Consider the following 54,340-nt stretch of genomic DNA (forward strand, 5'->3'; position numbering starts at 1 on the left):
AGGTGTCACTACATTTCACCGGGCGAGCGCCGTTCAGAAGAGTAGCAGGGGCACCATCACGGCGAACCCGGCGAGCAGTCCGCCCGCGAGTTCCGGGTACCCCTTCGACTCCAGGCTCTCACCAGTCTCGAGTGCCTCGGGGACGAACTCGGTGAGGACGAGGTACACCATCGCGCCGGCCGCGAAGCCGAAGCCGAACGGGAGGAAGTCCTGGGCGACCCTGACGAACGCGAAGGCGATGACCGCCCCGATGGGCTGGGGCAGACTGGAGAAGACGGCCGCGCCCACCATCCGCCAGCGGCTGACCCCCATCGCCCGGAGGGGGATGGAGATGGCCAGCCCCTCCGGGATGTTGTGGATGGAGATGGCCACGGTCATCATGATGGCGAGGACGGGGATGCCGAGGCCGAGGATTCCAACGCCACCGGCGAGTTCGGTTCCCATCTCGGCGAAGGAGACGCCGACGGCGACGCCCTCCGGGAACGAGTGGACCGTCAGGACCCCGAGGACCAGCACGAGTTTCTTCAGGTCGCCATCGGCGACCACGTCCGGGTGGACGAGACTGGCGTGGTCGTGGCCGTGTCCGTGACCGTGGTCGTCGTGTTCGTGGTCGGCGTAGTCGACGCGTTCGAACTCCGCCGCGCCGCCGTCGGTGGCGCGTGCACCGCCCTCGCCGCCGTTGGCGTACCCCGCCACGTCGACCCTGTCGAGGATGCGGTCGGCGACGACGACGAGGACGACGCCGGCCCCCACGCCGACGAGCAGTACCGTCGGGAACCCCTCCGAGACGGCCAGGCCCTCGTTCATCAACCCGAACAGCGACGCCGACACCATGATACCCGAGGCGACGCCCCAGAGAGCGACGTTCCACCGGTCCCCGACGTCGTCGACCAGGAAGAACGGCAGCGCGCCGAGACCGGTCGCCAGTGCGGTGACGAGTCCGGCCAGGAAGACGACGACGAGGTTGCCCACGAGACTCATGCGTGAACGTAGTCGTTCGGCATGGATAAATCCTATCACGAACGTTACAATTTTTCGGTCGGCCTAAACGCAGTCGCCGGGTCTGGAAAGGGCTATGTGGGGGCCGCCGGACGGGTCGAGTATGGACTCGCGAATCCCGGGGTTCTACGACGAGGACCGCGAGACGAGGACGGCGACGGTGGCAGAACGCTGCGGCCTCGCGGACGACGCCGTCGAGGCGCTCGAAACCGGCGGCGACGTCGAACTCGCGGACCGACTGAGCGAGAACGTCGTCGGTCGCATCGGCTACCCGCTGAGCGTCGCGACCAACTTCGTCGTCGACGGCGCGGACGTCCTCGTCCCGATGGCGATAGAGGAGTCGAGCGTCGTCGCGGCGGCCTCTCACGGCGCCAAACTGGCCCGCGAGGCGGGCGGGTTCGAGACGGACGTCTCCGGGCCGTACATGCTCGGTCAGATACAGGCCGTCGACGTGGCCGACCCGCACGCTGCGCGCGGCCGGGTGCTCGACGCCCGCGAGGACGTCCGTGCGCTGGCCAACGACCAGGGCGTCCTCGTCAGCCACGGTGGCGGTTGCGACGACGTGACCGCCCGGGTCGTCGACACGCCGACGGGCGAGCAGGTCGTCGTCCACCTCGTCGTCGACGTCTGCGACGCGATGGGCGCGAACGCGGTGAACACGATGACGGAGGCCGTCGCCCCTCTCGTCGAGGACCTCACCGGCGGCGAGGTGTCCCTGCGCGTCCTCTCGAACCTCGCCGACCGCCGCCTCGCCCGGGCGCGCTGTCGCGTGGCCCCGGCCGACCTGGACCACGACGAGACCGACCGCTCCGGCGAGCAGGTTCGCGACCACATCGTCGACGCCTGGGCGTTCGCCGCCGGCGACCCCTACCGCGCCGCGACGCACAACAAGGGCGTGATGAACGGCGTCGACGCCGTCGCGCTCGCGACGGGCAACGACTGGCGCGCCATCGAGGCCGGGGCGCACGCCTACGCCGCCCGCGACGGCTACGGGCCGCTCTCGACCTTCGAGGTCGACGCCGACGGCTACCTCTCCTGTTCCATCGAACTCCCGATGCAGGTCGGCACCGTCGGCGGGACGACGAGTTCGCACCCGACGGCCAGCGCCGCCATGGAGGTCCTCGACGTCGAGTCGGCCGACGACCTCGCCGGCGTCTTCGCCGCCGTCGGCCTCGCCGAGAACCTCGCCAGCCTCCGGGCACTCGTCAGCGAGGGCATCCAGACCGGCCACATGAAACTGCACGCCAAGAACGTCGCCGCACAGGCCGGCGCACCCGACGACCTCGTCGACGAGGTCGCGGCGAGACTGGTCGCCGAGGAGGACGTCCGCGCCGGGCGGGCGCGGGACCTGGTCGAGGAACTGACCGAGTAGACTCGCCAGCCCCGTTCCTCAGAGGTACGCAGACAGCGCGGCGTCCCGGCGCTCCGCGAGGTAGCGGTCGACGTCGTCGCGGCCCCAGCCAAGCGGCGAGACGACGCTCTCGGCGGCCCGGGTCGCCAGGTCGGCGTAGAAGTCGGCGTCGTAGGTCTCGCAGGCCTCGAACGCCAGTCTGACGCGCTCTGCCGTCCGGTTCGCGTCGTCGTCGACGACGACGTACTCGACGGCCTGCCCGGGGTGGCGGTCGACGCCGTGGCGCTCGTAGCGCCGGAGCGCCCCGACGGTGCGGCTCTCCTGGTCGTAGGCGCCGAGGCGCTTGCCGGCCCGCTTCGTGACGACGAGTTCGTCGGGGTCGACCCGACCGGCGTGGAGGTCCCGCAGGTGGACCCGGAGGCGGTCGACGACCGGTTCCGGTTCCCGGTGCTCGTCGACGACGTCCAGCAGGTCGCGCTGGACCGTGGCGACCCAGTCGGGCGTCGAGTGCTGGCGCGCCTCGATGCCCCGTAGCTTGTAGTCGCCGTCGTCGCTCCGGCCGAAGTACCGCGTCAGCGCACCGGCGTCGGTGCCCCGACGCGGGACGAAGCAGACCCAGTCGTAGTCGGCCTCGCGTTCGAGTCGGATGCCCGCCCGCTCGGTGACCTCGGCGGCCAGGTCGTCCAGCGGTTCCTGCTCGACGCCCTCGCGGGGGGTGACCCACAGCGAGTCGACGATGGCGTGGACGACGTGCCAGCCGCCGGCCTCCAGGGCCTCCTTCGCGTCGAGCAACACCTCGCGGGCGAAGGCGTTGATGGACTCGTGGCACTCGATGCGGCCGAACTTGGCGTTGCGGTAGCCCTGGTAGCCGAAGCAGGAGACGAGCACCCACTTGATGGCGGCCGACCTGGCGGCGGCCCCGTCGGCCCCGGGGTCCTCGGCGAGGCGTTCCTTGCACCCGGTCCGGTCGTCCAGCAACGGTCGGAGCACGTCGGGGAGGAAGCCGTCCTCGTCGCAGACGGAGTAGCCGAGGCCGGGCACGTCCTCGCGGTCGGCGTGGCAGTCGCACCCGACGGTCTCGGGGCTGACGTTGTGCTCGCAGATGACGTTCGGGTACAGCGACGCGAAGTCGAGTTCGTGGACGTCCTCGTGGAGGCCAACCTCGGGCGAGAGCGTGACGCCGCCGCGGTCGGCCGTGTGGAGCGTCCGGGCGGTCTTGAACGTCTCCGGTTCCCACTTGTTCCACGGCACGAGGACGCCCCTGTCGAGCGCCTCCCGGGTCTGCATCGCGGTCAGGACGGTGCCGATGCTCGCCCAGCCGACCTCCTGGACCGGCCGCCACGAGCGCCCGACCATGTAGCGCAGGCCGGCGAGGCTGGACTCGTTCCAGAGGAAACTCGTCCCGGTGACGACGATGGCCCGTCCGGGGACGGCGTACCGGGCCGGCGAGTGCCCGACCCGTCCGTAGCTCTCGTAGGTGTTCGCCCCCGCGAGCCGGGTCCAGCCCGGACGGCGGCCGAGGTCGAGGTCCACGTCGCACTCGGCGGCCGCCTCGTACAGCACCGGGACGAGGTCGGCGTGGCTCGGCAGGAGCACGTCGGGGTCGACGCGGTCGAGTCGCCGGGCGAGCGTCCGGAGCGCCGCGTCGGCCGTGTCGCCGGCGGGTTCGCCCTCGACGCGGAGGTCGGCGACGCGCCCGGCGGCCAGCGCCGGGTCGTCGACGTCGATTCGGAGCGTTCGAAGCGGTTCGGTCGGCACCGGCGAGGTGTCCGTCTCGACGCAGTAGCGAAAGCCCGGCGCGAAGTCCACGTTGAACAGGCAGAACGTCCCCGGGGCGTACGACCCGCGCTCGTGGTGGTGACGGATCTCGTGGGCGAGCGTCCTGACCTCGTCGACGCGGGCGCAGTCGACGCGAAGCACGGGTTCGGCGTCGTCGGCGTGGAGGTCGAGTCGCCACTCCTCCGTCAGGGTCTCGACGACCTTCGGGTCGGCCGCGAGCGCCTCGCGCAACTCGGCGCGGGCGTCGGCCGGGCCGGCGACGTAGATGCTCGGGTGGTAGTCGGTGCGCTCGACGGCCTCGACGCCGTCGCCGTCGCGGTGCCACTCGACGACCCGGTCCGCGAGGAAGTCGACGGCGAACATCACCCGGTCACCTCGTCGTCGGACCCGGTCGAATCGTCGTCGTCGTCGTGCGTGGCGAACTCGCCGTCCTCCGCGGCCGCCAGTCGCTCCCGAAGGGTCCGTATCTCGGCCTCGTGGGCGAGCAGCATCGACAGCAGGGCCGCCACCTCGGGGTCGGTCGGGTTCCGGTAGCCGGCGGCGTGGGCGTGGGCGTCGGCGCGTTCGAACAGGCGGTCGAAGTCCGCCTGGCGCTCGTACCGGAGCGCGCGCCGGAACGGGCGGTAGCGCTCCTCGAACCGTCGCAGGTAGTCGCGGTAGGTCGGGTTCGTCCGTCCCATCGTCACACCCCCAGGGCGAACTCGGCGACGGTCGGTTCGGCCGGGTCGACGGCGGCCACGACGGACCGGTCGACGACCGCACCACAGCGGTCGACCCAGTACGGGATGGTCGTCTGCCAGCCGTCAGCGACGGGGTACACCGTCGTCTCGAAGTCCTCGCCGTCGTACCGGAAGCCGAAGCGGGTCCGGGTGCAGTCGAGTTCGCCGTCGGCGACGCTCGCGAGGCGGTCGCGGGCCTCGCTGGTGGCCGTCGCGAGGACCGGCACGGAACGCGACCGGGCGAGGTCGGCCAGCACGGCGACGGTGGCGTCGAGCAGGTCGGCGGCCTCCCCCTCGGGCACGTCGTCGTCGCGGTAGAGCGCGCCGAGGTTCGGACAGACGACCAGGCCGGTGCGGGCGTCGACCCGCCGGACCAGCGTGCGGACGAGTTCGTGGTGCTGGTAGGCGGTGAACGCCCGGGCCACGCGGACCCGGTCGAGCAGTCTGTCGGTCGGTGCCACCGCGGCGAGCGCGTACGTCGTCGCCGCGTTCCGGGCGTCGACCCAGTACGCGTGGCCGGCGTCGGACCCGAGCGTCCGGGCGACGAGGTCGTGCAACGCCGTCGACCGAGCGTCGGGCGTCGATAGCAGCGTCAGTCCGGGACCGAGTGTCGGTTCGTCGTCCATACGGGAAGGGACGCGGAGCTATCATAAAAGTGACAGAGTGGTCGTTCCGGAAGTTCCGGGAATCGCCGAAACCACCGATAACGGGTCTATTGGGGGCTGTAACACCGTTCCGGGAGCGTTCCGGAAACGTTCCGGAAGTCCCGCCGACCGGGGTCAGTGCGTCCGGACTCGCCAGTCCGAGGAGTTGAGCAGGTCGACCCCCGTCTCGTGGACGATGCGCTCCCCGGCGCCGTCGAGCGGTCGGACGAACACGGTGTACTCGTCGGCGGTGACCCGTGACAGGACGGGGTGGCGGGTCGAGTGGAAGCCGAACCTCGACAGGAGGTCGTCCGGGAAGAGCCGTTCGTGCTGGTAGAGCCCCTTCACCGAGACGGTGGCGGCGTCCCGGTGGTCCACGAGGACCTCCCGGAGGAGCGCCTCGAACGCCGGCCGGGTGGCCGCCGACACCCGCGGGACCGCGTCGACGATGGTCGGGTCGGCGCGCTCCTCCCCGGGGCGTCGCTTGACGAGGAGTGCGGCCCTCGTCTCTCCGCAGTCGGTCGCGCGATAGGTGACGTACTCCCAGTTCGGGTTGGCGTCGAGCCAGCGGTAGAACGTCGGTTCGCGTCGCGTGTGGACGGTCCGCGTCGAACGCGGGTCGTAGAGTCGAGCGAGCTGGTCGGCGGCGACGCCCGTCCGTCGTTCGACGGTCCACCGCGACGCGCCCGGGCGACCCGGTCGTCTGGCTCTCCGGTACGCCCGGGTCGCCGCGTTCGCGACCGGGGCGGCCAGGCGACCGACGGGCGACGGGACCCGTGCCTCGACGAACGGGCCGGGGCGCTGGACGCGGACGTGGTGGTGCGGTCCGGTGCCGAGCGTCTCGAAGCCCAGTTGCCGGTAGCCCGGCGCGGACGACTCGTTGCCGAAGTTGAAGCAGACGGACGCGCCCGCCTCGGCGTACCGCTCCAGCCCCCGGGCCATCATCCGCGTGAAGAGCCCCCGTCGCCGGTGGTCGGGGTGGACCATCAGGCTGACCAGGTAGACCGCCGTCAGGTCACAGAGGCCCGCCCGCATCGGGACGGGGACCGCCGGGCGAGCACCGACGACGTCGCCGTCGGTCTCGGCGACCAGCATCGGCGTCCCGTCGAGGTACGGGCTGGTCTCGAACTTGTAGGTGAGCCAGTCGTCGTCGGGTTCGTTCCCCCAGACCGTCTCGTAGAGTCGACGGACGTCCTCGGCGTCGCGCGACTCGTACGGCCGGACCACGTACTCGTCGTGCTCGCGCTCGCGCTCGCGTTCGCCAGGTCGCACCGACGTGGACTGGCTCATGGCCGAGAAACGGTCGTCTACGGCCATAGTTATCCGATGACTGTGACGAGGATAGGCCGTCGCTACGCGGCGGACCGGTCGTCAGGGCACGGGTGCCGGTTCGACCACCCGGTAGGTCCGCCCGCGCCCCTCTCCTGCCTTCTCCAGCAGGTCGTACTCGCAGAGCTTGTTCAGGTGTTTCCGGCGGGTGCGCCGGACCATCGGTTCGTCGACGCGGGCCTCGTACCGCTCGTGGAGCATCGCCGAGTCCACCTCGCCGGCCTCGTGGACCACCTCGTACAGCACGCGCTGGTGGCGCGAGAGTTGCGAGAGGGTCTTCCGACGCACGTCGTGTTCGCCCTCCGGGATGGCGGCGGTGACGTGCGCCGGGTCCAGCGCGTCCGCCCCGGCGTCCTGTGCGTTCCGGGCCGCCATCCGGAGGACGTTGATGGCGAGGCGGGCGTCGCCCGCGGCGGCGTCGGCGATTCGTTCGAGCTGTGCCGTCTCGACCGTGCCCGGTTCGAAGCCGAGTCGCACCCGGTCCTCCAGGATGGAGACCAGCTGGTCGGTCGTGTACGGCGTCATCCGGATCGACGTACAGGTGCGGAGCCGACTCTGCAGGCGCGGGTCGAGGTCGGCGAGGAACTCCTCCTCTTGGTTGGCGACGAGGACGACGGCCACGTCCGGGACCTGGTAGAGGTCGTAGAGCACGTCCGTGTCCCGGAGCACGTCCACCTCGTCGAGGATGGCCACGTAGGGTTCGCCGTGGTCGCGTAGCTGGCGGACGAGTTCGTCGACGGGCGTCGACTGGCGGTGGACCGCGGCGTCGGCGTCGACGTTCTCCAGCAGTCGTTCGAGGACGGCAAAGCGCGTCGAGTCGGTCCAGCAGTTGACGTACTGGTGGGCGACGTCGCGGACCTCCCGGCAGAACTGCGAGACGATGTACTGCGCACAGCAGGTCTTGCCCGCCCCCGGCGGCCCGTGGAGGAACGCGCTCCCCGGCCGGTCGTCGTCCGCGACCGGACGCAACGCCGTCGACAACTGGTTGAGTTCGGCGTTCCGGTGGCGGACCTCGGAGGGGACCCACTCGTCCCGGAGCACCCGCGGGTCCGTTATCATGTCCGGTGGATTCGGTCCCCGGCATCGTAAGTCGACTGGGACCGGAGTGAAAGTGACGAACCGGCCGTCAGCCGTCGACTCCCGGCGACGACGCGTCCCCGGGCCGTCCCCCGGGTCGACGACGGGACCGGGTAAGTTCGGGGAACCTGCCGTGCGGGCCGACTAACGAACGGGTACTATTCCATCCGGACGCCGATACGACGCCGTATGTCCATCGAACCGCCCCGATGTCCGCTCTGTAACGAGACGTTCGACGACTCCGGAGACCTGGAATCCCACCTCGTCGACGAGCACACGGAGTCGGAACTCGCCGAACACGTCGTGGCGAACTGGGAGGCAGAACGCAGCACCGAGTAGCACCGTGCCGGCGCCGGACCCGGGGCGCCGTGGCTTCTAGTCCCGCTTCACGCCGGGGTTCGTCACGGCACCGTTCGCCGCCGAGTCGAAGTCGCGGCCGTACTTCGCGAGCACGCCGCCGGTGTACGCCGGTTCCGGGTCGTCGCGGGCGTCGAGTCGCGCACGGAGTTCCTCGTCGGAGAGGTCGACCGACAGCTCCCGGTTCGGAATGTCGAGGGTCACGACGTCGCCGTCCTCCAGCGCGCCGATGGGGCCCCCGACGTAGGACTCGGGGGCGACGTGGCCGACCATCGGTCCCCGGGTCGCACCGGAGAAGCGCCCGTCGGTCAGCAACGCGACGTCGTCGTCGTGGCCGGCACCGACGACGGCGGCGGTGACGCCGAGCATCTCGCGCATCCCGGGACCGCCGCGTGGTCCCTCGTTCCGGATCGCCAGGACGTCGCCCGACTCGATGCGGTCCTCCTGTACGTACTTCATGGCGGCCTCCTCGCTCTCGAAGACCCGGACCGGCCCCTCGTGGTGGAAGTTGTCCTCGCCGGTGACCTTCAACACCGCGCCGTCGGGCGCGAGGTTGCCGGTGAGTATCTTGATGGCACCCTCCTCGTGGAGCGGGTCGTCGGTCGTGTAGAGGAAGTCGGCGTCTATCTCGTCGTCGTCGGGGAGGCGGCCCTCGGCTTCGAGGTGGTCGAGTTCCTCGGCGAGCGTCCGGCCGGTGACGGTCGCGGCGTCGCCGTGGAGGTAGCCGCCGTCGAGCAGGCGACGCAGGACGACGGGGACGCCGCCGAGGTCGTGCAGGTCCTTCATCACGCGGGTTCCGCCGGGCTGGAGGTTGGCGATCTTCGGCGTCCGGTGGGAGATGTCGTCGAACTCCTCGATGTCGAGGTCGATTCCGGCCTCGGCGGCCAGCGCCAGCAGGTGGAGGACGGCGTTGGTCGACCCGCCGATGGCGACCTGGAGCGCGATGGCGTTCTCGAAGCTCTCCTTCGTGAGGACGTCGGAGGGCTTCCGGTCGGCCTCGACGGCCTCGAGCACGAGTTCGCCGGCCCGGCGGGCCACCGCGTCGCGCTCCTCGGACTCGGCCGGGGGACTGGCGCTGCCCAGCGGGGCCATGCCGAGCGCCTCCGCGATGGAGGCCATGGTGTTCGCGGTGAACATCCCGCCACAGGACCCGGCACCCGGACAGGCGTGGCGCTCCAGGTCGTCGAGTTCGTCCTCGGTCATGTCGCCGGCGGCGACGGCGCCGACGCCCTCGAAGACGTTCTGGACCGTCACCTCGCGCCCCTCGTGCTCGCCGGGCATGATGGACCCGCCGTAGAGGAAGACGCTGGGGAGGTCGGTCCGGATGGACGCCATCATCATCCCGGGGAGGTTCTTGTCGCACCCGGCGACGGTGACGAGGGCGTCGACGCGCTCGCCGAAGGCGACCAGTTCGACGCTGTCGGCGATGACCTCGCGGGAGATGAGCGAGGCGCGCATCCCCTCGGTACCCATCGAGATGGCGTCGGAGATGGTGATGGTGCCGAACTCGATGGGCATCCCGCCCGCGCCGTCGACGCCGTCGATGGCGCCACCGGCCACGTCGTCGAGGTGGACGTTGCACGGCGTCACGTCGGCGGCCGGGTTGGCGATGCCCACCATGGGAGAGGAGAGGTCGGCGTCGTCGTAGCCCATCGCGCGGAACATCGCTCGGTGTGGTGCCCGTTCGGGACCTTCGGTGACCTCGCGGCTCCGGAGTCCCTCGGGCTTGTCGGGTCGCTGGTTCATGGTCGGAGGTAGCCACGCGACGGCTTAAGTCCCGTCGCTGGGACAGATGTTGCTGTAGGATGGACGGGACGACGGGGACGTGAGAGAGCGAACCGGTAGGGGTGGGATTCGAACCGCACGAAACCTCGCATGCGAGGTTTCCGTCGCTGGAGCATGTTCCCCTTGTACGGCGACGGTGCCCCTGCCTCCGGGCGACCCTACCTCGTTCGAGGCACCGGCCAGGATGGACATTGTAATCTGGTTTCTGTGACACGGTACGATGCCCGTAATCCGTGTAATCGGCATCTAGAGAGGCTAGAACGACCCCCCGGAACCGCCGGCGGGCGCTTCCGGGAGTGCGACGCGACTGCGCGAAGGACTCCGCTGGTCGCACTCCGCTGGTCGCACTCCGCCGGGCCACGACGGCGACACGGGCGGCTCCGGGCGAACGACGGTAGGGGTGGGAGTCGAACCGCACGAGACCTCGCGATGCGAGGTCACCGTCGCTGGAGCAAGTGCGAGCCGAGTACGCGACGGTACCCTATCCACTGGGCGACCCTACCACGTTCTCGTAGACGGACGGAATGCACATTGTTATCTAGAACCACTTCGATAAAGCGGCTTCTACGCCATCAGAAACGTCGTCTTTGGGCGACTCAGGCCGACTCGGGGACCTTCCTGGCGACGTAGTACGGGCGGGGGTCGAGGTTGATGGGACGGGAGTCCGAGGTACTCTCGACGATCTCCTCGACGGCGAACCCCACGTCCTCCAGTTGGCGGCGCTGGGAGCGTGGCAGGATAGCGTACGTGAGGTCGACCCCGTTCGCGTACTCGACGAACGCGTACCGAGACGTGAGCCGTCCCGCCCGGCCGTTGCGCCCGACGAACCGCCACATCGCCGTCCAGTCCGCCGGCGACGTGGGGTCGAACAGGAACCGGTTGGCGATGTTGTCCGCGTCGAACGCGAAGACGCCGCCGGGTTTCAGGACGCGCCAGGCCTCCAGTATCGCCCGCATCCGGACCGCCGCGGGGCGGAGGTCGTCGATGCCGCTCATGGCGAACAGGACGTAGTCGAACGACTCGTCCGGGAAGTCGAGGTCCGTCGCGTCGTCGTGCCGGAACGGGACGTCCGGATGGAGGTCGGTCGCGATGTCCAGCATGGTCTCACTCAGGTCGACGCCGACGACGTCGAACCCACGGTCCGCGAGGGCAGCGGTGGCCCTCCCGGACCCGCACCCGAGGTCGAGGACGCGGGCGTCCCGGTTGGTGAAGTACCGGTCGACGAGGTCCGCCTCGTGGTCGTACAGCCCCCGCGTGCCGTGTTCCACGTACTTCTCGCGGACGTGGTCGTCGTCGTAGTACTCGATACCCTCCATACGCCCTGTACCGCCCCGACGCGGATTGTATTGGTCCAGTTATCCGGTCCGGCGGACCTGCCGGTCGCGAACCCGACGCAGGCGTCAGTCCCCCACACGTCTGTCGGGTACGTCGGACGTACCGGCGACCGGGGCCTCCGGTGCCGGCCCCGGCGGACGACGTGACCCTTTCAAAAGCTTCTTGCGGAGACGCGGAGGACGGGACGACATGGACCCCGACGTCGCCGTCGCCCACTATCCGGAAGGTGCGGGCCACGCCACGCGGATGCTCGCCGTGGCGAAGGCACTCGAAGACCGCGGTGCAACCGTCCGACTCGCCGGCGGTGGGCCTGGCGAGACGTTCGTCGAACTCAACGGCTACGAGGAGTACGTCCCGGCGACGGTCGACTACATCGGCGACTACCAGGACGGCGGGAACCTCCTCCGCGTCGTCACCCACAGCGTCCCCCGGAGCGCGAAGCGCGTCGTCGACTACGCCGGCTGGCTTCGACGTACCGACCCGGACGCACTCGTCACGGACGACATGTTCGCGGCGATGGCGGCCACGGTGACGAACACGCCCCTGCACGTCCTCACACACAACTCGCCGTACTTCTACGACGCCGTCGTCGAGGAACTGTTCACGTGGCTCCTCACCGAGTACCAGGTCGTCGCCAGCGAGCAGTTCCTCTACCCGACGGTGTGGCCGCCCTGTGCGGACGACCCGGCGGGCGTGACGCGCGTCCCGCCCATCGCGCTCGACTGCGACGAGGACGCCGACGTCGACCCCGTCGACGTGCTCATCGTCCCGAGCCACTACTCGGACTCGTTCGACGCGCTCGCGGCCGGACTCCGCGAGGACGGCTACAGCGTCACGCAGGTCGGCAGTTCGGACTGGGAACCGGTCCCGGCGATGCTCCCGTACCTCGAAGCCGCCGACGTCGTCGTCTGTTCGGGCTATTCGACGGTGATGGAGGCCGCCGTCGCTGGCACGCCGTGTGTCATCTGGCCGTTCACCGACGAGCAACACGGCGTCTCCCGCGTCATCGAGAAGGGCGGCGTCACCGGCTTCCAGGTCGAACACTCGGTGCCGCACGTCCGTCGAGCCGTCCGCAACCCGCCTGCCGCGCCGTCGTTCGAGAACGGTGCCACCGTCGCCGCCGAACGCATCTTCGACGCGCTGGAGTGACGGGGCGGCACGCCCGACACCGGATACCGTTGCCACCGCCGTAACGCGTTCCCCCGTGACAGTCCAACGTCGCGCCATGGCAACCGTCAGCGCCGGCGCTCGCCTCCACTTCGGGTTCCAGAACCTGTCGCTGGCGCACACCCGCCTCTACGGTGGACTCGGGGTCGCACTCGACGAGCCACGGGTTCGGCTCCACGCGACGCGGTCCGACGCCGTCGACTGTCCCGACCCGACCGTACGCCGGTACGCCCGGCGCGCGACGGCGGTCCTCGGCGTCCCCGGCGCGGCCGTCACCGTCGACGCGACCCTCCCCAGACACGTCGGTCTCGGCAGCGGGACGCAGGTCGCACTCGCCGTCTTCGCCGCCGTCGCCGCCGCCTACGACCGCGACGTCACGGTCCGCGAGTACGCACCGGACCTCGGTCGTGGCGGGCGCTCCGGCGTCGGCGTCGCGGCCTTCGAGTCCGGCGGGTTCGTCGTCGACGGCGGCCACCCGACCGCCCGGTTCACCACGGACCCGCCCGACGAGGGGGAGTGGACCGTCCCGCCCGTCGTCGCCCGTCACGACCTGCCCGACGACTGGCGGTTCGTCCTCGTCGTCCCCGACACGTCCCGGGGCAGGAACGGCGACCGCGAGGACGAGAGCATGCGCAACGTCGTCGAGCGCGCCGACGCCACCATCGCCGACGAGGTGTCCGGCGTGGTGACCCGGCGACTCCTCCCGGCCGCCGCCGAGGGCCGTCTCGACGCCTTCGGCGACGCCGTCGCCGCCATCGGTCGACTCAACGGCGCGTGGTACGCCGACGAGCAGGGCGGCGTGTTCCGCCCACCCGTCGGCACCGTCGTCGACGAACTCTCGTCGCACCCGGTGGTGACCGGCGTCGGCCAGTCCTCGTGGGGACCGACCGTCTACGGCCTGACCGACGCGGCCCACCGCTCGGCGGCAGCAGACGCCGCGAGAGCAGCGCTCGATGCGGCCGGCGTCGACGGCGACGTCCGCGTCGCTCGACCCTGTAACACCGGCGCGACGGTCGAGTGAGCCCCCGCGTCAGTCGGCGAGTTCGAAGCCGTCGAGTCGTCGCTCCCCGTCGCGGAACCGTTCGAGGTAGTACACGACGCCCGGCTGGTGGGCGGCCCCGACGACGAGGTGGACCGTCTCGGCGTCGTCGGCGTGGTAGACGGCGTAGTCGGCCAGCCGTTCGTTCCGGGCGTGGGTGACCAGTTCGAGTTTCGGGTCGTGGCGTCGCAACCACTCGCGTTCGACCGGTTGCGGCAGGAAGGCCGCGCGGTAGTAGCGCTGGAGGTGGACGAGTTCCGCCGGGTTCCTCGCCGCCCGCCTGCTCTTGGTGAACGATTCGTACTCGGCACCGGTCGCCATCCCCTCGTATCCCGTGAGGAAGTCCGACGCCAGGTCGCCCAGCGCGGCGGCGAAGACGTCGCCGTAGACGTCGCTCCCGGCCTCGATGAGCGAGAACGTCGCCCGGCGGAACTCGGAGGTGAGCGATTCGATGTCGTCGGCCAGGCTGTCGAACCCGGGCGGGAGCATCGACGAGACGCTGGAGTCGAGTCCCCTGTCTCGACACCGGGCCGTCGCCCAGCGGTAGTCGTCCATGGCGGACACGGCGGGGAAGTCGGAGAAGTACATCGGGCGGATGCCCTGTTCGCAGAGGACGGCGTGTCCCGCATCGACGAACTGCGAGACGTGTCGTCGGAGGAACCGACCCTCCTCGTCGGTGTCGGCGTGGGTGATGCCGTGGACGTGGAAGGTGGTGCCGTCTATCGTCACGGCGTCGCCCGGGAGGCCGTCGCCCTCGTCGGTGTGGCGGCGTCGCTCGTGCAGGTCGGTCCACTCGCGCTTGGCCGCGAAGTACGCCTCGTGTTCGTCGTCGACGTCGAACAGCGACTGGAGGTCGGCGAGGCTGCTGGCTGCTCGCAGGTCGGCCAGCAGCGCACGCTCGTCGGGCGTCAGGGCGGACTCGGCGTCGCGACCGGTGCCGGTGTCCATCACCCCGGTTACGGTCGCATCGGCAATAAACCGTCGGCAGGTGTTCGCGGGTCGTGCGCAACCGCCGTCAGTACGGGATGATGCGGAACGTCTCGGGCAGGACGAGTCCGAACAGGAGCAACAGCACGGCCGTGACGGCTGCGGTCACCAGCGCGTACGGAATCTGGGTTCTGACGTGGACCATGTGGTCGCTCCCGCTGGTCGAGGAGGCGAGGACCGTCGTGTCCGAGATGGGCGACGAGTGGTCGCCGAAGATGCCGCCGGAGAACACCGCCCCGAGGACGAGCGGGAGGTTCGCACCCGTCGTCAGCGCGACCGGGATGGCGATGGGGAACATGATGCCGTAGGTGGACCACGACGACCCGTCGGAGAAGCTCACGAACGCGGTGACGAGGAAGACCAGCAGCGGGATGATGAACGCCGGCACGCCCGCGAACCACTGCGTGACGAACGACGAGATGCCGAGCGTCGTCACCGCGTTCTGGATGCTGGAGGCGAACATCAGGATGATCGCCGCGAGGAAGATGCCCTTGAAGCCCCGAACCATCGCGTCGGTGGCGTCCTCGTTCGACGGGATGTCCCCGCGGACGCGATAGAGGACGAAGGCGGCGACGAGCGCGGCGGTGGCCGCGAGGCCGAGCTGGAACGCGCCCGGCGCGAAGCCCCAGTCGCCGCCGGCGGGGAACATCAGTTCGAAGTCCCCGACGGCGAACAGCGTGTCGTACGAACCGGCGGCGAGGAACGGCGACGGCGTCCAGAGCATCGTCCCGACGGCGACGGCGACCATGACGCCGATGGGGATGGCGAAGTTCTGCCAGCGAGGCGTCGCCGTCTCGGCCATCTCGTACTCGTCCATCTCGCGTGATATCATGGGGTCGTGGTCGTCGCCGACGACCTTCCCGTCCTGCCGTGCGCGCCGTTCCTCCCTGCGCATCGGTCCGAAGTTCGGGACCACCTGCCAGGCGACGAGCGCGGCGATGGCCAGGGCGATCCACGAGTAGAACCCGGTGAACATCGTGTTCAGGAAGAGCGGCCACACCTCGCTCGTCACGGCCTGTGCGTTCTCTCCGGTCCCGGTGACCATCCCGCTCATGTGCGACGGGAGGTCGCCCTGCCGCTTCGCGGCGGTCAGGCCCGCGCCGATGAACCCGATGAGGGCGACGCCCCACGTCGAGTAGAAGGCGAGTCGCGCCGCCGGCGACCCGGCGCTGTCGACGTAGTACGCGAGTTTCGCACGCGAGACGTCGTACTGGTCGGTCAGCGGCCGGAGCATCGACCCGACCACCAGGCAGTTGAAGTAGTCGTCGATGTGGACGGCGACGCCCGCGAGGAAGGCGGCCTTCTCGGCGTCCGCGGCGTCGTCGGCACGGGTGGCCAGCGCCTCGAGGACGCCCTGGACGGCACCGGCACGTATCATCAGTCCGATCATGCCGCCGATGGCGAAGATGGCGAGCAGGACGTTCTCGACGTACCAGGCGCTGGCGAACAGCGGTGCGGTCGCGATTATCGTCGGCACCGTCTTCAGGCCGAAGACGGTCCCGAGCACGTTCCCGAGCGTTATCGGCCCGAACGTCAGCGGCCCGAGCGCGAGCACCGCCACGTCGATTCGGGGGACGATTCCGACGCTGGTGAGGTCGGCCGGGACGCCGACCTTCGTCGGTGCGAGCGCGCCGTACACCACCCCCGTCACGAGGATGCCGGTGAACAGTCCGATGAGTGCGTCTCTCGTGTACCACGCGAGTCCGATGGCGACGATCGCGGGGACGAGCGACCACGCCCCCGCCTCTATGTTCTCGACTGGCATGCTATTCTATGACGTGGTAGGGGGTAATGAAATTTGGTCGGGTACGGCCCACCTACCCGACCGGACGTCGAATCAGCGCCCCTCGACACTGCCGAGTCCGGGCAGGGCGACCCGGTCCTCGAAGTAGCCCATCAGCCTCGTCGCGGTGATGACGATGCCGATGTAGACGACGGCGACGACGGTGAACATCGCCGTGTAGTCGAACGTGTCGCTGGCGATGGCGTCGCCCCGTCGGAACAGTTCTGCCACCGTGATGAACGTCGCGAGCGACGAGTACTTGATGAGGTACACCAGTTCGTTGGTCCACCCCGGGATGGCGAAGCGGAGCGTCTGTGGGAGGACGACGTGCCGGATGCCCTCCTGCTGGGTCAGCCCGATGGACCGGGCAGCGACGAGTTGCTGCGGGTCGACGCTCTCGATGGCCGCCCGGATGTACTCGGCCTGGTACGCGGCGCTGTTGATGGTGAAGCCGATGAGGGCGACCCACAGCGCCGTGTCGAGGACGAACGGCCCGAGCGAGGTGAGACCGCGGAAGTACTGCGAGAGGTTCAGCCCGTAGTACAGCAGGTACAACTGGGCGATGAGGGGCGTCCCCCGGATGAGTTCGGTGAACGACAGCGAGAGCGCCTTCGTCCAGCGACCGTAGACGCGCGCGACCGACAGCGGGACGGCGAGCACCAGTCCGAGCAGGATGGCGACGACGGTGATGACCACCGTGATGTACGCCCCCTCGGCCAGTCTCGGCAACGACCCGACGGCCGTCGCCGCCCCGCCGGAGAGTCCGAGCGCCGCCGGGTCGAACAGGGGTTCGCCGGGCGTCCCGAACGGGAGCCAGCCCCAGTTGATGAACCAGCGCAGGAGGAGGTACCCCCAGAAGACGGCGCCGGCGGCGAGGACGACCCAGGTCCCGACCGACCGGCCGTTCACGTACCGGAAGCGACTCCTCGCGTCGGCGTAGCTCACGCCGTCTCACCGCCGTGGAGTCTCGTGATGCGTTCGAGGAACTGGGCGGTCCGCGGGTGTTCGGGGCGTTCGAACAGTTGCTCCGGCGGCCCGCGTTCGACGAGCTTCCCGTCGTCGAGGAACATCATCCGCGAGGCCGCCTCGCGGGCGAAGCCCATCTCGTGGGTGACGACGAGCATCGTCATGCCCTCGTCGGCGAGCGCTCGCATGACGCTCGTGACCTCCCCGACGAGTTCGGGGTCGAGCGCGCTCGTCGGTTCGTCGAACAGCATCAGTTTCGGGTCCATGGCGAGCGCCCGGGCGATGCCGACGCGCTGTTTCTGCCCGCCGGAGAGTTCGGCTGGGTACGAGTCGGCCTGTTCCGCGAGACCGACCCGTTCGAGGTGCTCCATCGCCGTCTCGTGGGCTGCCGCCTTCTTCATCCCCTTGACCCTGCGCAGGCCCAGCATGACGTTCTCGGCCGCGGTCAGGTGCAAGAAGAGGTTGAAGTCCTGGAACACCATCCCGACCTGTCTCCGGAGTTCGTTCACGTCCGTGTCGGGGCCGGTGACGCGTTCGCCGTCGAGGTAGATGCTCCCGGAGTCGGCCTCAGTGAGGCGGTTGACGCAGCGAAGCAACGTCGACTTCCCCGACCCGGACGGGCCGACGAGCACCTCGACGTCGCCGCGGTCCAGTTCGAAGTCGATGCCACGCAGTACCGTCTCGTCTCCGTAGCTCTTGTGCAGGTCCTCGACGTGAAGCAGTGGGTCACTCATGCGTTCTCACCGGTCGGGACGCCGAAGTAGTCGCCCGCGACCTCCAGGCCGCGGTTGGTCGTGACGGTCAACACGAAGTATATCAGGCTGACCGCGAGGATGAGTTCCAGCGCCGCCCCCGTGCGGTTCTGCTGGAGGAACAGGTCCTCGGCGGTCCCGAGCAGTTCCGAGACGCCGAGGATGATGGCGATGCTCGTGTCCTTCAGGACGATGGTGAACTCGTTCTGGAAGCCCGGAATCGACCGTCGCAGGGCCTGTGGCACGACGACGTAGACGATGGCCTCCAGTTTCGTCATCCCGACGGACCGGGCGGCCTCCATCTGGCCCTCGCCGACGCTCTGTATCGCGCCGCGGAATATCTGGGACTGGTACGCCCCGGACCGGAGTCCGAGCGCGAACGTCGCCGCGATGAACGGACTCCGCGAGACCGAGAACACGTAGTACATGTAGATGAGGATGACCAGTATCGGTACCGCTCTGATGACGACGCCGGCGGTCTCGACCGGGGTCCGGAGCCAGTCGGGTGCGTACACCTCGGCGACGCCGGCCGGCAGGCCGATGACGAACCCGAGGACGATGGAGACGAACGTCAACTCGACCGTGAGCCACGCAGCGTCCAGCAGCGTCCCGCGGTTACTCCAGACGTAGTCCCAGTCGGGATTGTCGAAGAGGAACCCGAGGTCACCCTGGAGCAGCAGCCCGGTCTGTGCGATTTCGAGCACCATACAGCCTCACTCGCCGAACCACTCGGCCGTGATGTCCTGGTACGTGCCGTCGTCCCTGACCGTCTGCAGTCCCTCGTTCAGCGCGGTTTGGAGGTCGTCGTCGTTCGTCCGGACGCCGAAGCCGTACTGCTCGCCGGTCTCGTGGACGAACGAGACGCTCACGCTTCGCTCCTGGGCGAAGGACTGTGCGACCGGCCGGTCGAGGACGACCGCGTCGATGTTCCCGTTCTCGAGGTCGGTGACGGCGAGGACGTACGTGTCGTACGCGTTGTAGTTCGACTGCTGGAAGTCGCCGTCCTCGATCATCCCCTCGATGACGCCTTCGCCGGTCGTCCCGGACTGGGACCCGACGGCGTTGCCCGGCAGGTCCGAGAGCTGTGACGGCTGGAAGTCGCTGCCCTCGGCGACGAGGATGGCCTGGTCCGCGCTGTAGTAGGGGTCGCTGAAGTCGATGTTCTGGTCGCGTTCGTCGCTGATGGTCATCGCCGCGGCGATGGCGTCGATGTTCTCGTTCCGGAGCGACGGGATGAGCGAGTCGAACGAGTTGAGGTCGTCCCAGCGCTCTATCTCGTAGTCGGTCTCGGCGACGACGGCCTCCAGCAGGTCGATGTCGAAGCCGACGACCTCGTCGCCCTCCTTCATCTCGAAGGGTGGGAACCCGGACGCGGTCCCGGCGATTATCGACATGTCGCCGCCACCACCCCCACCGGTGATGGAATCCACGCATCCTGCAAGGGATATCGTCGTTATCGCTGCACCACTCGCTTTCAGATAGCTACGTCTATCCATATCGCGCGACTATGGACCCCCGATATAAAACGGTTCGCCGGTTTCGGAGATTCTTGCGACCCGAACACGGCTGGAGTCTGTCAGTTCTGCTCGGACCGGTCAGTCGGAGTCGGCGAATCGACTCCCGGCGTCAGCGTCTGCGTCGTGAGACCGCCCGACCGTCTCGGCGGGGCGGTCGAACATCCAGGCGGTCGCGCCGACGAGGCCGGCGAAGATGACGAGTGCGGCGGCGTGATGCAGCGTCTGGACGCCGGCCGTGTACGTCACGACGGTCTGCCGACCGAGCAGAATCTGGACCGGCAGGACGACGATGGAAAGCGCCAGCGCGCCGTGGATGCGCCGGTCGTCGAACGCCTTCCACGCGCCGTAGGCGGTGCCGAGGATGAAGAAGCCGGTTATCGAGGCGACGAGGCGATGGATCCACTCGGGGTAGGAGGCGGCGTTCGGCGGGAGCAGGCCGAACAGGGGTCCACCACAGAGGGGCCAGCCACCCTTGCAGGTGAGTCCGGTCCCCGTGGCGGCGGTGTACACCCCGAGCAGGATGAGCAGGAACGTCAGCCCCGTCGTCACCGCGGCGAGGATGCCGACGTTCCGTCGGTCGAGCCAGGTCATGGTCGTTCCTCGGGAATACGGCCATATGAAGCGCACGGTTGTTCCGGGCGCGTGGGAACGGCGCCACGGGGTGACGAATCGCACGCCTCGGCGGATATTCGACAGTCGTCGAACTGGCAGTTCGGATAGCTTTTTGTCGCGGCCCTCGATGGGTGCCGTATGGGACTAGACGAGGACTCACTCGAGTATCACGAGGCGGAGCCGCCCGGGAAACTGGAGATATCTACGACGAAGCCGACGAACACGCAGCGTGACCTCTCGCTCGCGTACTCCCCGGGCGTCGCCGCACCGTGCCTGGAGATCGCGGACGACCCCGACGACGCGTACAGGTACACCGCGAAGGGGAACCTCGTCGGCGTCGTCTCGAACGGAACGGCGGTTCTCGGACTCGGCGACATCGGCGCACAGGCGTCCAAACCGGTCATGGAGGGCAAGGGCGTCCTGTTCAAGCGGTTCGCCGACATCGACGTGTTCGACATCGAACTCGACCAGGACGACCCACAGCGCATCATCGACGCCGTCAGGGCGATGGAACCGACCTTCGGCGGCATCAACCTCGAGGACATCTCCGCACCCGAGTGCTTCACCATCGAGGAGACGCTCAGGGAGGAGATGGACATCCCCGTGTTCCACGACGACCAGCACGGGACGGCCATCATCTCCGGGGCGGCGCTGTTGAACGCGGCCGAGATAGCAGAGAAGGACATCGCGGACCTCGACATCGTCTTCTCCGGGGCGGGCGCGTCTGCGCTCGCCACGGCCAGGTTCTACGTCTCGCTCGGGGCCACGAGAGAGAACATCACGATGTGTGACTCCTCGGGCATCATCACCGAGGCCCGCGCCGAGGCCGGCGACGTCAACGAGTACAAGCGCGAGTTCGCCCGCGACGTCCCCGAGGGCGGCCTCGCCGACGCGATGGAGGACGCCGACGTGTTCGTCGGTCTCTCCATCGGCGGCCTGGTCGACCAGGACATGGTCCGGTCGATGGCCGACGACCCCATCGTCTTCGCGATGGCGAACCCCGACCCGGAGATCGGCTACGAGGAGGCCAAGGCCGCCCGCGACGACACGGTCATCATGGCGACCGGCCGGTCCGACTACCCGAACCAGGTGAACAACGTCCTCGGCTTCCCGTTCATCTTCCGCGGTGCCCTCGACGTCCGTGCGACCGAGATTAACGAGGACATGAAGGTCGCCGCGGCCCGTGCCCTCGCCGAACTGTCGAAGCAGGACGTCCCGGACGCCGTCGTCAAGGCCTACGGCGACCAGCCACTGCAGTTCGGCCCGGACTACATCATCCCCAAACCGCTCGACCCACGCGTGCTGTTCGAGGTCGCACCGGCCGTCGCCGAGGCGGCGATGGAGTCCGGGTGCGCCCGACAGGAACTCGACCCGGTGGAGTACGAGGAGCGTCTCGAAGCGCGCCTCGGCAAGTCCCGCGAGATGATGCGCGTCGTGCTCAACAAGGCGAAGTCCGACCCCAAACGCATCGCCCTCGCGGAGGGCACCGACGAGAAGATGATCCGTGCCGCGTACCAGCTAGCGGAGCAGGGCATCGCCGAACCGGTCCTCATCGGCAACGAGGACCGCATCCAGAAGACGACGCGACGCCTCGGCCTGGACTTCGACCCCGAGATAGCGGACCCACGGGCCGACGGCGACCGCTACGAGAGTTACGCCGACCACCTCTACGAGATTCGCCAGCGGAAGGGCCTCACCCGGAGCGAGGCCGAGGACCTCATCCGCCGGGACACGAACTACTTCGGGAGCGTCATGGTCGATTGCGGCGACGCCGACGCCCTGATGACGGGGCTGACCCACCACTACCCGTCGGCGCTCCGACCGCCGCTACAGGTCATCGGGACCGCGGCGGACGCCAACTACGCCGCCGGCGTCTACATGCTGACGTTCAAGAACCGGGTCATCTTCTGTGCCGACACCACCGTCAACCAGGACCCCGACGAGGAGATACTCGCCGAGGTGGCCGAACACACGGCCAACCTCGCACGCCGGTTCAACGTCGACCCGCGGGTCGCCATGCTCTCGTACTCCAACTTCGGGAGCGTCGACAACGAGGGCACGCGAAAGCCCCGCCGCGCCGCCGACATGCTCCGGACCGACGACAGCATCGACTTCCCCGTCGACGGCGAGATGCAGGCGGACACCGCCGTCGTCCAGGAGATACTCGAGGGGACCTACGACTTCGCCGAGTTCGACGAACCGGCGAACGTGCTGGTCTTCCCGAACCTCGAAGCCGGTAACATCGGCTACAAACTCCTCCAGCGTCTCGGCGGTGCGGAGGCCATCGGGCCGATGCTCGTCGGCATGGACAAGCCGGTCCACGTGCTCCAGCGGGGCGACGAGGTCAAGGACATCGTCAACCTCGCAGGGGTCGCGGTGGTGGACGCACAGGCGGACGAGTAGGCTGTCGCGGTCGTTTTTTGGTCCAGCTTTTGCGAGCGAGGCGGAGCCGAGCGAGACAAAAGGTGGTCGTCGACCTCGCAGGGGTCGCGGTGGTGGACGCACAGGCGGACGAGTAGGCTGTCGCGGTCGTTTTTTGGTCCAGCTTTTGCGAGCGAGACAAAAGGTGGTCGTCGACCTCGCGGTCAGTTCTCCGGCGACGGCTCCTCCGGGTCGGTTCTGTTCGTGAACTCCCGCCAGTGGCGGAGGCTCCAGACGCCGACGCCCGTACAGACGAGTCCGGTGGCGGCGATGTACAGCAGCAGTTCCGGGACGAACACGTCCGACTGGTGCTCGTAGGCGTAGACCACGCCCTCGCCGATCAGCGTGATGAGTCCGAACGCGAAGAGCGAGATGCCGACGACGGCGACGAGTACGTGTCGGCCGTTCGCGCCGGGGTCGTCGAGGAGGAGCAGGGTCACGACGAAGACGAGCGCGACCCCGAACACGTAGAAGGGGAGTCGGCTGGTGATGTTCCCGTTCCCGCCGTTCAGCGCCGAGAGCACACCGATCATCGCGAGGGTGAGCAAGACGGTCGAGCCAGCGACCGAGACTGCGGCCCGCCGTACCGGGTCGTCGAGCCAATCAAACGGGGCCATGAGGGTAGGTGAGACGGTCCCGGTCGAAAAGCGTTCCGGGGGGAATATGTGCGTCGGGGCTGTAAGGTCTGCCGGATGACGGCCGACGAACAGGGACTCGGAGTCAGCGACGACGAGACGGTCCGGTTCCCGACCGGCGACGTGCTGACGGGACGGGGGTTCGTCACTGGCAAGTCGGGGTCCGGCAAGTCGAACACGGCGAGTGTCATCGCCGAGGAACTGCTTGCGCAGGGCCGGGCGCTCCTCGTCGTCGACACGGACGCCGAGTACTACGGCCTGGCGGACCGGTACGAGGTGTTGACCGTCGGGTCGGGCGCACACTGCGACCTCGACGCGCGGGAGGTCGACCCCGCGTCGCTGGCTGAACTGGCCGTCTTCGAGAACGTCCCCATCCTGCTGGACGTCTCCGGACTGGACACCGGGACGGAGACGCACGACCTGCTGTACGACGTGCTCGACGCGCTGTTCGCGATGGAGAAGGAGGCGAAACACCCGTTCCTCGTGCTCGTCGAGGAGGTACACGAGTTCCTCCCCGAGCGCGGCGGGTCCGACGACCTGGCGGAGATGCTCATCCGGGTGGCGAAACGGGGCCGGAAGCGCGGTCTGGGCATCTGCGGGCTCTCACAGCGCCCGGCCTCGGTCTCGAAGGACTTCATCACGCAGTGTGACTGGCTGGTCTGGCATCGCCTCACCTGGGACAACGACACGAAGGTCGTCGACCGCGTCGCCGGGTCCGAGGCGGCCGAGGACGTCCAGTCGCTTGACGACGGCGAGGCGCTCGTCATGGCGGACTGGGAGGACTCGCTCCGACGGGTACAGTTCAGGCGCAAGGACACCACCGACGCCGGGTCGACGCCGGACCTCTCCGGGGCGAGCGCCACGCTCCCCGCCATCGGCGGGGACGTCGTCTCTCGCGCCCGGCGGGAGGACTCCGGGTCGACGGACGCGACGGACGACCCGGCCGACGACGACCGGACGGACGAATCGGTCGCCGGTGGGGCGGCCGAACGGCGCTCCAGGCGGGCGACGCGGCCGACCCCCGACATCGCCGAGTCGTCGCGGGCGGGTGCGCTGGCGGAGGCCGGAGACCTCGTCGTTCACGTCTTCGCGTACTTCCGGTGGAGTCTCGTCTGGGCAGTCGACGCGGTCGAGAACCAGTTCGCAGAGGAGTGTCGGGGTCGCTGGTACAGTCGGCTGCTCGCACGGCTGCTGGTCATCATCGGGTTCGTCGTCGCCTTCCTCGTCCCACTCGTGCTGGCGGTCCGGTTCTGAGACGGTCGCCGCCGCGTTCGATGGGGAGTCTACGGTCCGTGAGGTCGAGCTACTCGTCGACGTGTCGTCGGCGCTGGTACACGTACGCCGGGCATTCGACGACAGAGGACAGGAGCACGGCGACGATTATCGTGCCGCCGACGAACTCCACCGGTCGTTCGAGCGTGATGCCGAGCGCGACGACCCGGCCGACCAGCGCGGCGGTCACGACGGCCGTCCCAGCCGCCGTGTACAGCAGTGGATTCGGCGTCCAGTCGGTCGTCTCCGAGACGTACGCTGCGTCGTCGTACAGGTGGCCGGTCGCGAACGCGGAGACGGCGACGAGCACCGCCATCAGTGCGAACCCGACCAGGTTCGGTTCACCGTTCCGGGTGGTGTACAGCAGTTCCTGGCCGAAGGCGAGAACCAGCGGCAGGTACGCGAGGGCGATGACCGCCGGGGCGAGAAGGAGCCATTCGCGGTACTCGAACGTGTCCACGACGGTCTCGGCGTCGGTCACGGACCCGTCGAGTTCCTCGGCGTCGAACTCCTCGACGTCGGTCAGGTCCCTGCTCGTCGTCGACTCCTGGAGACTCGAGTTACTCATTCGGGGTCACCCGCTGTCTGCGATTCGTGTCGTTCCGTTGCGAGTCGTGTTCGGTATGTCATCGTGTCGTGACTCTGCGGCCGGAGCGCTGGCTGCCGCTGTGCCACCTGCCGACGACGTAGCGTCGCCACTGTCCGTGGGCAAGGCTTATGCCGTCGGGGGGAGAAGACGAGAGTGTCCTAATCCTTCCGTCTCCCCGCGTGGTGTATAGCCTGTGCCTTAGCACCGTCGCTCTCGATAGACTTGAATGTTATCTGTTCGAATGAACATATCAATGTCTGACATTTGACACGGGGGCGGTGAACGTGAACCCGATTCTGGACACGGCGGGCGCGACAGTACGGCGGAAGTACCCGTTCACGCCGGCTCTGGTACGCCACGCTACACGTTTCCCAGGGAGTATCTCAAACGGCCATTTGTCCTTCCTCCGTCTTTTTGTGGGTGGGGCGTCGCACACCGGTATGGACCGTCGCCAGTTCCTCGCACTCGCGGGCTCCGCTGCCGGCATCGGCGGCACCGGCGCCGCACTCAGCGGTGCCTCCGCCAGCGACGGGTTCGAAGAACCCTCCGTGGCCGACGCCGCCGGCGCGACGGACGACCCGTCGCCGGCGACCACCGTCCCGGCGGCCGAACTGGAGGTCTACTCGCGGGCGTCGGGAACCATCGAGACCCGGTTGCAGTTGCAGCGTTACGACGACCTGCGGACGGTCTACGACCGCACCCGGGCGCTCGACTACGGCGAGCGCGTCTTCCTCTCGGGCCGACTCGACTCCGGTACAGACTACCTGTTCGACCTGAGCGTCGACGACGTCCTGCTGATAGAGCGACCGGTGTACGCGGGCGAACGCGTCGTACTGGAGATCTCCGGCCCGAAGCCGTACACCGTCACCGTCGTCGAACACACCGACGTCTGAACGGAGCGACTGACGTCGCCCCGGTCAGCGTCGTCAGTCCGAGGCGTTGCGGTCCGCCCGCGACGGCGGCGGGTACTGTGGCCCGGTCGTCCCGGCCGGTTCGACGGGGTCCGGTCGCACGCAGCGCTCGGGTTCGTCGTTGACGTGTGCGTACCGTCTCGGTTCGTTCGCGAGCGGGTGCGCCGGGTTCTGGTCCGAGCAGATTCGGGCGGCGCGAACCTCGTCGAACCCCGACAGGCGCGCGCGGATGCCCCGCCAGTGGTTCTCGCTGGCGGGCGGGACGTCGAACGGCTCTGTCGGTCGCCAGTCGGGGTGGCGCGTGGCCAGCACGGCGTTGTTGACGTTCGCGGCGAGGTCGTCGTGGTCGACGAGGATGCCCACCCGTGCCGTGCGCGGCGCGCGTGCCGCGAGCACGTCGAGACCGAGGTGGAGTGCCCGATACTCGGCGACGTTGTTGTCGGGTGAGGAGTCGGCCGACGCGATTCGCGCGACGCGTGTCCCGTCACGCGTCTCGATGACTGCACCCAGTCCACCCTCGCCGGTCTCTCTGAACGACCCGTCTGTGGCGACGTAGAAATCTCGGTGGTGCGTTTCGGGTGGGTGCGCGATGTGCGGCGTCGGCGACTCGTCGAACAGATCCCGCAAGGCGGGACGGCCATGGGCGGCCATATCTACGGTAACGATGAGGCCGTTTATAAAATATACGGCGTTGTGAGATATTGTCACACGCGGAAAACAGCCGAAATCCCCGGAGTAGAAAGGATTGTTACCGTCGATATTCTCCCTGGTGACGTGAGCCGATACCGAAACGCCACGCTCTTTCTCGTCCTCGCTGCAGTGTGGGGCAGCGCGTTCATGGCGATCAAGGCCGGCGTGGAGTTCATCCCGCCCGTGCTGTTCGCCGCACTACGGTACGACATCGCCGGCGTCATCATGCTCGTCTACGCGGTCCTGGTCGTCGATGACTGGGTGCCACGGACGAGCGCCGGCTGGCTGGAGGTCGGTATCGGTGGCGTGTTCATGATCGCCGCGTACCACGCACTGCTGTTCGTCGGCGAGACCGGTCCCGTGAGCAGCGCCGCGGCGGCGGTGCTGGTCGCACTTTCGCCCATCTTGACGACGGCGTTCGCCCGCCTCCTGTTGCCCGACGAACCGGTGACGGCCGCGACGTGGCTGGGGATGATCCTCGCACTGGTCGGCGTCGTCGTCCTCGTGAACCCCGATCCGGACAACCTCCTGACCGAGGCCGTCGTCTCGAAACTCCTGGTGTTCGGTGCCGCCGCTGCGTTCGCCTTCGGGAGCGTCCTGACGCGCCGGGTCGACGGCGGACTCCCCATCGAGACGATGGAGGCCTGGTCGATGCTCGTCGGCGCGGCGCTGATGCACGCCGTGAGCGTCGCCATGCCGTCGGAGTCCATCGGGGCGATCGAGTGGACGACGACTGCCATCGCGTCGCTGGTCTACCTCGCCATCTTCGCCAGCGCGCTCGGCTTCCTGGTCTACTTCGACCTGCTGGACCGACTCGGCCCCGTCGAGATCAACATGGTCTCCTACGTCGCGCCCGTGTTCGCAGCACTCTCGGGCTTTCTCTTCCTTGGAGAACCAGTCACGGTCTCGACCGTCGTCGGGTTCCTCGTCATCTTCGCGGGGTTCGTCCTGGTGAAACACCGCGTCATCGCACAGGAGGTCGCGATTCTCGGGTCGCAGGGAACCGGCGATCAGGGTTCGTAGCGTTTCCCGACGACGAGTGCCCAGAGGTTACAGAGGAGCAACGTACAGAACGCCAGCGTCTTCGCGCCCGTGTCGAGGCCGGACGCGAGCAGCGCGACGGCCAGGAACGGGAGCGAGACGGCACCCCAGAACGCGACCATCCGGACCGATTCGGGCGCCGACCGCGAGACAAGGTCGAACGGTCGGGTTACGAACCGTTCCGTGAGGGAGGGACTCGACATCGTCGACAGAGGATTGCGTCTCCAGAACCTTATAACCAGCAGGGTTAGGAGTTGATTTCTGCCCGTTAGGGGGGAAATTACGACCATTTACCGACTCGCGCCGGAGTCGTGGTCGGCAACTGGCCGCATCTGCAGGATTCCACGTCGCGTGGCACCTGCTGTCCGGGAACGAACGACGGCGCAGAACGGACGACCGGGGCGGTTACTGGAAGCCGATGCGGCCGCCGGCACGGTCGCGACCGACGTCTGCCGTACCGCCCTTGAACTCGTCTTTCATCTGCTCGTAGTAGTCGAGGATGTCCTCGGTGATGGTCGGCCGGACGTTCTCCATGGCCTGCCGGAAGTGGCGCATGTCGACCGTCTCCGCGTCGTCGTCCTCGCGCAGGGACTCGATGGCCGCCTCGCGGGCGATGGACTCGAGGTCGGACCCGACGTAGCCGTCGGTCAACTCGGCGAGTTCGCGCAGGCTGACGTCGGGCGCCAGCGGCGTGTCCTGCGTGTGGATCTTCAGTATCTGCTCGCGTCCCTCGACGTCGGGCTGGCCGACCATGACCAGCCGGTCGAAGCGACCCGAGCGGATGAGCGCCGGGTCGATCATGTCCGGGCGGTTGGTCGCGCCGATGACCATCACGTCGCCCATCTCTTCGAGGCCGTCGAGTTCGGTCAGCAACTGGTTGACGACGCGCTCGGAGACGTTCGAGCCCATCTCGCCGCCCCGTCCGGGGGCGAGCGAGTCGAGTTCGTCGAAGAAGATGACCGTCGGGGCCACCTGGCGGGCCTTCCGGAACGTCTGTCGGATAGCCTTCTCGGACTCGCCGACCCACTTCGACAGCAGTTGCGGGCCACGGACGCTGATGAAGTTGGCGTTCGTCTCGTTGGCGACGGCCTTCGCCATCAGCGTCTTCCCGGTGCCCGGCGGGCCGTAGAGCAGGACCCCCTTCGGCGGGTCGATGCCCATCCGCTGGAACTTCTCGGGGTTGTTCAGCGGCCACTCGATGGACTCCTCGATGTTCTCCTTGGCCGCCTCCAGCCCGCCGACGTCGTCCCAGGATATCTTCGGGAGTTCGACGAGGACCTCGCGCATCGCGGACGGTTCGACCTCGGCGAGTGCGCCGCGGAAGTCCTCGCGCTTTACGATCATCCGGTCGATGAGGCTCGGCGGGATGTCCTCCTCGTCGAGGTCGATCTCGGGGAGGTAGCGTCGGAGCGCCTTCATCGCGGCCTCCTTCGTCAGCGACTCGATGTCGGCCCCGACGAAGCCGTGGGTCTCGTCGGCGAGTCGGTTGAGGTTGACGTCGTCGGAGAGGGGCATGCCACGCGTGTGGATCTGGAGGATCTCCTCGCGGCCGGACTCGTCGGGCACGCCGATCTCGATCTCGCGGTCGAAGCGGCCGGGACGGCGGAGGGCGGGGTCGACCGAATCGACGCGGTTGGTCGCCGCGATGACGATGACCTGCCCCCGGGCTTCGAGGCCGTCCATCATCGTCAGGAGCTGGGCGACGACGCGGCGTTCGACCTCGCCGGTCACGTCCTCGCGCTTCGGTGCGATGGAGTCGAGTTCGTCGATGAAGATGATGGAGGGGGACTCCTCGCTCGCGTCCTCGAATATCTCCCTGAGTTGCTGTTCGGACTCGCCGTAGTACTTGGAGATGATCTCGGGGCCGGCGATAGAGAAGAAACTCGCCGAAGTCTCGTTGGCGACGGCCTTCGCGAGCAGCGTCTTGCCCGTCCCCGGCGGACCGTGCAGGAGCACGCCCTGTGGCGGCTCGATGCCGAGCTTCTTGAATATCTGGGGATGTTTCATCGGCAACTCGACCATCTCGCGGACGCGCTGGATCTCGCCCTGCAGGCCGCCGATGTCCTCGTACGTGATGCCGCCGCCGGTCTTCTCGAAGCCGGATATCGGCTCCTCGCGCAGTTCGACCTCGGTGTCCTCGGTGATGAGGACGACGCCCTCGGGCTGGGTCTCGACTGCGATGAGCGGGATGGCCTGGCCGGGCGAGCGCATGAACGGGTGGTTCGTGCTCGACATGACCGGCACGATGTCGCGCTCGACGACCGGACGCTTCAGTATCTGGCGCTTGACCATACCCGCCGCGTCGGAGCCGAACTGCACCGACGCCTCCTCGGGCGGGGCCAGCACGAGTTTGTCGGCCTTCGTCGCCTCGGCTTTCCGGATGGTCACGCGCTCACCGATGCCCACGTCGGCGTTCTGGCGGGTGAACCCGTCGATGCGTACCGTGTCTGTGTTCCAGTCCTGTCGGTCCGCGCGCCACACCTTGGCCGCCGTGGTGTCTGCGCCCTCTATCTTGATGATGTCGCCCGGGCTCAGCTTCAGATGCAAGAGCGTGTCCGGGTCGAGTCTGGCGATTCCGCGTCCCGAGTCGTTCGGGTACGCCTTGGCCACCTCCAGTTGAACTTCGTTCATGATTCAGGCTACGGGGATGGTTCTGTCTGAGGTTCGCGGCCCGATATGTCTTTTGCTACTGCGACCCATCGGGCCGGTGTCACCTGTCCAATGCCCCGTGATAACACTCCTACTTGGTGCCGAACAGTACTAAGTCCTACCGGGTTGACTGCCGGTTTCGCCGTGGTCGGCACCGCGGCCCGGACGCGACGACCGGCCGCTGGCGACCGTTCGTATCAGATATATTCACAATGTGTCGAGGGTTGCGTTCGCGTTACGTCCGTATCGCCGTCAGTTGGTCCGGCCCGCCGTCGAGGTGCCGACGACGAGTTCCAGACCGGTACCGTTTCAACCCGTTTCCCGGCGCGTCGGCCATCGTCTCCGGTCCGCCGCCAGATACCCACATTCGAGGACGACAGACAGCATCGCAGGCGGGACCGACTCCTACCTTAGTCTATTTTAACACTCCTTAGTCCTATATACAGCTCACCAGCTAACCTTATATCCGATGCCGTAGTTCGTTCGAACAGCGATGACCACCACAGACAGCGACACGCGCGCCACGGACGAGGACCGGCCCACGGACAGTATCTACGACCATCACCCGTTCAACTTCGGCATCTGGCGGCACACCGACCCCGTCGACGACGCCAACGCCGACGCCGAGGCGGCCGAGGCTACGTCGACCGAGGGAGAACGGCCGGTCGTCACCGACGGTGGGGTCGCCGCCACCACCGTCTGTCCGTCGTGCTCGGGCGAACTGGTCAACGTCCAGGGCGTGCCGGCCTGCTCCGACTGCACCTGGACGGCACGCTGAGACGGACCGCGAACGAGGGCGAAGCGGGGGTCGTGGTGGTCCCCCGGTAGACGAGCGCAGCGATGGCAGGCACTTCTCCGTCACGGACGTCGTCGGTCGAGAGCGCTGTGGCCACCTCCTGCCGTCGGTTCGTCACTCGTCGTCCTCGTCCCGGTGTTCTGCCAGGGCTTCGTCGATGGTCAACTCGCCGGTCGCGACCCGGCGGGCGAGCACCTCGTCGATTGCGCGGTTCTCGGCCGACTGCTCGCGCGAGCGGTCCTTGATGACCTGTATCTCGCCGGCCGTCGGTTCGACGTCCCGTTGTTCGACCACCTCGCCCTCGATGCGGGCGATGTTCACCGCCGCGAGCACGTCGCCCATGCCCCGTGCGCCCGTCCCGAGGTACGGCGTCGTCCCCGTCTCGTCGACGAGTTCGACGTGCACGTCGTCGAGTTCGTTCACGATGGCCGCCCCGTCGAGGCGTGCGCCGTCGCCGACCCTGACGATGGGGTCGGCCGTGTCGGCCACCTCGCGCTCGATGACGCCGACGGCCTGGTCGAGGGGCACCTGGAACGCGGCGACTATCGTCTCGCCGGCGAGCACCGCGATGCCGGGCTTTCGACCGGGGTCGACGCCGACTATCGTCCGGCCCTCGCCGCCCCGGAGCAGCGCGAGCGCCTCGTCGACCGCCCGTCTGGCCTCGTCCGGGGCGGCCCTGACGACCTTCACGCCGACCATGTCCGCGTCGTCGACCGGTATCTCCTCGTCCGCCCCGACGACGAGGACGTCCGTCTTCTCGGGGAGCTGGTCACCCGGTTCGACGGTAGTGAATGTCACGCCACGGTCGCGCAGTTCGTTGACGACGCCGTGGTACAGCTCGAAGTCCTCGGTCGCGACGACTATCACCTGCGTACGTTTCGGCCGGTCGGGCTTAAGCTTCCGTTCCGTGAGCTTTTACCCTGAGCCGACTGACAGGCGAGTGTGAACGAGCAGATACCCATCGGCTACGACCCGCTCGACGACCTGCTGGGCGGCGGGTTCGAGCGCGGCACCGTCTCGCAGGTGTACGGGCCACCGGCGGCCGGGAAGACGAACGTCGCGCTCGTGACCGCCGTCGAGGCGGCGGCCCGCGGTGGGACCGTCGTCTACGTCGACACCGAGGGGCTCTCGCTCGACCGCTTCGAACAGGTCGCGAGCGCCCGCGCCGACCGGTCCGACGAGAGCATCGGCGACATCACGGACCGCATCGTCGTCGAGGAGGCGCTCGACTTCGCGGAACAGGAGGAGGCCGTCCGCGACGTGGAGGGGTTCGCCGAGCAGGCCGACCTCGTCGTCGTCGACTCCGCGACCGGGTTCTACCGGCTCGAACGTGGCGAGGACTCGACGGGCGGCGACGCCCTCCGGAAGGTGGGACGACAGGTCACCCACCTGCTGTCGCTGGCTCGTCGACACGACTTCGCCGTCCTGCTGACCAACCAGGTGTTCTCGGACCCCGACAGCGACCGGATCCGTGCGCTCGGCGGGAACACGCTGGAGCACTGGATGGGGACCGTGGTCCGAATCGACCGGTTCCGCGGCGGGAACCGCCGTGCGACGCTGGAGAAACACCGTGCGAAAGCCGCAGGAGAGTCGGTGCAGTTCAAGATAACCGACGCCGGCATCGCGGCGGCCGAGGTCTGACGACGGGGAGTGCGACCCCGAGGTCACGAGGAGTTCGTCGCCTCTAGAGTTCGTTGAGCTTGCGAGCCAGTTGCCCACGGTACTGCTCGTCGGACCGGTAGTTCTTCATCTCCAGGACGTTCCGTTCGAGCTTGTCGAGGGCGACGCGGAAGGCGCTCTCTGCGCCGTAGCCCTCGCCGGAGCCGGCGACCTGCCCGTTCGAGGTGCGCACCCGTATCTGGCAGTAGATGAGCGGCGTGCCACGGAGTTTCTCCTTGTGCTCCTGGAAGCGGACGTGGACGTGCATCACCTGCATCTTCTGGTACTTGTCGAGCACCTCCGTCAGCGACTGGCGGATGTCATCGCGGGAGATGGTGTCCAGGAGCGCGATGTTCGTGATCTGGACGTCCATGTGGTCCTCCTCGGTGAACGTCAGCGCCCGAAGCACGTCGGTCTTCGTCAGGACGCCGACGACCTGCGAGTCGTCCCCGTCGTCGACGACGACCAGGCCGCCGAGGTCGTTCTCCAGCATCCGGTCGACGGCCTCCTCGACGGACTCGTCGACGGTCGTCGTCCGTACCGGACTGCTCATGAAGTCGTTGACCGGGATGTCGAGGATGCGGTCCCGGTCGCCGACGCGTTCGCCCGTGGTCGCCTTGCTCATCCCCCGGACGACCACGTCCGCGACGTCGTGCGTGGTCACGACGCCGGTCAGCGTGCCCTCGTCGTCCAGCACCGGCAGGCGGGAGATGCCGTGTTCGCGAAGGAGATTGACGACCGTCCCGAGGCCGTCGCCGTCGCCGACGGTCACGGGGTCGTCCGAGTATATCTGCTCGACCGTGAGCGCGTCGAGGTTGTCCAGGACGGCGCCGAGAATCGCGTCGGCGGTGACGATTCCCCAGAGAGCGTCACCCTCGAACACCGGCGCGACCTTCACGCCCCCCTCGACGAGGACCCGCGCGGTCTCGCGGACGTCCTCGTGCCGGTTCACCTTCGGTGCAGGGGCGTTCCTGCTCGGCTTCACCAGCGCCGCGACCTTCGCGTCGTCCTCGACGTGCGACTGGATCAGTTCCCGTTCGGAGATGACCGCCTCGTACTCGCCGTCGCGCACGACGATGATCCCCTTCGGGTTGTCCTGCTCGAACAGCGAGCGCACCTTCCCCAGCCTCGTCTCCACGTCGACCTCGATGTACTCCTCGGTCGCGATATCAGAAATATTCATACTACGCGTATGGGTTACTCTCGCGCTGGTCTTGAAGATACCGCCGGGTACGGGCGTGAAGACTTTGGGTTCCGGGACGAACCGTCTCTCATGCTCCCAGACATCACCGTCCTCGGGCCGTGGACGTACCTCGCCACCGAGGTCCTGTTCGGGTCCATCGCCGCCGGTTTGCTCTGGCGTGCCGACGCGTTCGCACGGGCGGGAACGACCATCGCCGTCCTCTACCCCGTCGCGTACGTCTGGGACTGGTACACGCTCACCGTCGGCGTCTTCGAGATACCCATGCGGACCGGCGTCTCCCTGCTGGGAATCCCCGTCGAGGAGCACGTCTTCATGGTCGTCGTTCCAGCGCTCGTCCTCGGCGTCCACGAGAACGTCCACCGTGACCTGGAACGGTCGTCCTGACCGTCGCTTCTCCCGTGGCCCGCACCGACCGAAACCGCGTCGCTTTAGCCGTCCCTCGGTCAGGAACCGGTATGGACGCCCTCGAACGTTCGGTCCACGAGGCCCCGATACTCGACGAGGACGGGTACCGATACCTCGTCCACCCCATCAGCAACGGCATCCCGACGCTCGACCCCCACCTCGTCCGGGAGGTCGTCGACGGCGTCTGTCGCGTCGCCGACCTCGCCGACGCCGACGTCATCGTCACGCCGGTCACGATGGGCGTCCACGTCGCGACGGCCGTCTCGCTCGTCTCGGACATCCCACTCGTCGTCATCCGGGACCGCGAGTACGGGTTCGACGACGAGTACGGGTTCGACGCGGGCGAGGACAGACTCTACCTCAACGACGTCGCCCCCGGCGACGACGTGCTCGTGCTGGACGACCTCACGAACACCGGCGCGTTCGTCGCGGCCATCACGGAGGCGCTGGCGGACGTGGGTGCGAACGTCGTCGACGTGGTGACGGTCATCCGTCGCACCGAGTCCGAACCGGTCCCGATGGACCACGAGGTCAAGAGCCTGCTCGACGTGCGCGTCACGGCGGACGGCGTCGAGGTCGTCGACTGAGACCGGCCCCGAACGAACCTTTCTTTGCGCCGACTCACGACGCCTCGACCATGAAGACTGCACTCGTCATCCTCGACGGCTGGGGCCTGAACGACGACCCCGGCGACCACAGGGACGCGGTCGCGGCGGCGCACACGCCGGTCTTCGACCGCCTCCGCCGCACCGGCGCCTACGGTCGCCTCTCGGTGACGGGCCGGCGCGTGGGCCTGCCCCAGGGTCAGATGGGCAACTCCGAGGTCGGCCACCTGAACATCGGTGCGGGCCGGGTCGTCATGCAGGAGTACACCCGTATCGAGGACGCCATCGCCCGGTGGCGGGGCGACCCAGACGCACCCGAGGACGACGCCGACGGGTCGTTCGACGAGAACGAGGCCATCGCGTCGGCGTTCGAGCACGCGGACGCGAACGGCGGTCGGGTCCACCTGCTGGGCCTGGTCAGCGATGGAGGGGTCCACTCCGCACAGGAGCACCTGCACGCGCTGGTCGAACTGGCGGCCGAGCGCGAGGTCCCGGCGGTGACCCACGCGTTCACCGACGGCCGGGACACGCCACCGAAGTCGGGTGCGGGCTACCTCGCCGACCTGCAGTCGGTCGTCGCGGAGTACGGCACGGGCGACGTGGCGACGGTGGTCGGTCGCTACTACGCGATGGACCGCGACCGGAACTGGGAGCGAACCCGGGCGGCCTACGACGCCATCGTCGACCGCGAGGCCCCCCACCACGCCGAGACGGCGGTCGACGCGGTCGAGGCGAGTTACGAGCGGGGTGACACGGACGAGTTCGTCGAGGCGACCACCGTCGGTGACCACGCCGGCGTCGAGGACGGCGACGCCCTCCTCTTCTTCAACTTCCGGTCGGACCGCGCCCGGCAACTGACGCGGCTGCTCGCCGACATCGAACCCGAGGACGAACAGGTCGAGGACTGGCCTGACCCGCCGTCGACGCGGGTCGTCACGATGACGGAGTACGACAGGACGTTCGGCCTGCCGGTGGCGTTCGAACCGCGACAGCCGGAGGACACCCTGGGCGAGGTGCTGTCGGAGGCGGGTTCGACACAGCTCAGGATCGCGGAGTCGGAGAAGTACGCCCACGTCACCTACTTCCTCAACGGCGGGCGGGAGGTGGAGTTCGAGGGCGAGTCCCGGGAGATCGTCGAGAGTCCGGACGTACCGACGTACGACGAGACGCCGGAGATGAGCGCCGAGGCGGTCACGGACACCGCCATCCGGCACATCGAGCGCGAGGACCCCGACGTGCTGGTGCTGAACTACGCCAACCCGGACATGGTCGGGCACACCGGCGACTACCGTGCTGCCGTCGAGGCGGTCGAGACCGTGGACACGCAACTCGGGCGACTGCTCGAGGCCGTCCGTGCCGCCGGTGGCCACGCGCTGGTGACGGCCGACCACGGCAACGCCGACGACATGGGGACGCCGGAGAATCCACACACGGCCCACACGTACAACGACGTGCCGTTCGTCTACGTCAGTCCCCGGAACGACGACGGCGGAAAACGGGTCCGCGAGGGCGGGTCGCTCTGCGACGTGGCACCGACGCTCCTCGCGCTGGCCGGCGTGTCGAAACCGGCGGCGATGACCGGCGAGAACCTGCTCGTCGGCGAGTGAGGTGGTGCCGGGTCGGTCCCGGCTCAGGTCGACGTGAACGTCTCCTCTCGCGCGTGCAGTTCGTCGGGAACGAGACGCAGGAACTCGAACGTTATCTCGCCGGGCGGCGACCCGAACATGTCGACGAGGGGGATGTCGACCCGGTCCAGCCCCGCCAGACTCTCGGACGCGATGTCCTCCTGCTCGATGTTCTGGAGGCGACCACTCGCCACGACGCTTCGCCAGCGTCTGTCCTCGTCGTCCTGCTCGATGTCCACGTTGTCTGGCTGGCCACCTGGACTCCGCCCACCGGGATTACCGTGTCCGCTGTGGGAGTAGGTCACGAACGTGACGGCTCGACCGTCGAGTTCCTCCTTCGACCACTGCTCTCCGACGGCGAGTCGGAAGTAGAAGGTCTCCTCGACCGGGTCGTAGCCGTAGGACACTGGTATCGTGTGCGGCGGCGTGTCCCCGGCGGTCGCCAGCGAGATGACGCCGGTCCCGCCGTTCCCGAGGAAGGTATCTCGGTCACCCGATGCCATCGCTACGGTGCTGTCCTCTTCCATACGTCGTACGACGGTGCGTGCAGTGATAAATTGGGGCGCGGATTCTGTCAATCGTACTGACACGAACCGGGTCGTGTGGCCCGGTTCCGTCCTCAATCTGCCTCGTTCGTCTCCGCCCCGGGGACGACGTCCCACGTGACGCCGCCGGCCGCGACGGCAGCCAGCGACGCCAGCACGACGCCGCCACCGGCGAGCGCGAGGTACGGCGAGCGGTCCGCGACCGCACCGAGAGCCACGCCGAAGGGGATGGCGACCATCGAGTTCACCATCGACACGCCGGAGAGCGTCGTCGCCCGGCCGGCCGTCTCGACCCGGTCGTTGACGTACTGGTTGGCCAGCGTCTCCGTCGGCGTGCGCACGACCCGTATCAGCACGAACGCCGGCAGAGCGACGACCGGGACGACCCAGACGGCGGCGAGTGCGACGCCCAGCAGCGCCGGTGCGAGCGTGACCCAGCGCTCGAACCCGACCGTCTCGCGGAGCCACGAGGCCCGGTCGCTGGCGGCCGCGGCGAGGAGCGTGAACCCCGCGTAGAGCCAGCCGAGGCCCACCTCGGGCACGCCGAGGTCCACCGCCACCGGCTGGGTCAACCGGGCCGTCGCGCTGGCGACGGCGACGACCACCGCGACCCACAGGACGACCCCGCGCAACTCGACCGAGAGCAGGCGCTCGCGCAGGACCGGGATGGCCTCGGCGGCGGACAACCGGTCGTCGCCGGTCACGTCGACCCGGGGCATCGTCGCCAGGACGACGACGCCGACGACCCAGAGCACCCCGGTGACGAAGAAGGGGTAGCGCAGGTCGACCGAACCCAGGTAGCCGCCGCCGACCGCCGCCACCGCACCGGAGACGAGCGTCAGCGACTGTCCCCGTCCACGGACGTGGGCGAAGGCGTCGTCCGCATCGTCCCGGTCGAGCGTCTCGTACAACCACGCGTCGGTACTCCCCGACTGGAGCGTCGACCCCAGCGCCCAGAGCAGGTAGATGCCCGCGAGCGCGCCGAACGTCGTGGACAGTCCCATCCCGACCACCGCGAGCGCCCGGAGCGCGTTGCCGACGACGAGGCTGTTCCGCCAGCCCATCCGGTCGCCGACGTACCCCGTCGGGATCTCGCCCGCCGTGAGCCCGACCCACCAGATGGCGTCGAGGAGCATTATCTCGGTGTAGCTGAGGTCCTGCGCCCGCAGGAACAGCACCCATATCGGGATGGTCAGGCCGGCAGTCGCGGTCAGCTTGTAGAGGTAGTACGAGCGCACCGGACCGGCGAGGAGGGACGGGCGTTGCACGGTCCAGATTCGTCGGAGACGGGACAAAGGCGTTCCCTGAATCGATATTTTGTAGAGGGGGTGATACGTGAGGCGAGGCACCGACCCTGTCACCGTCGCAGGACGACGAGGTGTGGATTGCGGACGGCCCGACGAGACCATGTCACACGAAACCAGTAACCATGGATATGCTGTAGCAGGTCGAATGTCTCCCTATGGGACGCGAATACAAACTCAACGAACTCGACAGTCTCCTCTCCGAGCTGGAGTACCCTGTCGCCCGCGAGGACGCGGTCGCCGCGTGCGACGACGTGACGCTCCTGCTCGCGGACGGGCGAGAGAACCTCGGAGGGACCCTCGCCCGGTCGAACGACGACGCGTTCGACTCGGCCGAGGAACTGAAGAGCGAGGTGTTGAACCTGCTCCCCCGCCGTGCCGTCGGCGAACCGTATCAGTCCGAAGGCGAAGGATAGTCGGGGGCTGACGGGCTCTGGGACGTCGAGGACGACCCGTCTCAGTCGCCGGTCCGGAACGAGTAGTCCAGGCTCCCCGCCGAGTGGGTGAGACTCCCCATCGAGACGACGTCGACCCCCGTCGTCGCGTAGTCGGCGACGGTGTCGAGCGTGATGCCGCCCGACGCCTCGGCGAGCACGCCGTCGGGGAGCAGGTCGACGGCCTCGGCCGTCGTCTCGGGCGACATGTTGTCCAGCAGGACGACGTCGGCCCCCGCGTCGGCGGCGCGGGGTGCGTCCCCGGGCGTCTCCACCTCGACCTCGACCTTCGTCGCGAAGGAGACGCGCTCGCGGAAGTGCGCGACGGCGGCCTCCAGTCCCAGTTCCTCGACGTGGTTGTCTTTCACCATGACCATGTGCGAGAGGTCGAGGCGGTGGGTGTCGCCGCCGCCGGCGACGACGGCCCGCTTCTCGATGCCACGCAGGCCGGGCGTCGTCTTCCGGGTTGCGGCGACGCGCACGTCGTCGGTGACGGCCCGGACGGCGTCGACGGCCCGGCGGGTCCGGGTCGCGACGCCCGAGGCGTGGCCGGCGACGTTCACGGCCACGCGCTCGCCACGGAGCACGTCCCGCGCTGCCCCGGCGACCCGGAGCACGACGTCGCCGGTCTCGACCCGCGTCCCGTCGTCGAGCGTCTCGGTCACGTCGACGTCGAGGTACTCGAAGACGCGCGTGGCGGCGTCGGTGCCGGCGACGACGCCGGCCTCCGTCGCGACGAGGCGACCGGTCGTCTCCCCCGGCACGTCGTTCGTCACGTCGTGGTGGCCGACGTCCTCGCGGAGCCACGACTCGACGGTGCTGTCGTGTATCATCAGTCGTCCGCCGGGGCGGTCTCGGCCGCCTCGACGTAGTGACAGCCGACGCTCTCGTCGTTCTCGGCGGCGGCCCGCGCGACCAGCAGCGCGGTCACGCTGGCGTGCCGGAGTTCGTACAGGTCGCGTGCGGTCCGGGTGCGGACGTAGGCGTCGACCTCGCCCTTCAGTCGCCGGAGGACGGCCTGGGCGCGCCCGAGGTCCGAGGGCGACCGCCGAAGGCCGACGTACTCGTCCATCACGCGCTGGAGGCGGCGGAACTTCTCGGCGGCGAAGCGCGGGGGCAGGTCCGGGTCCCGTGCGAGCAGGTCCGGCGTCTCCACCGGTTCGGGGTCGACCCCGGCGGCGTCCGCCCCGGCCCGCAGGCCCCAGACCAGTCCTTCGAGCAGGCTGGTCGAGGCGAGGCGGTTCGCACCGTGGACGCCGGTCCGGGCGCACTCGCCGACGGCGTAGAGTCGGTCGAGGCTGGTCCGTCCCTCGTGGTCGACGTCGATGCCGCCACAGAGGAAGTGCTCGCAGGGGGCGACGGGGATGCCGGTCGCCCAGTCGACGTCCCGTTCCTCGCACTTCGCGGCGAGGTCCGGGAAGGCATCGTCGAACGGGTCGTCGAGCGTGGTCACGTCGAGCGTGACGCCGCCGGTGGCGTCGATCTCGTCCTGCACCGCCCGGGCGACCACGTCGCGGGGAGCGAGTTCGGCGTCCTCATGGTAGTCGGGCATGAAGCGCTTGCCGTCGGCGTTGTAGAGCAGTCCGCCCTCGCCCCGGATGGCCTCGGAGAGCAGGAACGAGTCGTCGTCCCCCGCCGTTTCGCCGCTCCGGTCCGAGTCGCGCCGTGTCTCGCTACCCGCGAACGCCGTCGGGTGGAACTGCACGAACTCCATGTCGGCGACGTCGGCGCCGGCGAGCGCGGCCATGCCGATGCCGTCGCCGGTCGACCCGGCCGGGTTCGTGCTCCGGCCGTAGCAGTCGCCGATGCCGCCGGTTGCCAGGACCGTCGTCCCGGCGAAGACCGGCGCGCCGGTCTCGGCCCTGGGTGGGACGCCAGCGCCGGACGACGCGTCGGCGGGGTCGCGGTCGAGCATCGCGCCGTGGACGCGCCCCTCGTGGGTGACGAGTTCGAGCGCGGCGGTGTCCTCCAGTACCTCGACGGACGGGTGCTCGTCGAGGTGACGCAGGAACGGCCGGAGGATGTGCCGGCCCGTCGAGGCGTCGACGTGCAGGATGCGTTCCTCGGAGTGGGCGGCCTCGCGGGTGAAGTCGAACGCGTCGGTCTCCGGGTCGACGTCGAACTCGACGCCGAGCGTGTCGACCAGCACGTCCGAGACGGCGTCGTCCGCGTTCTCGACGAGCACGTCGACGGCCGCCTCGTCGGCGGTGCCGGCGCTGGCGTCGAGGATGTCGCGCCGGAACGTCGCAGGGTCGGTCCCGGTGGTCGAGATGCCACCCTGTGCCCAGTCGGAGGCGGCGTCTTCTGGACGCTCTGCCTTGGTGACGACGAGGACCTCGGCACCCTCCCGGGCCGCGCCGAGGGCGGCCGCACAGCCTGCGATGCCGGTTCCGACGACGAGGACGTCGGTGGTCCGCGTGGTTCGCGACTCGTCGTCGCTCGCGTTCGAGGTGCGTGCCATCCCGTCACACCTCCAGCATCCGGTCGAGTGCGACCTTCGCGAGTTCCTTCTCCTCCGGTGCGACCTCGATGACGTTGCGCTCGCGCCCGGCGACCAGTTCCTCCAGCACCCACGTCAGGTAGTTCGGGTCGATCTGGCGCATCGCGTTGCAGTCCATGCAGGCGTCGCCACAGAGCGGGACGACGTTCACGTCGGGGTGCCAGCGCGAGAGGTGGTTCGTGAGGTGAATCTCGGTTCCGACGGCCCACGTCTCGCCCGGGTCCGCGTCGGCGACGGTCCGGGTGATGGTCGCCGTCGACCCGGCCACGTCGGCCGCCTCGACGACCTCGCGGCGACACTCGGGGTGGACGATGACGTTCGCGTCCTCGTACCGTTCGCGCACCTGCTCGACGTGGTCGACGCGGAACCGTTCGTGGACCTGGCAGTAGCCGTCCCACAGGACGATGTCTGCCTCGGCGGCCGCCTCGGCGTCCTTCCCCTCGGGGTCCCACGGGTCCCACTCGGCGACGCTGTCCGCCATCCCGAGTCGGTGTGTCGTGTTCTCGCCGAGGTGCTTGTCTGGCAGGAACAGCACCTTGTCGCCGCGCTCGAAGGCCCACTCGAACGCACGGTGGGCGTTCGACGACGTACAGACCAGGCCGCCCTGCTCGGCGCAGAACGCCTTCAGGTCGGCGTAGCTGTTCATGTAGGTGATGGGAACGATGTCCGCGTCGGGTGCCGCCGCCGTGATCTCCTCCCAGGCGGCGTCGACCTGCAGGGCCTCGGCCATCCCGGCCATCGGGCACGACGCCTCCATCGAGGGGAGGACGACCGTCTGGTCGTCGCCGGTGATGATGTCCGCGGACTCGGCCATGAACGTCACGCCGCCGAAGACGACGTACTTCGCGTCCGCGTTCGCGGCCTCCTTGCTCAACTGGTAGGAGTCGCCGACGAAGTCGGCGTGTTCGACTATCTCCCGTCGCTGGTAGTTGTGACCGAGGACGACGACGTCGTCGCCGAGTTCTGCCCTCGCCGCCTCGATGCGGTCGGTTCGTTCGTCTTCGTCGAGGTCGCGGTACTCGGGCGGGAGCTGTTCGAGGTTGTCGTACTTGAACAGGCTCAGTTCCGTCTCGAAGTCCGCGGTTTCCATTGCTGGCACGTCTGGAGCACCTGTGGTTCTCTACACGTCGGAGTACCACATTGAAGAAATTTTCTCTTCAATCCTCGGCACCGAGTGACTACTTCCCCTGATAGTGGTGTCAGAGAGCAATCTTCTGCTCAGTCTGGGAGATACAGAGGCACTCCGTATCCGGTAGTGGCGTCCGTACAGTCGCAGGATTCGACGGCAGCGTCGCCCCCGGCGACGGCCTCCCCCGCGCCGACTGCCGAAGCGGGAACCTACATTAGCCTGCATCCCTCGATTTGGCACGTGACCGCGCTCTCTCGCGCCGACTTCGCCGACGGGTTCCGGACCGTCCTCCCCGCGCTCCCCGCCAACGTCCCGTTCGGCCTCGTCGTCGGCGTCGCGGCCGTGAACCTCGGGCTCCACCCCGTGACCGCCGTCTGGTCGGCCGCGCTCCTGTTCGCTGGCGCCGCCCAGTTGGCGATGATCGAGTTGCTCGCCCGCGACGCACCCGTCGTCGTCGCCGTCTTCACGGCCATCGTCGTCAACCTGCGGTACGCGATGTACAGCGCCAGCATCGCGCCGTACTTCGAGTCGCTCTCGCGGGCCTGGCGACTGGTCGTCTCCTTCTTCCTCCTCGACGTGACGTACGCGCTCTCGCTGCCGACGTTCCGGTCGGACGCCGCGGTCGACCGGCGGTCGTACTACCTCGGCGTCGCGGTGCCCCTGTGGACCGTCTGGACCGGTTCCGTCGCCGCCGGGGCGTCCCTCGGCACCGAACTCCCGCAGGGGTGGCACCTCGAGTTCGCCATCCCGCTCCTCTTTCTCGCACTGCTGGTCCCGAACGTCAGGGACCGCGGGGGCCTCGTGGCGGCCGTCGTCGGCGGCGTCGGCGCCGTGGCGGGCCTCGGCGTCCCCTACGACCTCGGCCTGGTCGTCGCGGCCGTCGTCGGCGTCGGCCTCGGACTGGCCGTCGACCCGGACGGCGACTCGGCCGACGACGAGACGACGGCGGAGGTGGACGGGTGACCTCGACGGCGGTCCTCTGGGGCGCGTTCGTCGCGGCCGCCGTCGGGACCTACCTGCTCCGCATCTCGTTCGTCATGCTGTTCCAGCACGTCGACGAGGTACCGGCCCGCGTCGAGCGCGCACTCGAACTCGTCCCCGCGGCGGCGCTGGCGGCGCTGGTCCTGCCGGCGCTCGCTGCCCCCGACGGGACCGTGTCCCTCGAGGCCCCGAGACTGCTCGCGGGCGGCGTCGCCGCCGCCGTGGCCTGGCGGACGGAGAGCATGACGTGGACGCTGGTGGTCGGGATGGGGGCGCTGTGGCTGTTGCTGGCCATCTGAGGACCGTTCGGCGTCGTTCGTTCAGGACTGGCTGGCGTCGCCGATCAGGTCACTGGCCCGGTCCGACCCGTCGCCCCCGGTCCCGTCGTCGGTCGTCGCGCCCTCGAAGCCGTCGAGGAACGCGCTGAACTGCACGAGCGTCCCCCCTGAGACGATGGTGACCAGCATCGCGACGGCATCCGGGAAGGGTAGTGACTCGGGGACGAACGCCGCCGCCAGCAACAGCAGCGCGAAGAGCCGGACGAACGACCGCCAGAATCCGTCCTGTTGGGGGAACTGGCCGGCGTAGTGGGCGACGTAGTACGAGGATCCGCCGACGCCGACCGCCATCGCGGTGAGCACGTCGAGGGAGACGTGCGTGTACGAGGTAGCGATGGTAGCAGCGACGAGACCTAGGGCGATGCCGAACGCGAGGGCGACGGGTCGGCGTTCGCGGAGGACGGTGCGGACCATGTCAGACGTATCAGTACCTCGTCGTTTAGTCGTTCCGATGGGTCGGGTCTCAGTCGGCGTCGTACACCACCTCGCCGTCGACGAGCGTCGTCGTCACCTCGACGTCCTGCAGGTCCTCCGGGTCGACCGCCCACGGAGAGTCTTCTAGCACCACGAGGTCCGCCTTCTTGCCCAGCTCGACGGTCCCCAGTCGGTCCTCGTCGAACGCGGCGTACGCGCCGCCGAGGGTGTACGCCCGGAGCGCCTCGGTGACGGTGAGTCGCTGGTGGTCGCTCGGGGCGGTCACCGCGTGACAGACGCCGAGCATGGGGTCCATCGGCATCACGTCGCTGGAGAACGCGAGGTGGACCCCGGCGTCGAGCAGGTCACGGTAACGGTTCGACCGGCGTCGTCGCTCCTCGCCGAGGCGCTGGTCGTACAGGCCGCCCGCCTGGGCCCACTGGAGGAAGTTCGGCTGGCAGGAGGCGACGACGCCCGACTCGGCGAAGCGCTCGACGTGCTCGTCGGTGGCGAGTTCGACGTGTTCGACGCGGTGGCGGGCCGCACCGGGGTTCGCGGTCGCCTCCTCGAACGCGGACAGCGTCTCCTCGACCGCCTCGTCGCCGATGGCGTGGACGGTCAGTTGCAGGCCGGCCTCGTCCGCCTCGGTCGCGATATGGCGGAGTTCTTCCGGGTCTACCACCCACGTCCCCGTCTCGTCGGGCGCGTCGGCGTAGGGTTCGGAGAGCTTCGCGGTCCGGCCGCCGAAGCTCCCGTCGGTGAACGACTTGATGCCACCGACCGCGACGAACTCGCTCCCGTGATTGGTGCGCAGGCCCGCCTCACGCACCGCGTCCAGGTGGTCGCTCCAGTAGTTGATTCGGACCCTGAGGTCGAGTTCGTCCGCGAGGTCGAGGTCGCGGTAGACCCGGGGCGCGTGGCTCTCGCGCACCATGTCGTGGACGCAGGTGACGCCGAGTCGGTGTGCGACGTCCCGGGCAGCCATCAGGAGGTCCCGCGTCTCTGCCGGGTCGGGGTCGATGGCGTCCCAGACGGGTTCGACGGCGTCCTCGACGACGACGCCGGTCGGGTCGCCGTCCTCGGTCCGGACGTCCTCGGCGGGCAACTCGTCGCGCAGGCGCTCCAGCGCCACGGAGTTGAGCGCCGCCGTGTGCATGTCCACCCGGACGGCGGCGACGGGACGGTCGTCGCTCACCCGGTCCAGGTCCTCGCGGGTGAGATAGCGCGCGTCGTCCCAGTCGGATTCGTCCCAGCCGAACCCCAGCAGCCACTCGCCCCCGTCGCGGGCGTCGGCGGCGAGCGTCTCCACCGCCTCGGCCGGCGACCCGACCCCGGTCAGGTCGGCGTGGACCTGGTACTGGCCGAGCTGTTGCATGTGGGTGTGTGCGTCGACGAACCCGGGGAGGACGACCCGGCCCTCGCAGTCGAGGACGTCCGTGTCGACGCCGACGAGGAAGTCGACCTCGTAGGCGCTCCCGAGACGGACTACCTCGCCGTCCCGGATAGCGACCGCCTCGTACGTCTCGTCTGGGTCGGTGAGCGTGTGGACCTCCGCGTTCGTCAGGACGCGGTCGGCTGCTGTCGTCATGTTCGGGTGCGCGCCGGCCGCGGGCAAAACCGTTTGGATGGCGGACCCAGTCGCGCTGACGGGATACGGACGCAGCACAGCCATCGTCGGCGTTCCGTCCCCCGTTTTCAGTCTGCTGGAATCGCCGCCCCGGTTGAAGGGGTTAGCCCTCCGATATTCACGTGTAGAGGTGACCGACGATGCAAACCAGAGAACTCGAGGCTGAACTGTTCGGGCGGGAAACCCGGTTCGAGTACTCCGAACACTGGGTCGGCTACTCGCTGGTGACCCTCCGGCTGGTGCTGGGGTGGACCTTCTTCTACGCGGGCGTCACGAAGGTCCTCGACCCCGGGTGGTCAGCCGGTGGCTTCCTCACGAACGCCATCCCCGCGGGGAACCCCTTCGCGGGCGTGTGGACGACCATGGCCCAGGACTACCTGTGGCTCGTCGACCCACTGAACGCATGGGGGCTCACCCTCGTCGGACTCGCGCTCCTCCTCGGCGCCTTCGTCCGGTGGAGCGCGTTCTGGGGGGCCGTCATCATGCTGTTCTACTGGGCGGCCAGCCTGCCGCTCGCGAACGGCCTCGTCGTCGACAGCCACGTCGTGTACGCCCTCTTGCTGTTCGGTCTCGGGGCGTTCGGCGCCGGCCGCATCCTCGGACTCGACGCCTACCTCGAACGGCACGAGTTCGTCCGGAAGAACCAGTGGGTCAAGGTACTGCTCGGCTGACGCGGTCGGGACCGGGCAGTTCACGTCGCGGTTTTTCGAGGCCAGCGACCCGATACGGCGTCAGAAGCTGAGGGGCTTGGCGTCTCGCCACGTCGGTTCGAACTCGGCGTACACCTCGGCGGCGAACTCGGGGTCCTTCAGGTCGATCATCGCGAACGTCTCGCGGGACCCGAGCGGGTTCGGAACCTGGATGACGCACTCCATGTCGTCGATGAGGTTGAACGTCCCAGTCACGTCCTCGCTCGTGCGCACCTGGAACGCGGATTCGCCGGAGAGGCGTTCGCGGTAGCGCCGACCGACCTCCTCCGAGAGCGAGGCGACCATCTCCCGCGTGAGCAACACGTCGACGTCGACGCCGCGTTCGAGTGCCTCCTCCAGTTCCTCGACGACCCGGTCGCCGACCTCGGAGACGTCGAACTGCGGTGACGGCGTCGAGGCGACCATGATGATGCGCTCGTCGGCCGCGGTGAGTCGTTCGAGCAGGAGGTCGGTCGTCTCCTCCTGGCCCACCGCGGCGGTCCAGAACTGCTCCTCGACGGGTTCGGCCGCGTCGAGTTCTTCGGACAGTTCCTCGACGATGTTCTCGTACTGCTCGGCCTTCTCCTGCAGTTCGCGCTTCTTGTCGTCGAGGAGCCGGTCCAGCGCCGTCGCCGGTTCCACCGCGACGTACTTCTTCGGCCGACTCGCCGTCTGCGACCGGACGAGGTTGTACTGCTCGATGCTGTTCAACACGTCGTAGATGCGGCCCATCGGCACGTCGCTGGCCCGAGACAACTCCTTTGCCGTTGTCGGCCCGGTGTTCAGCAGCGCCCGGTAGGCTCTCGCCTCGTACTCGGACAGACCGAGGTCCCTGAGACTCGCCATAATAAACGATGTCACAGTGGAGAACCATAAACACAACGGTAGTTGTTTCGCTCGCCGGGTCTCCCGCGGTGGTCGGACGGGCGTCGCGTCCGCTCAGGACGCCGTCTCGGACACGCGCTCCCCGAGTTCCTCGGGCGTCCACGCCGGGTCGGCCACCTCGTCGCCGCGGACGACGTACGCCGCACCGGACTCCTCGTACCCCTCCGCGGCCGGAATCACGACCTTCTCGTGGTCGGCCATCCGGAGCGCGGCGCGGTGGAGGTCGCTGCCCGCCTCGTCGGTGACGGCGACGACGAGCGGGTCGTGCAGCAGGCGCGAGACGGCGCTCCCGTAGGCGGCGACGCGCACGCCGAAACGGTCGGCGGCGCCTGCGAACGCCGCCAGCGCGTCGTGGGCGACCTCGCGGTAGCCGTCCTCGCCGGTCAGCAACGAGAGGTCCAGCAGCGCGTCGGCGAACTCGACGTTGCCGTCGAGCGGTCGGAGCGGCCGGTCGACCAGTCCGGCGCCCTCGCGGGGGCCGTCGACGAAGGAGTCGCCGACGCGGAGCGTGTCGATGGCGTGGTCCGCGACCGCACGGGCCGTCTCCAGTACGTCGGTTCCGCCCCCGGGTGCGTCGGGTCCGAGCACCTGCCTCGCCCGCGTGAGCGCGGCGAGGACGCGCGCCTGGTCGACCAGCAGCCCCGACGCGCCCGTCTCGTCGTCCGTCCGGTAGTGGGTGACGACGCCGTCGTCTACGAGGTCGCCGGTCAGGTACGAGAGCGTCCGTTCGGCGTACCGCCGGGCGGTGTCGTCGTCCGTGTACGCGTGGTAGGTCGCCAGGGCGTCGACGGCGAGCGCGTTCCAGTCGGCGAACGCCGTCCCGTCCACCGGCGGTTCCGCCATGGTCTCCCGGTCGCTCGGTTCGGCGGTGTAGTACGCCGCGCCCTCGCCGGCGGACTGGCTCCCGCCGAAGGCCTCGCCGTTCCACAGCGTCGCGGTCAGGTAGTCCACCGTGGCGGCCGCCGGCTGGCGGTACTCGTCGCGTCCGGTGTAGAGGTACGCGTTCGCGAACGCACGGACCAGCGTCGCGTTCGTGTCGAGCAGTTTCTCGTGGTGCGTGTCGCTCCAGTCGGGGTTCGACGCGAACCGGAAGAACCCGCCCGCGTAGTCGTCGAGCAGGTTCGCGCTGACCGCGTTCAGCGTCCGCAGGGCCTGTTCGCGCTCGCGCTTGAGCGCAAACTCGACCGTTCGAGGGAGCGGGAACTTCTCGGCGTCTCCCCAGCCACCGTTGCGCTCGTCGTACGTCCCCCGGAGCTGGCCCACCAGCTGGCTCTCCACGTCGTCCGTCAGGTCCCCCGCCGGCGTGTCGGCGTCCTGGAGCGCACGGGGGACCTGCCCCGCCGACGCGCCCCGGTCGCCCCACATCTCGCGCACCGAGTCGAGCACCTGGCGCATCCCGTCGACGCCGAGGTAGCCAGCGCCCGTCAGCACCTCGCCCTCGGGCGTCAGGAACACCGTCGACGGGAAGCCGCCCATGTTGTACCGGTCGCGCACCCGCGGGTGGCGGTCGACGTCGACGCGGACGGGGACGAACCCGTCGTTGACGTTCGCCGCGATTCGCGGTTCGTCGTACGTCTCGCGGTCCATCTCGTGGCAGTGCGAGCACCACGTCGCCGACAGCGACAGCAGGACCGGCCGGTCGGTCCGGGCGGCGACGTCGAACGCCGACTCGCCCCAGTCGTGCCACTCGACGCGCGTTCGCGCGGCTGAATCGTCCATGTACGACGCTTCGGCCCCGCGCGCCTAAGGGTTCCGCGATGCGGCGGTCGACGGGCGACGACTGGAGCAGGTTCGGTGGCTGGACTGGACTCCCGAACGAGGCGTTCGCGCCGTTCGGGTGGGCGCCATCCGCGTCGCGACCACCTGGATAGAAAAAGGGCTTTGGGGCGTGGTGCGCTACACCCGTGCATGCGAACGCTCCGGTACATCGGGCTGTTGCTACTCATCCCGCTGCTCGACGCGCTCTTGCTCGTCTACGTCGCGGCCAGCGGGTACCTCACCGCGATACAGACGGTCGCGCTCGTCGTGTTCACCGGGCTCATCGGGATGTTCCTCGTGCGTGCGGAGGGCCGGCGTACGATACGGAAGATACAGCGACGCCTCTCGTCCGGCGAGGTGCCGACGAACGAACTCATGGACGGCGGCCTCCTCATCGCCGCCGGGGCGTTCCTCCTCACCCCCGGGTTCGTTACGGACGCACTGGGCATCCTGCTCACCGTCCCCATCAGCCGGATTCCCATCCGCACCGCGTTGAAGCGGTACGTCGTCACGCCGTACCTCGACGAACAGACCGGCGGGCTGGCCTCCGGCAAGGTCTGGACGGTCGGCTTCCCCGAGGGTCAGGACCCCTTCGACGGGAGCGCGGACGCGGGATTCGGCCCCGGCCCGAGCTCCGGGGGCACGGACGACGACGTGTACGACCTCGACGACGACGCCTACGACATCGAGTTCGACGACGACGAGTGAGCGTGCCACCCGGTGTCTCGGTTCTGCGAGAAAGAAACGTTTAAACATCCGTCCAGCCAACTCAAAATCGCACACCTCGGGCCGATAGCTCAATCAGGTTGAGCGCCACTCTGATAAGGTGGAGGTTCTCGGTTCAAATCCGAGTCGGCCCACTCGATATAAACCATTTCCCCGGTTTTGCTGATAGTTTCACGGGTCCCAGAACGAACCGACGAGACGCGGGACCATCCGGCAATCTGTACCTTTCGTGGTGCGTTCATCGTCGAGTCACAGCAGCGGCGCGCCGCACTCGACGAAGGGGTGTGTCGTCCACGAGCGCCGACCGTGCGGTCACCTCGGCGGCATCCAGCCAGGTGTCGTCGCCTGCGCGCCTCGAACGCACCTCCAGAACTCGTCGTCAGACGCGGGCCGAACTCGATGGAGAGCGACGACACGACACCGAGTGAGGATGGATTCGAATCCCTGCCGCCGGTCGGTCCTGCCACTCGGTATCACCACTTCCCGCTTTCAGTTCCCCCGAGCAGGGGGACTTCGTTCACCCATCGATACGTAATGTTAACTTGTTTCGATGAGAATCCCGGGATACTGCTGTGGGTTAAACCGGACGACAGGAACGCTATCTCGACAACGGAACACGATACATATGGCTAACAGGGAAGACGAAGCCCGAGGCGATATCGACCGGTTTGCAGACTTACTGCCAGCGTACGACAGGATGCGATACGGGGTCTCTTCAGGAATCGAAGACGCGATCGAATTCAAGAACAACATGGGACTCCTGTCCAGGATTCTGCTCTTCTGGGCCCCCACCCAGCTATCGCTGTATCTACTCGTCCCGCGACTGTGGTCCGGTTTCGTATCGGTCGGAGACGTAACTGCTGCTGGCGTTTCTGCAACCGCCCTCAGAGCGACTGCCACGACGAGGTTATTCCTGGTGGTCGTCGGACTCCTCCTGATCTGGGGAGGGCTGTTCTACTACAGGCTTCTCGCGCTCGAGAAGACGACCGAACGAGTACTCGAACGAGTAGAGGCCCCATGAGCAGGTTCGCTCGCGAGGCGGCGACACGCGACCTGCGGCGTTCGCGAATCGTAGCAGTCGCAATCACGGCCCTGGGGTTTTCGGTCGCCGGTCTGAATTTTGGAATCTCGGGCTTTCTGGGTGGAGCAGTTCTGGGAATCGTCGTGGGCGACTTCCTCACGGGGGCGAGACCGGAGTCGGGCGGCCGAACCGGGGGGCTCTTACGACGGGCTTCCCAGAAAGAGCACGAGAGAACCAGCAGAAAGACGTACAGGCTGCCCGATTCCGGGGTTACCGTTCGTGTCCTCGGAAAGGTCGGACCGGATACCGCGTTCGTCGAGTTCGACTGGGGGATATCGGGAGTGTCGCTTTCGCAGAACCAGGTTCCACTGTTGAGCTTCTCCCTCCATCTGCAGGACGGATTCGAGGTCGAACGATTGGACAGCGGTTCTCTCGAAGCCCGTGTCCGAACGACCGAGTTAGCGGAGGTCAACGACCGGGTGGAGCGAATCCTTCGGGAGCTGGACGAATCGATGGCTTCGGAACTTCGAGACGAAACCCGAACCCATGAGTCGGTGCGGTCGTCTCTCGATCGCCTCGGTCTGGAACACTTCAAAACGGAACGAGGGCAGTGACCCCTGGCGACGACCGGAGCGCACTGTCCGTCACGGAACGCCGTCGTCAGTTCCGGGTTCGACGTCGTCGGCTTCGTCGTCTGTCCCGTGTCGCCCGTCGTCGACGTCGGTCACGGAGAGCAGCGCCTCGATGTGGTCGAAACTGGTCCCGTCGTCGGGCCAGTCGAGGAACAGCACCACCGTGTCGTCCACGCCGACCTCGACGTCCAGTGCGGGTGCACGGTCGCCACTGATGGGAACCGGGTAGCCGTCGGGGACCGAGTCCCGACCGGACTGAACTCGCCCGACGGACGGCCGCTAGAAGCGATAGCGCGCTATCTCGGTCGAATCGCAGGCCGGACACTCGAGCGCGTCGGGAGGGACCTTCAGTCCACAGTCCCGGCACTCGTGCAAGGTCCTCACACCACCACCCCCTACCCGGCTGAGAACGTCGAGTAGACCCATCGTTACTCACGGTACAGCCACGACATGGATTAACGTTTATTGAGGTTTCGTACCCGTTATAGGTGGATAGAGCACTATTGCACCATATTTACTGACCAGTTGGTGCCCGTCCGAACATGTCAACCCGTAGACCACAGGTCTGCCGGAGCGCAACGACGCCCCCGACGTGGTCGGCAGCGACCACCCCAGGGTGCGAGCCGAGACCCCGACGGATATCGCAGGCTTTTAACCCCCTGCTCCCGTCCGTCGAATTGCAACACGGCGCTGGTAGTGTAGTGGTATCACGTGACCTTGCCATGGTCACAACCTGGGTTCAAATCCCAGCCAGCGCACTTCTGTCGACGCACCACCGTGAGCAGTCGCTGTGCGACTGCGAACACGACGGTGCGAGACGAGGAACGCGGTTCGCCCGGGACGATGGACCCCGGCCACGGACGGCCACGACCCGAGTTCGCAGACGGTCCGTCGACCGCGTGGCGGAACGGCATCCCGCGTCGAATCGACGGCGGGGTGCACTCGCCGGGCGATACACGCCCGTTCGAACGGTTCTCCGGCCAGGTCGACCTGCGCACGTCGGTGCGGTCGTGTCAGCGCAAAATGTCGCCGAGGGAACCGCTTTCACATTCACTCCGGGGTGCGAGTTTTTACCTCCGGACTCGGTGGGGGAAATAGATGGGATTCATCGACCGGCTTACAGGGCTACTCGGTCGTGACGACACAGAGAGCACGGACGCGCCGGAGCGGGCGAACGCGGCCGAGACGACGGCCGGGGCATCGGCGGCGGAATCAGGCGAGACCGGGGCAGTGACTGGGGACGGCGACGTCGAGTCGACCGAACGGACGCCCGTCGGGGTGGAACCGGCACGGTCGGGGTCGGGCGGCACGCAGGCGGCCGGGGCGACCACGGCCGCCGTGAAGCAGCCGTCGCCAGGGGAACGCGAGGACGCGACGGTCGAGCGGGAGGCCCCTGCGCGAACACGTGACCGGAGGGCAGTGTTCGGCGAGCAGGCCGCGGCGTTCGTCGAGAGCCACCCGAACCGGGAACTGGACTACTCCCAGGCGTCGCTGGCCGTGCTGGACGACGTGGCGGCGCGAGAGACGCGCGAACAGAAGACGGTACTGGCGCTCGGGAGCTACTTCGGCGAGACGCTGTTGGCCGAACACGACGGCGCGTGGAACAGGCCGGACGGGGGCACGTGGGCTGTGGTCCTCGAGGGCCCTGAGACGGACGTGACGCTGAACGTCTTCCAGTTGGCGAGCGACGCCGTGGCCGGCCCGACGTCGTTCGAGGCGACGTACCGGTCCGTCGAGAACCGACTCTGAGCGCCCGCCGAAACGGGTTTCTGTCGTTCGCGCGTTCGGTAACGTATGAGAGACGTGGGGCTGCGAGCAGTGTGGTCGTTCGCGCAGGAGTCGACGTTCGTCCACTGGCTGGTCGTCCCGCTCTCGGTGCTCTCGGTCCTGCTCGTCGCGGTCGGGGCGACCGTCCTGCCGGTGCACGTGGTCCTGGAGGTGACGCTGTACTTCCTCGTCGGGTCGACGGCCGTGATGGCCGCCGGGCTGACCGTCGAGTGGGCGCTGAAGCGGTGGCTGGCCGACGACGAGGAGCGTGCGTACTACTGACGTGGACGGGCAACCATTTTTAAACTCCCCCCTGAATGGTGTCGGACATGCAACGAGCACTTGCCGTCGTCCGAACCGACTCCGAAGCGACCGAAGCACTCGTCCGAGAGGCGGGGGAGATTGCGGCCGGCACGGGTTCGACACTGCATCTACTACACGTCCTGCCGGAGGAGGAGTACGAGGAGCGGATGGCGTCGCGACTGGAGACCACGGCCGGTGGCTTCTCAATCGACGAGGCCGAACGCGAGGCGAGACACATCGCCAGCGAGGTCGGCCGCGAGGCGCTCGACGGCGTCGACGTCGAGTACGAGACCCTCGGCGTCGTCGGCCGGGAGGAGCGGATGATACTCGACGTGGCCGACGAGCACGATTGTGACCACGTCTTCATCTCGGGGCGGCGACGGTCGCCCAGCGGGAAGGCACTGTTCGGCGACCTGACCCAGCGCATCCTGTTGAACTTCGATGGGATGGTCACGGTCCAGCTCCACGACGAGGGATGACGACCGTCGCCTTCCTCTCGGTCGCGCCGGTCGTCGAGGACAGCATGGCCGAGGAGGTCGCGGCGGCCGTCGCCGCGCTCGACGACTTCGACGTACGCTGGGAGACGA

The 54,340-nt window shown here is 68.3% G+C and carries 56 protein-coding genes and 3 tRNA genes (1 of these 59 cut by a window edge); 26 read left to right on the forward strand and 33 right to left on the reverse strand.

The features are described 5' to 3' along the window. Positions 1 to 33: 33 nt before the first annotated feature. Complete coding sequence (locus ACSC1W_RS06285; protein WP_435346083.1) at positions 34 to 981, reverse strand: ZIP family metal transporter; 948 nt, start codon at positions 979 to 981, stop codon at positions 34 to 36. Between the two features lie 121 nt (positions 982 to 1,102). On the opposite strand from ACSC1W_RS06285, the gene ACSC1W_RS06290 reads away from it, so the two are divergent. After that, the gene (locus ACSC1W_RS06290; RefSeq protein WP_435346084.1) at positions 1,103 to 2,371 is read left to right on the forward strand and encodes a hydroxymethylglutaryl-CoA reductase, degradative; all 1,269 of its coding nucleotides are present in this window, start codon (positions 1,103 to 1,105) and stop codon (positions 2,369 to 2,371) included. An 18-nt stretch (positions 2,372 to 2,389) separates the two neighbouring features. Here the strand turns inward: ACSC1W_RS06290 and ACSC1W_RS06295 are convergent, their stop codons facing one another. The 5 genes from ACSC1W_RS06295 to ACSC1W_RS06315 all read right to left on the reverse strand — a co-directional run bounded on the left by ACSC1W_RS06295 (position 2,390) and on the right by ACSC1W_RS06315 (position 7,880). Further along, positions 2,390 to 4,492: a type B DNA-directed DNA polymerase gene (locus ACSC1W_RS06295; protein WP_435346085.1), complete on the reverse strand. Its 2,103-nt coding sequence runs from the start codon at positions 4,490 to 4,492 to the stop codon at positions 2,390 to 2,392. Further along, positions 4,492 to 4,809, reverse strand: coding sequence for a DUF8156 family protein (locus ACSC1W_RS06300; RefSeq protein WP_435346086.1), 318 nt, complete (start codon positions 4,807 to 4,809; stop codon positions 4,492 to 4,494). Before ACSC1W_RS06300 ends, ACSC1W_RS06295 begins: the two co-directional genes overlap by 1 nt. 2 nt (positions 4,810 to 4,811) lie before the next feature. Further along, positions 4,812 to 5,474: a hypothetical protein gene (locus ACSC1W_RS06305; protein WP_435346087.1), complete on the reverse strand. Its 663-nt coding sequence runs from the start codon at positions 5,472 to 5,474 to the stop codon at positions 4,812 to 4,814. A gap of 153 nt (positions 5,475 to 5,627) precedes the next feature. Beyond that, entirely contained in the window at positions 5,628 to 6,782 is a 1,155-nt protein-coding gene (locus ACSC1W_RS06310) for a GNAT family N-acetyltransferase (RefSeq protein WP_435346088.1), read from the reverse strand. Between the two features lie 81 nt (positions 6,783 to 6,863). Continuing rightward, the gene (locus ACSC1W_RS06315) at positions 6,864 to 7,880 is read right to left on the reverse strand and encodes a Cdc6/Cdc18 family protein (RefSeq protein ID WP_435346089.1); all 1,017 of its coding nucleotides are present in this window, start codon (positions 7,878 to 7,880) and stop codon (positions 6,864 to 6,866) included. Between the two features lie 207 nt (positions 7,881 to 8,087). Here ACSC1W_RS06315 and ACSC1W_RS06320 point away from each other — a divergent pair, with 207 nt between their 5' ends. After that, positions 8,088 to 8,237: a hypothetical protein gene (locus tag ACSC1W_RS06320; RefSeq protein WP_435346090.1), complete on the forward strand. Its 150-nt coding sequence runs from the start codon at positions 8,088 to 8,090 to the stop codon at positions 8,235 to 8,237. 36 nt (positions 8,238 to 8,273) lie between these two features. Here ACSC1W_RS06320 and ilvD read toward each other — a convergent pair whose 3' ends face one another. From ilvD to ACSC1W_RS06335, 3 genes are all read right to left on the reverse strand, one after another. After that, positions 8,274 to 10,001, reverse strand: a complete 1,728-nt coding sequence (ilvD, locus tag ACSC1W_RS06325) for a dihydroxy-acid dehydratase (RefSeq protein WP_435346091.1) — start codon at positions 9,999 to 10,001, stop codon at positions 8,274 to 8,276. A gap of 431 nt (positions 10,002 to 10,432) precedes the next feature. Beyond that, positions 10,433 to 10,543, reverse strand: a tRNA-OTHER gene (locus ACSC1W_RS06330). Positions 10,544 to 10,636: 93 nt separating this feature from the next. After that, complete coding sequence (locus ACSC1W_RS06335; protein ID WP_435346092.1) at positions 10,637 to 11,356, reverse strand: class I SAM-dependent methyltransferase; 720 nt, start codon at positions 11,354 to 11,356, stop codon at positions 10,637 to 10,639. A 208-nt stretch (positions 11,357 to 11,564) separates the two neighbouring features. On the opposite strand from ACSC1W_RS06335, the gene ACSC1W_RS06340 reads away from it, so the two are divergent. Both ACSC1W_RS06340 and ACSC1W_RS06345 read left to right on the forward strand, forming a co-directional pair. Continuing rightward, positions 11,565 to 12,524: a glycosyltransferase gene (locus ACSC1W_RS06340; RefSeq protein WP_435346093.1), complete on the forward strand. Its 960-nt coding sequence runs from the start codon at positions 11,565 to 11,567 to the stop codon at positions 12,522 to 12,524. A 76-nt stretch (positions 12,525 to 12,600) separates the two neighbouring features. Further along, complete coding sequence (locus ACSC1W_RS06345; RefSeq protein WP_435346094.1) at positions 12,601 to 13,563, forward strand: beta-ribofuranosylaminobenzene 5'-phosphate synthase family protein; 963 nt, start codon at positions 12,601 to 12,603, stop codon at positions 13,561 to 13,563. A 9-nt stretch (positions 13,564 to 13,572) separates the two neighbouring features. On the opposite strand, the gene ACSC1W_RS06350 is transcribed toward ACSC1W_RS06345, so the two are convergent. The 7 genes from ACSC1W_RS06350 to ACSC1W_RS06380 form a co-directional block, all read right to left on the reverse strand. Next, entirely contained in the window at positions 13,573 to 14,529 is a 957-nt protein-coding gene (locus ACSC1W_RS06350) for a hypothetical protein (protein ID WP_435346095.1), read from the reverse strand. Between the two features lie 67 nt (positions 14,530 to 14,596). Then, entirely contained in the window at positions 14,597 to 16,333 is a 1,737-nt protein-coding gene (locus tag ACSC1W_RS06355) for a Na+/H+ antiporter NhaC family protein (RefSeq protein ID WP_435346096.1), read from the reverse strand. Between the two features lie 72 nt (positions 16,334 to 16,405). After that, positions 16,406 to 17,296, reverse strand: coding sequence for an amino acid ABC transporter permease (locus ACSC1W_RS06360; protein ID WP_435346097.1), 891 nt, complete (start codon positions 17,294 to 17,296; stop codon positions 16,406 to 16,408). Beyond that, a complete protein-coding gene (locus tag ACSC1W_RS06365) occupies positions 17,293 to 18,051 on the reverse strand; it encodes an amino acid ABC transporter ATP-binding protein (protein WP_435346098.1) in 759 nt (252 codons plus the stop codon). Before ACSC1W_RS06365 ends, ACSC1W_RS06360 begins: the two co-directional genes overlap by 4 nt. Beyond that, positions 18,048 to 18,776: an amino acid ABC transporter permease gene (locus ACSC1W_RS06370; protein ID WP_435346099.1), complete on the reverse strand. Its 729-nt coding sequence runs from the start codon at positions 18,774 to 18,776 to the stop codon at positions 18,048 to 18,050. Before ACSC1W_RS06370 ends, ACSC1W_RS06365 begins: the two co-directional genes overlap by 4 nt. A 6-nt stretch (positions 18,777 to 18,782) precedes the next feature. Continuing rightward, positions 18,783 to 19,565, reverse strand: coding sequence for a basic amino acid ABC transporter substrate-binding protein (locus tag ACSC1W_RS06375; RefSeq protein WP_435346100.1), 783 nt, complete (start codon positions 19,563 to 19,565; stop codon positions 18,783 to 18,785). A 99-nt stretch (positions 19,566 to 19,664) separates the two neighbouring features. Then, complete coding sequence (locus ACSC1W_RS06380) at positions 19,665 to 20,177, reverse strand: COX15/CtaA family protein (protein WP_435346101.1); 513 nt, start codon at positions 20,175 to 20,177, stop codon at positions 19,665 to 19,667. A gap of 159 nt (positions 20,178 to 20,336) precedes the next feature. On the opposite strand from ACSC1W_RS06380, the gene ACSC1W_RS06385 reads away from it, so the two are divergent. Next, on the forward strand, positions 20,337 to 22,601 hold the full coding sequence (locus ACSC1W_RS06385; protein WP_435346102.1) for an NADP-dependent malic enzyme: 2,265 nt from the start codon (positions 20,337 to 20,339) through the stop codon (positions 22,599 to 22,601). 182 nt (positions 22,602 to 22,783) lie between these two features. On the opposite strand, the gene ACSC1W_RS06390 is transcribed toward ACSC1W_RS06385, so the two are convergent. Then, on the reverse strand, positions 22,784 to 23,236 hold the full coding sequence (locus ACSC1W_RS06390; RefSeq protein ID WP_435346103.1) for a hypothetical protein: 453 nt from the start codon (positions 23,234 to 23,236) through the stop codon (positions 22,784 to 22,786). Positions 23,237 to 23,311: 75 nt separating this feature from the next. Here ACSC1W_RS06390 and ACSC1W_RS06395 point away from each other — a divergent pair, with 75 nt between their 5' ends. Further along, entirely contained in the window at positions 23,312 to 24,508 is a 1,197-nt protein-coding gene (locus ACSC1W_RS06395; protein WP_435346104.1) for an ATP-binding protein, read from the forward strand. Positions 24,509 to 24,557: 49 nt separating this feature from the next. On the opposite strand, the gene ACSC1W_RS06400 is transcribed toward ACSC1W_RS06395, so the two are convergent. Beyond that, entirely contained in the window at positions 24,558 to 25,094 is a 537-nt protein-coding gene (locus ACSC1W_RS06400) for a hypothetical protein (RefSeq protein ID WP_435346105.1), read from the reverse strand. 461 nt (positions 25,095 to 25,555) lie between these two features. Here ACSC1W_RS06400 and ACSC1W_RS06405 point away from each other — a divergent pair, with 461 nt between their 5' ends. Next, the gene (locus tag ACSC1W_RS06405) at positions 25,556 to 26,008 is read left to right on the forward strand and encodes a hypothetical protein (RefSeq protein WP_435346106.1); all 453 of its coding nucleotides are present in this window, start codon (positions 25,556 to 25,558) and stop codon (positions 26,006 to 26,008) included. Between the two features lie 33 nt (positions 26,009 to 26,041). Here the strand turns inward: ACSC1W_RS06405 and ACSC1W_RS06410 are convergent, their stop codons facing one another. Continuing rightward, positions 26,042 to 26,677, reverse strand: coding sequence for a reverse transcriptase-like protein (locus tag ACSC1W_RS06410; protein WP_435346107.1), 636 nt, complete (start codon positions 26,675 to 26,677; stop codon positions 26,042 to 26,044). Positions 26,678 to 26,800: 123 nt separating this feature from the next. Between ACSC1W_RS06410 and ACSC1W_RS06415 the strand changes: the two genes are divergently transcribed. Further along, complete coding sequence (locus tag ACSC1W_RS06415; RefSeq protein WP_435346108.1) at positions 26,801 to 27,739, forward strand: DMT family transporter; 939 nt, start codon at positions 26,801 to 26,803, stop codon at positions 27,737 to 27,739. Here ACSC1W_RS06415 and ACSC1W_RS06420 read toward each other — a convergent pair. Both ACSC1W_RS06420 and ACSC1W_RS06425 read right to left on the reverse strand, forming a co-directional pair. After that, a complete protein-coding gene (locus ACSC1W_RS06420) occupies positions 27,727 to 27,960 on the reverse strand; it encodes a DUF8028 family protein (protein ID WP_435346109.1) in 234 nt (77 codons plus the stop codon). The genes ACSC1W_RS06415 and ACSC1W_RS06420 overlap by 13 nt on opposite strands. A 202-nt stretch (positions 27,961 to 28,162) precedes the next feature. Beyond that, on the reverse strand, positions 28,163 to 30,388 hold the full coding sequence (locus ACSC1W_RS06425; protein ID WP_435346110.1) for a CDC48 family AAA ATPase: 2,226 nt from the start codon (positions 30,386 to 30,388) through the stop codon (positions 28,163 to 28,165). A gap of 511 nt (positions 30,389 to 30,899) precedes the next feature. Between ACSC1W_RS06425 and ACSC1W_RS06430 the strand changes: the two genes are divergently transcribed. Next, a complete protein-coding gene (locus tag ACSC1W_RS06430) occupies positions 30,900 to 31,184 on the forward strand; it encodes a hypothetical protein (protein ID WP_435346111.1) in 285 nt (94 codons plus the stop codon). 132 nt (positions 31,185 to 31,316) lie between these two features. On the opposite strand, the gene ACSC1W_RS06435 is transcribed toward ACSC1W_RS06430, so the two are convergent. After that, entirely contained in the window at positions 31,317 to 32,069 is a 753-nt protein-coding gene (locus tag ACSC1W_RS06435; RefSeq protein ID WP_435346112.1) for a hypothetical protein, read from the reverse strand. 75 nt (positions 32,070 to 32,144) lie between these two features. On the opposite strand from ACSC1W_RS06435, the gene radB reads away from it, so the two are divergent. Next, a complete protein-coding gene (gene radB / locus ACSC1W_RS06440; RefSeq protein WP_435346113.1) occupies positions 32,145 to 32,843 on the forward strand; it encodes a DNA repair and recombination protein RadB in 699 nt (232 codons plus the stop codon). Positions 32,844 to 32,886: 43 nt separating this feature from the next. Here the strand turns inward: radB and ACSC1W_RS06445 are convergent, their stop codons facing one another. Beyond that, the gene (locus tag ACSC1W_RS06445) at positions 32,887 to 34,044 is read right to left on the reverse strand and encodes a CBS domain-containing protein (RefSeq protein WP_435346114.1); all 1,158 of its coding nucleotides are present in this window, start codon (positions 34,042 to 34,044) and stop codon (positions 32,887 to 32,889) included. A 90-nt stretch (positions 34,045 to 34,134) separates the two neighbouring features. On the opposite strand from ACSC1W_RS06445, the gene ACSC1W_RS06450 reads away from it, so the two are divergent. The 3 genes from ACSC1W_RS06450 to gpmI all read left to right on the forward strand — a co-directional run bounded on the left by ACSC1W_RS06450 (position 34,135) and on the right by gpmI (position 36,682). Further along, entirely contained in the window at positions 34,135 to 34,449 is a 315-nt protein-coding gene (locus ACSC1W_RS06450; protein ID WP_435346115.1) for a lycopene cyclase domain-containing protein, read from the forward strand. Positions 34,450 to 34,520: 71 nt separating this feature from the next. Next, on the forward strand, positions 34,521 to 35,057 hold the full coding sequence (locus tag ACSC1W_RS06455; protein ID WP_435346116.1) for an adenine phosphoribosyltransferase: 537 nt from the start codon (positions 34,521 to 34,523) through the stop codon (positions 35,055 to 35,057). A gap of 50 nt (positions 35,058 to 35,107) precedes the next feature. After that, positions 35,108 to 36,682: a 2,3-bisphosphoglycerate-independent phosphoglycerate mutase gene (gpmI, locus tag ACSC1W_RS06460; RefSeq protein ID WP_435346117.1), complete on the forward strand. Its 1,575-nt coding sequence runs from the start codon at positions 35,108 to 35,110 to the stop codon at positions 36,680 to 36,682. Between the two features lie 23 nt (positions 36,683 to 36,705). On the opposite strand, the gene ACSC1W_RS06465 is transcribed toward gpmI, so the two are convergent. Together ACSC1W_RS06465 and ACSC1W_RS06470 are read right to left on the reverse strand one after the other, a co-directional pair. Then, positions 36,706 to 37,227 (reverse strand): pyridoxamine 5'-phosphate oxidase family protein, encoded by a 522-nt coding sequence (locus ACSC1W_RS06465; protein WP_435346118.1) that lies wholly within the window; start codon positions 37,225 to 37,227, stop codon positions 36,706 to 36,708. 92 nt (positions 37,228 to 37,319) lie between these two features. Further along, positions 37,320 to 38,513 (reverse strand): MFS transporter, encoded by a 1,194-nt coding sequence (locus ACSC1W_RS06470; protein ID WP_435346119.1) that lies wholly within the window; start codon positions 38,511 to 38,513, stop codon positions 37,320 to 37,322. 194 nt (positions 38,514 to 38,707) lie between these two features. Between ACSC1W_RS06470 and ACSC1W_RS06475 the strand changes: the two genes are divergently transcribed. Continuing rightward, positions 38,708 to 38,965: a DUF5789 family protein gene (locus tag ACSC1W_RS06475; protein WP_435346120.1), complete on the forward strand. Its 258-nt coding sequence runs from the start codon at positions 38,708 to 38,710 to the stop codon at positions 38,963 to 38,965. 41 nt (positions 38,966 to 39,006) lie between these two features. Here the strand turns inward: ACSC1W_RS06475 and nadC are convergent, their stop codons facing one another. From nadC to nadA, 3 genes are read right to left on the reverse strand one after another with little or no spacing between them, the layout of a single operon-like run. Beyond that, positions 39,007 to 39,816: a carboxylating nicotinate-nucleotide diphosphorylase gene (gene nadC / locus ACSC1W_RS06480; protein WP_435346121.1), complete on the reverse strand. Its 810-nt coding sequence runs from the start codon at positions 39,814 to 39,816 to the stop codon at positions 39,007 to 39,009. After that, a complete protein-coding gene (locus tag ACSC1W_RS06485) occupies positions 39,816 to 41,444 on the reverse strand; it encodes an L-aspartate oxidase (protein WP_435346122.1) in 1,629 nt (542 codons plus the stop codon). The genes nadC and ACSC1W_RS06485 overlap by 1 nt, the downstream gene beginning before the upstream one ends. Positions 41,445 to 41,448: 4 nt before the next feature. Further along, the gene (gene nadA, locus ACSC1W_RS06490; protein WP_435346123.1) at positions 41,449 to 42,573 is read right to left on the reverse strand and encodes a quinolinate synthase NadA; all 1,125 of its coding nucleotides are present in this window, start codon (positions 42,571 to 42,573) and stop codon (positions 41,449 to 41,451) included. A gap of 279 nt (positions 42,574 to 42,852) precedes the next feature. On the opposite strand from nadA, the gene ACSC1W_RS06495 reads away from it, so the two are divergent. Both ACSC1W_RS06495 and ACSC1W_RS06500 read left to right on the forward strand, forming a co-directional pair. Continuing rightward, entirely contained in the window at positions 42,853 to 43,575 is a 723-nt protein-coding gene (locus tag ACSC1W_RS06495; protein WP_435346124.1) for an AzlC family ABC transporter permease, read from the forward strand. Then, the gene (locus ACSC1W_RS06500) at positions 43,572 to 43,892 is read left to right on the forward strand and encodes an AzlD domain-containing protein (protein WP_435346125.1); all 321 of its coding nucleotides are present in this window, start codon (positions 43,572 to 43,574) and stop codon (positions 43,890 to 43,892) included. The genes ACSC1W_RS06495 and ACSC1W_RS06500 overlap by 4 nt, the downstream gene beginning before the upstream one ends. A gap of 21 nt (positions 43,893 to 43,913) precedes the next feature. Here the strand turns inward: ACSC1W_RS06500 and ACSC1W_RS06505 are convergent, their stop codons facing one another. Both ACSC1W_RS06505 and ACSC1W_RS06510 read right to left on the reverse strand, forming a co-directional pair. Further along, the gene (locus ACSC1W_RS06505) at positions 43,914 to 44,345 is read right to left on the reverse strand and encodes a hypothetical protein (RefSeq protein WP_435346126.1); all 432 of its coding nucleotides are present in this window, start codon (positions 44,343 to 44,345) and stop codon (positions 43,914 to 43,916) included. A gap of 49 nt (positions 44,346 to 44,394) precedes the next feature. Next, positions 44,395 to 45,933 carry an amidohydrolase gene (locus tag ACSC1W_RS06510; protein ID WP_435346127.1) on the reverse strand — a complete coding sequence of 513 codons (1,539 nt, stop codon included), beginning with the start codon at positions 45,931 to 45,933 and terminating at the stop codon, positions 44,395 to 44,397. 179 nt (positions 45,934 to 46,112) lie between these two features. Here ACSC1W_RS06510 and ACSC1W_RS06515 point away from each other — a divergent pair, with 179 nt between their 5' ends. Then, positions 46,113 to 46,643 (forward strand): DoxX family membrane protein, encoded by a 531-nt coding sequence (locus ACSC1W_RS06515; RefSeq protein WP_435346128.1) that lies wholly within the window; start codon positions 46,113 to 46,115, stop codon positions 46,641 to 46,643. A gap of 60 nt (positions 46,644 to 46,703) precedes the next feature. On the opposite strand, the gene ACSC1W_RS06520 is transcribed toward ACSC1W_RS06515, so the two are convergent. Both ACSC1W_RS06520 and ACSC1W_RS06525 read right to left on the reverse strand, forming a co-directional pair. Next, complete coding sequence (locus ACSC1W_RS06520) at positions 46,704 to 47,507, reverse strand: TrmB family transcriptional regulator (protein WP_435346129.1); 804 nt, start codon at positions 47,505 to 47,507, stop codon at positions 46,704 to 46,706. 93 nt (positions 47,508 to 47,600) lie between these two features. Then, on the reverse strand, positions 47,601 to 49,265 hold the full coding sequence (locus ACSC1W_RS06525) for a DUF255 domain-containing protein (RefSeq protein WP_435346130.1): 1,665 nt from the start codon (positions 49,263 to 49,265) through the stop codon (positions 47,601 to 47,603). Between the two features lie 189 nt (positions 49,266 to 49,454). On the opposite strand from ACSC1W_RS06525, the gene ACSC1W_RS06530 reads away from it, so the two are divergent. From ACSC1W_RS06530 to ACSC1W_RS06545, 4 genes are all read left to right on the forward strand, one after another. Next, complete coding sequence (locus ACSC1W_RS06530) at positions 49,455 to 50,012, forward strand: FxsA family protein (protein WP_435346131.1); 558 nt, start codon at positions 49,455 to 49,457, stop codon at positions 50,010 to 50,012. Between the two features lie 78 nt (positions 50,013 to 50,090). Continuing rightward, a tRNA-Ile gene (locus tag ACSC1W_RS06535) sits at positions 50,091 to 50,164 on the forward strand. A gap of 491 nt (positions 50,165 to 50,655) precedes the next feature. After that, positions 50,656 to 51,051, forward strand: a complete 396-nt coding sequence (locus ACSC1W_RS06540; RefSeq protein ID WP_435346132.1) for a hypothetical protein — start codon at positions 50,656 to 50,658, stop codon at positions 51,049 to 51,051. After that, positions 51,048 to 51,665 (forward strand): hypothetical protein, encoded by a 618-nt coding sequence (locus tag ACSC1W_RS06545; protein WP_435346133.1) that lies wholly within the window; start codon positions 51,048 to 51,050, stop codon positions 51,663 to 51,665. Before ACSC1W_RS06540 ends, ACSC1W_RS06545 begins: the two co-directional genes overlap by 4 nt. Positions 51,666 to 51,695: 30 nt before the next feature. On the opposite strand, the gene ACSC1W_RS06550 is transcribed toward ACSC1W_RS06545, so the two are convergent. Then, positions 51,696 to 51,857, reverse strand: a complete 162-nt coding sequence (locus ACSC1W_RS06550; protein WP_435346134.1) for a hypothetical protein — start codon at positions 51,855 to 51,857, stop codon at positions 51,696 to 51,698. A 513-nt stretch (positions 51,858 to 52,370) separates the two neighbouring features. On the opposite strand from ACSC1W_RS06550, the gene ACSC1W_RS06555 reads away from it, so the two are divergent. The 5 genes from ACSC1W_RS06555 to ACSC1W_RS06575 all read left to right on the forward strand — a co-directional run. Beyond that, positions 52,371 to 52,441 (forward strand) — tRNA-Gly (locus ACSC1W_RS06555). 340 nt (positions 52,442 to 52,781) lie between these two features. Continuing rightward, entirely contained in the window at positions 52,782 to 53,432 is a 651-nt protein-coding gene (locus tag ACSC1W_RS06560; protein WP_435346135.1) for a hypothetical protein, read from the forward strand. A gap of 45 nt (positions 53,433 to 53,477) precedes the next feature. Next, entirely contained in the window at positions 53,478 to 53,732 is a 255-nt protein-coding gene (locus ACSC1W_RS06565) for a hypothetical protein (RefSeq protein ID WP_435346136.1), read from the forward strand. 47 nt (positions 53,733 to 53,779) lie between these two features. Further along, positions 53,780 to 54,232 (forward strand): universal stress protein, encoded by a 453-nt coding sequence (locus ACSC1W_RS06570; protein ID WP_435346137.1) that lies wholly within the window; start codon positions 53,780 to 53,782, stop codon positions 54,230 to 54,232. After that, positions 54,229 to 54,340 carry the 5' end (the start) of an MTH1187 family thiamine-binding protein gene (locus ACSC1W_RS06575; protein ID WP_435346138.1) on the forward strand. It continues 203 nt past the right edge of the window, so only the first 112 of its 315 coding nucleotides appear in the window; it begins with the start codon at positions 54,229 to 54,231; its stop codon lies off the right edge, out of view. Before ACSC1W_RS06570 ends, ACSC1W_RS06575 begins: the two co-directional genes overlap by 4 nt.

The sequence above is a fragment of the Haloarchaeobius marinus genome (genome assembly GCF_051207415.1).
In the GTDB taxonomy this organism is placed as follows: Archaea; Halobacteriota; Halobacteria; order Halobacteriales; family Natrialbaceae; genus Haloarchaeobius.

Coding starts and splice junctions, on each gene's coding strand:
- ACSC1W_RS06285 (WP_435346083.1), bottom strand. CDS start 981: ATGAGTCTCGTGGGCAACCTCGTCGTCGTCTTCCTGGCCGGACTCGTC.
- ACSC1W_RS06290 (WP_435346084.1), top strand. CDS start 1,103: ATGGACTCGCGAATCCCGGGGTTCTACGACGAGGACCGCGAGACGAGG.
- ACSC1W_RS06295 (WP_435346085.1), bottom strand. CDS start 4,492: ATGTTCGCCGTCGACTTCCTCGCGGACCGGGTCGTCGAGTGGCACCGC.
- ACSC1W_RS06300 (WP_435346086.1), bottom strand. CDS start 4,809: ATGGGACGGACGAACCCGACCTACCGCGACTACCTGCGACGGTTCGAG.
- ACSC1W_RS06305 (WP_435346087.1), bottom strand. CDS start 5,474: ATGGACGACGAACCGACACTCGGTCCCGGACTGACGCTGCTATCGACG.
- ACSC1W_RS06310 (WP_435346088.1), bottom strand. CDS start 6,782: ATGAGCCAGTCCACGTCGGTGCGACCTGGCGAACGCGAGCGCGAGCGC.
- ACSC1W_RS06315 (WP_435346089.1), bottom strand. CDS start 7,880: ATGATAACGGACCCGCGGGTGCTCCGGGACGAGTGGGTCCCCTCCGAG.
- ACSC1W_RS06320 (WP_435346090.1), top strand. CDS start 8,088: ATGTCCATCGAACCGCCCCGATGTCCGCTCTGTAACGAGACGTTCGAC.
- ilvD (WP_435346091.1), bottom strand. CDS start 10,001: ATGAACCAGCGACCCGACAAGCCCGAGGGACTCCGGAGCCGCGAGGTC.
- ACSC1W_RS06335 (WP_435346092.1), bottom strand. CDS start 11,356: ATGGAGGGTATCGAGTACTACGACGACGACCACGTCCGCGAGAAGTAC.
- ACSC1W_RS06340 (WP_435346093.1), top strand. CDS start 11,565: ATGGACCCCGACGTCGCCGTCGCCCACTATCCGGAAGGTGCGGGCCAC.
- ACSC1W_RS06345 (WP_435346094.1), top strand. CDS start 12,601: ATGGCAACCGTCAGCGCCGGCGCTCGCCTCCACTTCGGGTTCCAGAAC.
- ACSC1W_RS06350 (WP_435346095.1), bottom strand. CDS start 14,529: ATGGACACCGGCACCGGTCGCGACGCCGAGTCCGCCCTGACGCCCGAC.
- ACSC1W_RS06355 (WP_435346096.1), bottom strand. CDS start 16,333: ATGCCAGTCGAGAACATAGAGGCGGGGGCGTGGTCGCTCGTCCCCGCG.
- ACSC1W_RS06365 (WP_435346098.1), bottom strand. CDS start 18,051: ATGAGTGACCCACTGCTTCACGTCGAGGACCTGCACAAGAGCTACGGA.
- ACSC1W_RS06370 (WP_435346099.1), bottom strand. CDS start 18,776: ATGGTGCTCGAAATCGCACAGACCGGGCTGCTGCTCCAGGGTGACCTC.
- ACSC1W_RS06375 (WP_435346100.1), bottom strand. CDS start 19,565: ATGGATAGACGTAGCTATCTGAAAGCGAGTGGTGCAGCGATAACGACG.
- ACSC1W_RS06380 (WP_435346101.1), bottom strand. CDS start 20,177: ATGACCTGGCTCGACCGACGGAACGTCGGCATCCTCGCCGCGGTGACG.
- ACSC1W_RS06385 (WP_435346102.1), top strand. CDS start 20,337: ATGGGACTAGACGAGGACTCACTCGAGTATCACGAGGCGGAGCCGCCC.
- ACSC1W_RS06390 (WP_435346103.1), bottom strand. CDS start 23,236: ATGGCCCCGTTTGATTGGCTCGACGACCCGGTACGGCGGGCCGCAGTC.
- ACSC1W_RS06395 (WP_435346104.1), top strand. CDS start 23,312: ATGACGGCCGACGAACAGGGACTCGGAGTCAGCGACGACGAGACGGTC.
- ACSC1W_RS06400 (WP_435346105.1), bottom strand. CDS start 25,094: ATGAGTAACTCGAGTCTCCAGGAGTCGACGACGAGCAGGGACCTGACC.
- ACSC1W_RS06405 (WP_435346106.1), top strand. CDS start 25,556: ATGGACCGTCGCCAGTTCCTCGCACTCGCGGGCTCCGCTGCCGGCATC.
- ACSC1W_RS06410 (WP_435346107.1), bottom strand. CDS start 26,677: ATGGCCGCCCATGGCCGTCCCGCCTTGCGGGATCTGTTCGACGAGTCG.
- ACSC1W_RS06420 (WP_435346109.1), bottom strand. CDS start 27,960: ATGTCGAGTCCCTCCCTCACGGAACGGTTCGTAACCCGACCGTTCGAC.
- ACSC1W_RS06425 (WP_435346110.1), bottom strand. CDS start 30,388: ATGAACGAAGTTCAACTGGAGGTGGCCAAGGCGTACCCGAACGACTCG.
- ACSC1W_RS06430 (WP_435346111.1), top strand. CDS start 30,900: ATGACCACCACAGACAGCGACACGCGCGCCACGGACGAGGACCGGCCC.
- ACSC1W_RS06445 (WP_435346114.1), bottom strand. CDS start 34,044: ATGAATATTTCTGATATCGCGACCGAGGAGTACATCGAGGTCGACGTG.
- ACSC1W_RS06450 (WP_435346115.1), top strand. CDS start 34,135: ATGCTCCCAGACATCACCGTCCTCGGGCCGTGGACGTACCTCGCCACC.
- ACSC1W_RS06455 (WP_435346116.1), top strand. CDS start 34,521: ATGGACGCCCTCGAACGTTCGGTCCACGAGGCCCCGATACTCGACGAG.
- gpmI (WP_435346117.1), top strand. CDS start 35,108: ATGAAGACTGCACTCGTCATCCTCGACGGCTGGGGCCTGAACGACGAC.
- ACSC1W_RS06465 (WP_435346118.1), bottom strand. CDS start 37,227: ATGGAAGAGGACAGCACCGTAGCGATGGCATCGGGTGACCGAGATACC.
- ACSC1W_RS06475 (WP_435346120.1), top strand. CDS start 38,708: ATGGGACGCGAATACAAACTCAACGAACTCGACAGTCTCCTCTCCGAG.
- nadC (WP_435346121.1), bottom strand. CDS start 39,816: ATGATACACGACAGCACCGTCGAGTCGTGGCTCCGCGAGGACGTCGGC.
- ACSC1W_RS06485 (WP_435346122.1), bottom strand. CDS start 41,444: ATGGCACGCACCTCGAACGCGAGCGACGACGAGTCGCGAACCACGCGG.
- nadA (WP_435346123.1), bottom strand. CDS start 42,573: ATGGAAACCGCGGACTTCGAGACGGAACTGAGCCTGTTCAAGTACGAC.
- ACSC1W_RS06505 (WP_435346126.1), bottom strand. CDS start 44,345: ATGGTCCGCACCGTCCTCCGCGAACGCCGACCCGTCGCCCTCGCGTTC.
- ACSC1W_RS06510 (WP_435346127.1), bottom strand. CDS start 45,933: ATGACGACAGCAGCCGACCGCGTCCTGACGAACGCGGAGGTCCACACG.
- ACSC1W_RS06515 (WP_435346128.1), top strand. CDS start 46,113: ATGCAAACCAGAGAACTCGAGGCTGAACTGTTCGGGCGGGAAACCCGG.
- ACSC1W_RS06520 (WP_435346129.1), bottom strand. CDS start 47,507: ATGGCGAGTCTCAGGGACCTCGGTCTGTCCGAGTACGAGGCGAGAGCC.
- ACSC1W_RS06525 (WP_435346130.1), bottom strand. CDS start 49,265: ATGGACGATTCAGCCGCGCGAACGCGCGTCGAGTGGCACGACTGGGGC.
- ACSC1W_RS06530 (WP_435346131.1), top strand. CDS start 49,455: ATGCGAACGCTCCGGTACATCGGGCTGTTGCTACTCATCCCGCTGCTC.
- ACSC1W_RS06540 (WP_435346132.1), top strand. CDS start 50,656: ATGGCTAACAGGGAAGACGAAGCCCGAGGCGATATCGACCGGTTTGCA.
- ACSC1W_RS06545 (WP_435346133.1), top strand. CDS start 51,048: ATGAGCAGGTTCGCTCGCGAGGCGGCGACACGCGACCTGCGGCGTTCG.
- ACSC1W_RS06560 (WP_435346135.1), top strand. CDS start 52,782: ATGGGATTCATCGACCGGCTTACAGGGCTACTCGGTCGTGACGACACA.
- ACSC1W_RS06565 (WP_435346136.1), top strand. CDS start 53,478: ATGAGAGACGTGGGGCTGCGAGCAGTGTGGTCGTTCGCGCAGGAGTCG.
- ACSC1W_RS06570 (WP_435346137.1), top strand. CDS start 53,780: ATGCAACGAGCACTTGCCGTCGTCCGAACCGACTCCGAAGCGACCGAA.